50 protein-coding genes and 2 tRNA genes (1 of these 52 running past the window's edge) are annotated in these 57671 nt (G+C 42.1%); 33 read left to right on the plus strand and 19 right to left on the minus strand.

What is annotated here, in order from left to right; all coding sequences use genetic code 11:
• Positions 1 to 6 precede the first annotated feature (6 nt).
• The gene (locus tag POV27_RS20360) at positions 7 to 96 is read left to right on the plus strand and encodes a T9SS type B sorting domain-containing protein (protein WP_419179952.1); all 90 of its coding nucleotides are present in this window, start codon (positions 7 to 9) and stop codon (positions 94 to 96) included.
• 10 nt (positions 97 to 106) lie between these two features.
• Positions 107 to 1132, plus strand: a complete 1026-nt coding sequence (locus POV27_RS16860) for a PorP/SprF family type IX secretion system membrane protein (protein ID WP_272863963.1) — start codon at positions 107 to 109, stop codon at positions 1130 to 1132.
• Positions 1133 to 1196: 64 nt separating this feature from the next.
• Here POV27_RS16860 and POV27_RS16865 read toward each other — a convergent pair whose 3' ends face one another.
• Positions 1197 to 2348, minus strand: coding sequence for a vWA domain-containing protein (locus POV27_RS16865; protein WP_272863964.1), 1152 nt, complete (start codon positions 2346 to 2348; stop codon positions 1197 to 1199).
• Between the two features lie 204 nt (positions 2349 to 2552).
• Between POV27_RS16865 and POV27_RS16870 the strand changes: the two genes are divergently transcribed.
• The 4 genes from POV27_RS16870 to POV27_RS16885 are packed head-to-tail and all read left to right on the plus strand — an operon-like array spanning position 2553 to position 6502.
• On the plus strand, positions 2553 to 4796 hold the full coding sequence (locus POV27_RS16870) for a histidine kinase (RefSeq protein WP_272863965.1): 2244 nt from the start codon (positions 2553 to 2555) through the stop codon (positions 4794 to 4796).
• Positions 4797 to 5528, plus strand: a complete 732-nt coding sequence (locus POV27_RS16875; RefSeq protein ID WP_272863966.1) for a LytR/AlgR family response regulator transcription factor — start codon at positions 4797 to 4799, stop codon at positions 5526 to 5528. It abuts the gene before it with no gap.
• Between the two features lie 3 nt (positions 5529 to 5531).
• Entirely contained in the window at positions 5532 to 6044 is a 513-nt protein-coding gene (locus POV27_RS16880; protein ID WP_272863967.1) for a gamma carbonic anhydrase family protein, read from the plus strand.
• A gap of 5 nt (positions 6045 to 6049) precedes the next feature.
• Positions 6050 to 6502 carry a hypothetical protein gene (locus POV27_RS16885; protein WP_272863968.1) on the plus strand — a complete coding sequence of 151 codons (453 nt, stop codon included), beginning with the start codon at positions 6050 to 6052 and terminating at the stop codon, positions 6500 to 6502.
• A 15-nt stretch (positions 6503 to 6517) separates the two neighbouring features.
• Here the strand turns inward: POV27_RS16885 and murI are convergent, their stop codons facing one another.
• The 8 genes from murI to POV27_RS16925 form a co-directional block, all read right to left on the minus strand.
• Positions 6518 to 7309 carry a glutamate racemase gene (murI, locus tag POV27_RS16890; protein ID WP_419179955.1) on the minus strand — a complete coding sequence of 264 codons (792 nt, stop codon included), beginning with the start codon at positions 7307 to 7309 and terminating at the stop codon, positions 6518 to 6520.
• A gap of 72 nt (positions 7310 to 7381) precedes the next feature.
• Positions 7382 to 7891, minus strand: coding sequence for an OmpH/Skp family outer membrane protein (locus POV27_RS16895; RefSeq protein WP_272863969.1), 510 nt, complete (start codon positions 7889 to 7891; stop codon positions 7382 to 7384).
• Positions 7892 to 7943: 52 nt separating this feature from the next.
• Entirely contained in the window at positions 7944 to 8801 is an 858-nt protein-coding gene (locus POV27_RS16900; protein WP_272863970.1) for an OmpH/Skp family outer membrane protein, read from the minus strand.
• Between the two features lie 38 nt (positions 8802 to 8839).
• On the minus strand, positions 8840 to 11461 hold the full coding sequence (bamA, locus tag POV27_RS16905) for an outer membrane protein assembly factor BamA (RefSeq protein ID WP_272863971.1): 2622 nt from the start codon (positions 11459 to 11461) through the stop codon (positions 8840 to 8842).
• Positions 11430 to 12173: an isoprenyl transferase gene (locus tag POV27_RS16910; protein ID WP_272863972.1), complete on the minus strand. Its 744-nt coding sequence runs from the start codon at positions 12171 to 12173 to the stop codon at positions 11430 to 11432. Before POV27_RS16910 ends, bamA begins: the two co-directional genes overlap by 32 nt.
• Before the next feature lie 2 nt (positions 12174 to 12175).
• Positions 12176 to 12865, minus strand: a complete 690-nt coding sequence (gene porG / locus POV27_RS16915) for a type IX secretion system protein PorG (RefSeq protein ID WP_272863973.1) — start codon at positions 12863 to 12865, stop codon at positions 12176 to 12178.
• A gap of 99 nt (positions 12866 to 12964) precedes the next feature.
• Positions 12965 to 13849 (minus strand): NAD kinase, encoded by an 885-nt coding sequence (locus POV27_RS16920; protein ID WP_272863974.1) that lies wholly within the window; start codon positions 13847 to 13849, stop codon positions 12965 to 12967.
• A gap of 2 nt (positions 13850 to 13851) precedes the next feature.
• Positions 13852 to 14508, minus strand: a complete 657-nt coding sequence (locus POV27_RS16925; RefSeq protein WP_272863975.1) for a CBS domain-containing protein — start codon at positions 14506 to 14508, stop codon at positions 13852 to 13854.
• 84 nt (positions 14509 to 14592) lie between these two features.
• Between POV27_RS16925 and POV27_RS16930 the strand changes: the two genes are divergently transcribed.
• From POV27_RS16930 to clpX, 8 genes are all read left to right on the plus strand, one after another.
• Complete coding sequence (locus tag POV27_RS16930) at positions 14593 to 15306, plus strand: pyridoxine 5'-phosphate synthase (RefSeq protein WP_272863976.1); 714 nt, start codon at positions 14593 to 14595, stop codon at positions 15304 to 15306.
• Positions 15307 to 15308: 2 nt separating this feature from the next.
• A complete protein-coding gene (locus tag POV27_RS16935; RefSeq protein ID WP_272863977.1) occupies positions 15309 to 16082 on the plus strand; it encodes an alpha/beta fold hydrolase in 774 nt (257 codons plus the stop codon).
• 110 nt (positions 16083 to 16192) lie between these two features.
• On the plus strand, positions 16193 to 17443 hold the full coding sequence (locus POV27_RS16940; RefSeq protein WP_272863978.1) for an OmpP1/FadL family transporter: 1251 nt from the start codon (positions 16193 to 16195) through the stop codon (positions 17441 to 17443).
• Positions 17444 to 17455: 12 nt separating this feature from the next.
• Positions 17456 to 19045 (plus strand): G-D-S-L family lipolytic protein, encoded by a 1590-nt coding sequence (locus tag POV27_RS16945; RefSeq protein ID WP_336375842.1) that lies wholly within the window; start codon positions 17456 to 17458, stop codon positions 19043 to 19045.
• 99 nt (positions 19046 to 19144) lie between these two features.
• Positions 19145 to 19489 (plus strand): phage holin family protein, encoded by a 345-nt coding sequence (locus POV27_RS16950; RefSeq protein WP_272863979.1) that lies wholly within the window; start codon positions 19145 to 19147, stop codon positions 19487 to 19489.
• A 96-nt stretch (positions 19490 to 19585) separates the two neighbouring features.
• Positions 19586 to 20905 (plus strand): trigger factor, encoded by a 1320-nt coding sequence (gene tig / locus POV27_RS16955; RefSeq protein WP_272863980.1) that lies wholly within the window; start codon positions 19586 to 19588, stop codon positions 20903 to 20905.
• 85 nt (positions 20906 to 20990) lie between these two features.
• Positions 20991 to 21665 (plus strand): ATP-dependent Clp endopeptidase proteolytic subunit ClpP, encoded by a 675-nt coding sequence (clpP, locus tag POV27_RS16960; protein ID WP_272863981.1) that lies wholly within the window; start codon positions 20991 to 20993, stop codon positions 21663 to 21665.
• A 22-nt stretch (positions 21666 to 21687) separates the two neighbouring features.
• Positions 21688 to 22920 carry an ATP-dependent Clp protease ATP-binding subunit ClpX gene (clpX, locus tag POV27_RS16965; RefSeq protein WP_272863982.1) on the plus strand — a complete coding sequence of 411 codons (1233 nt, stop codon included), beginning with the start codon at positions 21688 to 21690 and terminating at the stop codon, positions 22918 to 22920.
• 486 nt (positions 22921 to 23406) lie between these two features.
• Here clpX and POV27_RS16970 read toward each other — a convergent pair whose 3' ends face one another.
• Positions 23407 to 24921 carry a GH3 auxin-responsive promoter family protein gene (locus tag POV27_RS16970; RefSeq protein WP_272863983.1) on the minus strand — a complete coding sequence of 505 codons (1515 nt, stop codon included), beginning with the start codon at positions 24919 to 24921 and terminating at the stop codon, positions 23407 to 23409.
• A 45-nt stretch (positions 24922 to 24966) separates the two neighbouring features.
• On the opposite strand from POV27_RS16970, the gene POV27_RS16975 reads away from it, so the two are divergent.
• Positions 24967 to 25764 (plus strand): DUF2797 domain-containing protein, encoded by a 798-nt coding sequence (locus tag POV27_RS16975; protein ID WP_272863984.1) that lies wholly within the window; start codon positions 24967 to 24969, stop codon positions 25762 to 25764.
• On the opposite strand, the gene POV27_RS16980 is transcribed toward POV27_RS16975, so the two are convergent.
• From POV27_RS16980 to POV27_RS16990, 3 genes are all read right to left on the minus strand, one after another.
• Complete coding sequence (locus tag POV27_RS16980; protein WP_272863985.1) at positions 25765 to 26391, minus strand: LysE family transporter; 627 nt, start codon at positions 26389 to 26391, stop codon at positions 25765 to 25767. It lies immediately after the preceding gene.
• Positions 26392 to 26462: 71 nt separating this feature from the next.
• The gene (locus POV27_RS16985) at positions 26463 to 29117 is read right to left on the minus strand and encodes an AsmA-like C-terminal region-containing protein (protein WP_272863986.1); all 2655 of its coding nucleotides are present in this window, start codon (positions 29115 to 29117) and stop codon (positions 26463 to 26465) included.
• A 9-nt stretch (positions 29118 to 29126) separates the two neighbouring features.
• A complete protein-coding gene (locus tag POV27_RS16990) occupies positions 29127 to 29864 on the minus strand; it encodes a queuosine precursor transporter (RefSeq protein ID WP_272863987.1) in 738 nt (245 codons plus the stop codon).
• 124 nt (positions 29865 to 29988) lie between these two features.
• Between POV27_RS16990 and folK the strand changes: the two genes are divergently transcribed.
• Positions 29989 to 31074: a 2-amino-4-hydroxy-6-hydroxymethyldihydropteridine diphosphokinase gene (folK, locus tag POV27_RS16995; protein ID WP_419179956.1), complete on the plus strand. Its 1086-nt coding sequence runs from the start codon at positions 29989 to 29991 to the stop codon at positions 31072 to 31074.
• Here folK and POV27_RS17000 read toward each other — a convergent pair.
• Positions 31071 to 31607 carry an RNA methyltransferase gene (locus tag POV27_RS17000; RefSeq protein WP_272863988.1) on the minus strand — a complete coding sequence of 179 codons (537 nt, stop codon included), beginning with the start codon at positions 31605 to 31607 and terminating at the stop codon, positions 31071 to 31073. The two genes, folK and POV27_RS17000, sit on opposite strands and share 4 nt — an antisense overlap.
• 170 nt (positions 31608 to 31777) lie before the next feature.
• Here POV27_RS17000 and mutS point away from each other — a divergent pair, with 170 nt between their 5' ends.
• From mutS to POV27_RS17050, 10 genes are all read left to right on the plus strand, one after another.
• Complete coding sequence (mutS, locus tag POV27_RS17005; RefSeq protein ID WP_272863989.1) at positions 31778 to 34393, plus strand: DNA mismatch repair protein MutS; 2616 nt, start codon at positions 31778 to 31780, stop codon at positions 34391 to 34393.
• 276 nt (positions 34394 to 34669) lie between these two features.
• The gene (locus POV27_RS17010; RefSeq protein WP_272863990.1) at positions 34670 to 35578 is read left to right on the plus strand and encodes a nucleotidyltransferase domain-containing protein; all 909 of its coding nucleotides are present in this window, start codon (positions 34670 to 34672) and stop codon (positions 35576 to 35578) included.
• Positions 35571 to 37034: a B12-binding domain-containing radical SAM protein gene (locus POV27_RS17015; RefSeq protein ID WP_272863991.1), complete on the plus strand. Its 1464-nt coding sequence runs from the start codon at positions 35571 to 35573 to the stop codon at positions 37032 to 37034. Before POV27_RS17010 ends, POV27_RS17015 begins: the two co-directional genes overlap by 8 nt.
• Positions 37027 to 37812, plus strand: a complete 786-nt coding sequence (locus POV27_RS17020) for a class I SAM-dependent methyltransferase (RefSeq protein ID WP_272863992.1) — start codon at positions 37027 to 37029, stop codon at positions 37810 to 37812. The genes POV27_RS17015 and POV27_RS17020 overlap by 8 nt, the downstream gene beginning before the upstream one ends.
• Positions 37809 to 39194, plus strand: a complete 1386-nt coding sequence (locus POV27_RS17025; protein ID WP_272863993.1) for a B12-binding domain-containing radical SAM protein — start codon at positions 37809 to 37811, stop codon at positions 39192 to 39194. The genes POV27_RS17020 and POV27_RS17025 overlap by 4 nt, the downstream gene beginning before the upstream one ends.
• Before the next feature lie 11 nt (positions 39195 to 39205).
• Positions 39206 to 40399: a lipopolysaccharide biosynthesis protein gene (locus POV27_RS17030; protein ID WP_272863994.1), complete on the plus strand. Its 1194-nt coding sequence runs from the start codon at positions 39206 to 39208 to the stop codon at positions 40397 to 40399.
• 1 nt (position 40400) lies between these two features.
• Positions 40401 to 41168 carry a sulfotransferase domain-containing protein gene (locus tag POV27_RS17035; protein ID WP_272863995.1) on the plus strand — a complete coding sequence of 256 codons (768 nt, stop codon included), beginning with the start codon at positions 40401 to 40403 and terminating at the stop codon, positions 41166 to 41168.
• Positions 41158 to 41976, plus strand: a complete 819-nt coding sequence (locus tag POV27_RS17040) for a putative capsular polysaccharide synthesis family protein (protein WP_272863996.1) — start codon at positions 41158 to 41160, stop codon at positions 41974 to 41976. Before POV27_RS17035 ends, POV27_RS17040 begins: the two co-directional genes overlap by 11 nt.
• A 59-nt stretch (positions 41977 to 42035) precedes the next feature.
• Complete coding sequence (locus tag POV27_RS17045; protein WP_272863997.1) at positions 42036 to 43556, plus strand: B12-binding domain-containing radical SAM protein; 1521 nt, start codon at positions 42036 to 42038, stop codon at positions 43554 to 43556.
• Complete coding sequence (locus POV27_RS17050; RefSeq protein ID WP_272863998.1) at positions 43556 to 44224, plus strand: methyltransferase; 669 nt, start codon at positions 43556 to 43558, stop codon at positions 44222 to 44224. Before POV27_RS17045 ends, POV27_RS17050 begins: the two co-directional genes overlap by 1 nt.
• Position 44225: 1 nt before the next feature.
• Here POV27_RS17050 and POV27_RS17055 read toward each other — a convergent pair whose 3' ends face one another.
• Entirely contained in the window at positions 44226 to 44876 is a 651-nt protein-coding gene (locus POV27_RS17055; protein ID WP_272863999.1) for a helix-turn-helix domain-containing protein, read from the minus strand.
• Between the two features lie 275 nt (positions 44877 to 45151).
• Here POV27_RS17055 and POV27_RS17060 point away from each other — a divergent pair.
• Positions 45152 to 45224: transfer RNA gene (locus POV27_RS17060), tRNA-Gly, on the plus strand.
• Positions 45225 to 45236: 12 nt separating this feature from the next.
• A tRNA-Leu gene (locus POV27_RS17065) sits at positions 45237 to 45321 on the plus strand.
• A gap of 227 nt (positions 45322 to 45548) precedes the next feature.
• Here POV27_RS17065 and POV27_RS17070 read toward each other — a convergent pair.
• From POV27_RS17070 to POV27_RS17085, 4 genes are all read right to left on the minus strand, one after another.
• Positions 45549 to 45986 (minus strand): hypothetical protein, encoded by a 438-nt coding sequence (locus tag POV27_RS17070; RefSeq protein WP_272864000.1) that lies wholly within the window; start codon positions 45984 to 45986, stop codon positions 45549 to 45551.
• A gap of 579 nt (positions 45987 to 46565) precedes the next feature.
• Complete coding sequence (locus POV27_RS17075) at positions 46566 to 46994, minus strand: hypothetical protein (protein WP_272864001.1); 429 nt, start codon at positions 46992 to 46994, stop codon at positions 46566 to 46568.
• A gap of 46 nt (positions 46995 to 47040) precedes the next feature.
• Positions 47041 to 47169 carry a hypothetical protein gene (locus POV27_RS17080; RefSeq protein ID WP_272864002.1) on the minus strand — a complete coding sequence of 43 codons (129 nt, stop codon included), beginning with the start codon at positions 47167 to 47169 and terminating at the stop codon, positions 47041 to 47043.
• Between the two features lie 99 nt (positions 47170 to 47268).
• On the minus strand, positions 47269 to 47688 hold the full coding sequence (locus POV27_RS17085) for a hypothetical protein (protein WP_272864003.1): 420 nt from the start codon (positions 47686 to 47688) through the stop codon (positions 47269 to 47271).
• Positions 47689 to 47862: 174 nt separating this feature from the next.
• Here POV27_RS17085 and POV27_RS17090 point away from each other — a divergent pair, with 174 nt between their 5' ends.
• The 5 genes from POV27_RS17090 to POV27_RS17110 all read left to right on the plus strand — a co-directional run.
• Entirely contained in the window at positions 47863 to 48600 is a 738-nt protein-coding gene (locus tag POV27_RS17090; protein WP_272864004.1) for a LytR/AlgR family response regulator transcription factor, read from the plus strand.
• A 313-nt stretch (positions 48601 to 48913) separates the two neighbouring features.
• Positions 48914 to 49306 carry a hypothetical protein gene (locus POV27_RS17095; RefSeq protein WP_272864005.1) on the plus strand — a complete coding sequence of 131 codons (393 nt, stop codon included), beginning with the start codon at positions 48914 to 48916 and terminating at the stop codon, positions 49304 to 49306.
• Positions 49307 to 49377: 71 nt separating this feature from the next.
• On the plus strand, positions 49378 to 51489 hold the full coding sequence (locus POV27_RS17100) for a tetratricopeptide repeat-containing sensor histidine kinase (protein WP_272864006.1): 2112 nt from the start codon (positions 49378 to 49380) through the stop codon (positions 51487 to 51489).
• 95 nt (positions 51490 to 51584) lie between these two features.
• Positions 51585 to 52256, plus strand: a complete 672-nt coding sequence (locus tag POV27_RS17105) for a response regulator (protein ID WP_272864007.1) — start codon at positions 51585 to 51587, stop codon at positions 52254 to 52256.
• Between the two features lie 545 nt (positions 52257 to 52801).
• The coding region annotated (locus POV27_RS17110; RefSeq protein WP_272864008.1) for a VCBS domain-containing protein crosses the window boundary (this coding region is incomplete at its 3' end): on the plus strand, positions 52802 to 57671 show 4870 of its 10028 nt. Its footprint extends 5158 nt past the window's final position.

The raw sequence follows: 57671 nt of genomic DNA on the forward strand, positions 1-57671 counted from the left end.
AACCCGCTGCCCTCGAGCGACTACTGGTTCAGGGTCGAGTACACCGAGGACGAGGCAAGAAAGGAGTTCACTGGACACTTTACTCTTAAACGTTAAGAAAACGACTATGAATATTAGAAAAACCTACTTAAGCTTATTACTAATCTGCTCCACATTTATTGGATTTGCGCAGGATGGAATCCCTACGTATTCGGATTATTTTTCGGATAACATTTACCTATTGCACCCTGCCACTGCCGGAGCAGCGAACTATTACAAGCTTCGTTTAAGTGCAAGACAGCAATGGTTTGACCAAGACGAAGCGCCTAACCTCCAAACCTTGAGCTTTAATGCCAGATTAACAGATAGATCTGGTATTGGTGCAATCGTTTTCAACGACCAGAATGGATACCATTCGCAAGTGGGAGGGTACCTAACCTATGCACACCACATTCAGTTTGGAAGAAGCAATGCCGATCTTAACCAACTTTCATTTGGGTTAAGTGCGGGACTTATACAATCGAGATTGGATGAAACGCAATTCGATCCCAATGACTTCGATCCTATTGTGGCTGGAATTATTCAAAGTAGTTCTTATTTCAACGCAGATGTTGGAGTATCCTACTATTTCTTGAATTTCTCCGGACATGTAACGGCTAAGAATGTACTATTCCAAAATAGAAATCTATTTACGGATGAGATTGAATCCAATAATCAAAGAACCTACCTTATTTCTTCGGCGTACTTTATTCCTACCACCTATGGAAGATGGGCATTCGAGCCTTCTTTCTTATTTCAGTGGAAGGAAAGAACGGGAGAGCAGTCCATCGACGTAAACTTCAAGGCATTCCGTGAAGTAGAATTTGGACGTGTTTGGGGTGGAATTTCGTACAGAAGAAGTTTCGACGGTTCAGAGTTCTTGGATGGGACAGAAATTAAAGATCAGAAATTGCAGTTTATTACGCCTGTTATTGGGGTGAACTATAATAAGTTCGTTTTTGCTTATACGTATACCCATCAGTCTGGAAGTATTCGTTTCGATAATGGAGGATTCCACCAGATTACTTTGGGATATAATTTCCTGGAGGGTAAAATTACGCGCTGGTCTCAGGATATGAGATACAACGGTATGTTACGTCCAAGAGGCTATTAAATTCAAATAAAAGAGATATAAAAAAAGCCCCTCGAAAAGGGGCTTTTTTTAGTTTCAATATCTTTTAGTTCCAAGTGTAATTTTTCTTTTTTGCCTGTTTCTTCAGTGCATCGATCATAGCACTTTCCAATCCGTTGGATGATGCTTTTTTCTCCTCAGCGATATATTTTCTACGTTGTTCGTTCAGTTTCGAGATTTCACCTTTGATACGTTCGCGCTCTGCCCTTTGTTTCTTTACATAGGCTTTAATCTGAGCAGTGGACTTTCCTTTTAAATTATCAGGAAGTTCTTCTTCCTTCAATTCATCATAGCTGAAATCTTCCTCTTCCTCAGCATCTACCAAATCCCAAGAGCTGTTTTTGTAGAATGAAGAACTTTTGGAAACTGTTCTACTTACGGCATTCTCTTTACCGTAACCTCTTGCATTACCATCCTGTATGGATTGTTCTGCCACTTTAACCCTTCCTCTTTTTCCATAAGGCACATAGGTGCCATTTAACTGAATGTTGAGTTGTAGGATTACGTCATCGTAAGGTGAGGCAATATGAACTGTTTTCTGATCGTGATTAATGGCCATATAATCCCCATAGGTAATTTTGGCACCATCCTGCCATTTGGTAGCAATTCCATGATCGAAGTCCCCACAGAAAATGGTATTGACAACAACATCCTTTTCCTTGGCCTTACCTCCTGCATCCCTATAGTCTACATCACCTTGTGTAAAGGGTTCGTTTCCGGCAATAAAGATCATTTTAAGATCATCGGCATCGTTCCCCCAATCCAATTCCTCTAGGGAAGCTTGGATTACAGTTCCGCAGTATTCACTTCCACCATCGGTGGTAAGGGAAAACAATTCTTTGGACACATCATCCAAATCGTTCGTAAAAGGAAGGATTTTTCGTAAGTATCCATCTTTGGAATTCAATTTGTCATTTCCGTATTCGTACAGGGCGATTTCCAAATTGGGCTGTTTGCTACGGCACTTGGCATAGGAAAGTTCGTTTACGATTTCCCATAACTGAGCCTTGGCTTGATCTATAAGTCCATCCATACTGTTGGAGGTATCCAATAAAAGGGCTACTCGGATATAGTGTTCGGAAACGTTTTCAGATGGATTCGCGTTAGAATGAAGCGCCACACCTTTTTCATGATCGTTTTTGCATGCGTACATCGTCATGACGGAAAAAAGCAAAGCGATAGTCTGTAATGTCTTCATAATGTCTTTCGTTTAAATTTTGGGTAAACCTATGGCAGTCTTATTTCATAAAAAAAGGGTGTTTAGCGAAACGGCATTTTGGGTGAGGGAACGGGTCTTATGTTTTAGTCAAAAGGTGTTTTTAACGGTGTTTTTTCGCTTACATGAGCATAGCTCATTTTTTGAAACGCCTTAAAGTGTGTATGTTTACGTTTTAAATGAATCATGAAGAGAGTACTCCTATACATAATTTGCTTTTTTGTTCTGCTTCCGAAGTTGGGGTATACCCAAGAAAATCGAGGTGTATTGGACAGAAAAGACAATGTGTTTGAAAGTGATGATGCTGCCAGTTTTGATCTTGAAGGGCAAGTTCTGGAGTCGGAAACCTTCAAACCTATTGGTAAGGTAAATGTGGAAATTACCGGTAAAGGATATACAACTACCGATGGCGAAGGACAATTCAAGATAAAAGCACAGGTAGGAGATGAATTGGTGATACGAAGTGATGAGTTCGAAACGGTGCGATATCGAATAGCCGATGATCAAAAAATAACCCTTGAGGTAAAAAAAGTAATAGAAACGGAGCTTCCAACCTATAGGTTTAGCACAGGAACTAAAGGGAAAAAGGTAGACTTCTTTACCGTGTATATTGATTCGGCCAAAGCCACCTTAAAAACAGATGCGAAGCGAAGTATAGAATACGTAACCAAAGCATTACAGTCAGTCACGGGAAGAAAGGCTTCTTCTACCCAAAACGCCATTGCCTTTGAAACGCTAGGAGATATTAACCTCCATTGGCAATTACCCGACTTGGCCGTGGCGAATTATAAGGAGAGTATCCGTTCCCTTCCCAATCCCGATACACGCATTAAATTGGCTATTGCGTTCATGCAAAACGGCAACTATCAAGAAAGTATCGATGAATATAAAAGGCTACTCAACCTAAAACTTTCCAATTACCAAAGGGTTGAAGTATATGAAGGGTTAGGGGATAATTATAAAGCCACAAACGATGCGGTAAAGAGCGTTTTCAATTATCAGAAAGCTCTGGATATTGCCAATGAACATCAGATCATACCAAAGATTACGGACCTTAATTCCAGCATAGGAGAGGCCTATGCCTTGGGAGGAGCCATAGAAGAAGCAGAGGCTTATTTCGATAATTCGCTATTGCTTTCCCAGAATGAAAACAGAAAACGAGCCGTAGCCGAGAAGAACACGGTGGCCGATTTTTACAATCAGAAACAGGATTTTGATAAAGAGATCGAATTGCGCCAAGAGGCATTGAGTGAAATCAACACGCTTCAAAGGCTCGGGGATACCATAGACGACATAAGTAGTGCTTTGACGCCACAACGACAGAATTATAAGATTGCAAATGCATATGTAGCCCAAGATCGTTACGGCGAGGCCATTCCTTTTCTGGAGAAGAGTATTACCGAAGCCGATGCCAAGGAGGATTTGGTGGTGCAAAAGGATGCAACACGTAAGCTTTCAGAAATATACCGTGACATTGGGGAATTCGATAAGGCGGCAGAGAGTTACGAACGATATGTAGCAGTAGTAGACGAACTATATATACGAAAAGAACAGGAACTATCGCAAGCCACTCGTTTCAGTAAGGAGATTGCCTTAAAGCAGAATAGGATCAAAAGTCTTGAGAGCGAAAGAAAGCTGAATGAAAGCCGTTATCAGTTGGCTTTCGAAAATCAGGAACTCATTGAGAAAAACAACAGGGTGCAGCAATGGATCATAGGTTCCCTTATTGCCATTGCCGTATTGTTGATGTTTGCAGCCTATTATCAGCGGCGTAATGTGAATCAGCAGAAGTATGCCAATAATTTATTGGCCCTAAAATCCTTGCGTACGCAAATGAACCCTCATTTCATTTTTAATGCGCTCAATTCGGTAAACAGTTTTATTGCGAGCAATGATGAACGGGCGGCCAATCGCTATTTGAGCGAATTCTCCCAGCTCATGCGTTCGGTATTGGAAAATAGTGAAGAAGACTTCATTCCTTTGTCCAAAGAAATCGACCTATTGCGATTGTATGTAAAACTAGAGCACTTCCGATTCAAGGACAAATTCGAATATGAAGTGAATATAGATGAAGCTTTGGCTGTAGACGATTTTGTGATTCCTCCTATGTTATTACAGCCCTATGTGGAGAATGCGGTGTGGCATGGACTTCGCTATAAGGAAGAAAAGGGAAGTTTGGTGATCGATTTCAACCAAAAGGACCGGGATACAGTAATGATCACAATAACGGACGACGGTATTGGAAGAAGGCGTTCGAAGGAGCTGAAGACCGAAAATCAGAAGAAACAAAAATCGAAAGGGATGGGTAATATCAAAAAGCGAATTGCCATTCTCAACCAAATGTATCTGGACAAAGTCGATGTGTTGGTGGAAGATGCTTTTGAAGACGAAATAGGTACAAGGGTGCAACTAATTTTAAAGAAAGACTAAATGAATTTAAGGGCTATTATTGTTGAAGATGAACAAACCAGTAGGGATATACTGAAGAATTATTTGGCAAAGTATTGCCCTAAAATTGAATTGATGGGTGAGGCTGCCAATGTGGATGAGGCCCTAGTGCTTATTCGTAACCATGACCTGGACCTGGTTTTTTTGGATGTAGAAATGCCTTATGGCAATGCTTTCGATCTGTTAGACAAAGTGGGTGATCGTACATTCGAAACTGTGTTTGTGACTGCCTATGACCACTATGCCATAGATGCCTTGAATGCTCATGCCTCCTATTATTTGTTGAAGCCCATAAACATCGACAAGCTTATCGAGGCTGTGGATTATGTGATGGAAATAAAAGAGAAGGAAAATAACCTCCAAAATACGGTCCTTAAGCCAAAACAGGCCACCGTAAATGGAAAGATTACCATTCCACTGCAACATGGATTCGAAGTTCTCCAGATTGAAGATATACTCTATTGTCAAGCCGATGACAACTATACCTTGATCTACGTAGGAGAAAAGAAAAAGCTGGTGAGCAAGACCTTGAAATATTTTGAAGATACCTTATCCGACAATGGATTTGCCCGAGTCCATAAATCCTACTTGGTAAATGTGAATGCCATCAGAGAATACCGAAAGGGGAAAGGCGGCAGTGTGGTATTGAAAAATGGCAAGGAAATTATGGTGAGCCCTGCCAAGAAGAAAGATTTATTGAGTTATTTTGGATAGAGCATGATTATTAAACCCGTAAACGGTAAACACCCCGAAATTCCTGAAGATTGTTTTGTAGCCGACAATGCCACCATTGTGGGGGATGTGGTGATGGGGAACGAATGCAGCATTTGGTTCAACGCCGTGGTGCGAGGCGATGTGCACTATATAAAAATGGGGAATAGGGTGAATGTCCAAGATGGTGCAGTAATTCACGCTACATACCAAAAGTCGCCAACCAATATTGGTAACAATGTTTCCATAGGACATAATGCCATTGTACATGGATGTACAGTAAAAGATAATGTGCTGATTGGTATGGGAAGTATCGTGATGGACGACTGCGTAATTGAAAGCAATAGCATTATCGCCGCAGGAGCAGTGGTCACCAAAAACACCCATGTAGAAAGTGGAAGCATTTATGCCGGGGTCCCTGCCAAGAAGGTAAAAGATATTAGTGAAGAATTATTGACTGGCGAAATACACCGCATTGCCCAAAACTATGTGAAATATTCTGGGTGGTTCAAAGGGTGACAGCATTGAGAAAGCTTCTTTTACACGTCATACTTCCCCTAACCTTATTATCTTTTTGGACAATCACAAAATGGTGGTTTGGATTGGCTGTTGATGCTAAGCACGTCATTTTTTATGGATTTCCATTTATCTACAAATGCGAAGGATTCCATACCTCACTTTCCACACAGTATTTTATAGCTCCACTTTTGCTAAATATGGCTGTCTACTTCCTTTTTTGGGTAGTGATTGTGGGAATCATTAATAGATTTTACAAAGCCCGTATTCCATTATTACTCGTCCGAGGTTTTTGGATGCTCAGTATGGTTTATGTGAGCTTCTCTCTTGTTATTTCCATTCAGTTGTATGATGACTATAGATGGCAACGGGATTTCGATGTTCAAATTTATGAAACGGGAATCGACGTGCCTTTTATAGGGCCAAAGGATATGGCCTACTATATGGAGAAGTATACTTAGGCGAAGTTTCAGGGATCAGAATTTCTTCTTCTCAATCTGAACTTTTTCCGCATGGTCCTTCAACAACAAATGCAAGGTGTTTTCTTGGGCATTGGTGTAGAACTGAAGTTTAGGATCTTCCTTTTTCGGATTCAACAAATCATGTTGCCTCAACACAGCTTGGGTTTGTCGGGCAACAGCTTCCCCTGAATCGATGATTTTAACGTCCTCTGGGAGCATATCACGCAAGAGCGGTACTAAATAGGGATAATGACTGCACCCTAGCACCAAATGGTCTATACGGGCTTCGAGCATGGGTTTTAGGTATCGCTGTAGTAAAGCATGCAATTCTGGGGTATCCAGATTTCCCTTTTCAATTAATGGCACCAAACCTTCCCCTACAACTTCCGTCAATTTAATACCATAGGTGACCGATTCTGCGGTTTTATGAAAGAGTTCACTGCTTAGGGTTCCCTTAGTGGCTAAAATGCCGATGCTTTTTGTTTTCGTTTTTAGGGCGGCTGGTTTAATGGCGGGTTCAATACCGATGAAAGGAACTTCGTATTCGGAACGCAATTGTGAAATGGCATTTGTAGTAGCGGTATTACAAGCAACCACTATAATTTTAGAACCTTTTTCCAATAGGTATTCGGTGTTCTTTTTACTAAGGGAAATGATCTCCTCTTTGGGGCGATTTCCATAAGGGGCGTATTGGCTATCTGCCAAATAAAGGGTATGCTCATAGGGAAGCAATTGGTGGATCTCTTTCCAGATGGAAGTTCCCCCAACGCCTGAGTCGAAAATGCCTATAGGTGCTTCTGCTTTCACAATACCCTAAATATAAAAAGACCCTCTAGAATTTTCTACAGGGTCTTTGTTTTATTCCGAATGATTTCCAAATTAAATCTTCAGTTCTTGTTTTACAGAGCTTAGAAGATCGGTTCCGTCTGCCAAGATAACTCCGTTACCTTGCGCTGAATCCAATACGTATTGGAAACCTTGTGCTCTTGCTACTTTTTGAATGGCAGTACGCGCTTTTTCCAAAACAGGCTTCAATAGATCTACTTCTTTCTTCTGTAGGTCCTGTAGGGCCTGTTGTCTGTAGTCGTTAATGTTCTTCTGCATTCCCTGTACTTCGATGGCTCTTTTTTCGTTCTCTGCATCGGTCTTCGATTCAGCCTCGGCATTGTACTGGTCCATTTTCACCTGCAATTCCTTTAGCATAGACTTGATTTCCGTATCGTAGGTCTTCTGAAGTTTTTCTAACTGACTTTGCGCTGCTTTCATTTCTGGCATAGCCTCCACCAAAGCCTGGGTGTCAATATGGGCAACTTTCGATTGTGCATTTACAGAAGTTGTAAATCCTACAAAAAGTGCAGCAGCTACAAATAGTAATTTAAATTGTTTCATCGTTATTGTATTAAATTTAAGTGTAAATAGATTTAGATTATTTTAAACTTTGTTATCCGTTATCTCCTTCGCCTTCACCTTCACCTTCTGGAGTGTTGTTCTCGTTTTCAGTACGTTTTTTATCGCGAAGTTGCATGATAGAATCCCGTCTTCTTTGTCTTTCTTCAAGTAGACGTGCTCTTTTTGCATCGAATTCAGCTTTCTTGGCAGCGCGAACAGAATCTCTTTGTCTTTTTCTTTCTTCCAGCAAACGCGTTCTAGCATCTTTTCTTTCTTCAGCTTCTTGCTCTCTTTCGGTCACTTCACGATCTTGTTCGTCGCTTAGGCCGTCACGAGCTTCAATCTCTTTCTTTTCCTTACGGTTTTTGGCTTCTTCACGCTTATTGGCGCGGTTAATTCTTCGTAGTACCTGATCGCTGATGTCGTTTCTCTTCGAAGCAAACAACATTACGATATCGGCAGATTTATCGAAGATGAAATCGTATTTCTTAGCTTCCGCAATTTCTTGAACAATGTTGAATACCTGATCCTGAACGGGCTGTATTAACTGTCTTCTCTGAATATCCAGGTCTCCGTTGGGTCCGAAACGCGCCTGTTGGTAGGTAAGCATTTCCTCTTCAAGGATTTTTATCTCCTCTTCACGCTCTTCAATAAGCTCGGTCGTTAGCAGTACACGTTCGTTGCTGAGGTTCAGTTTCATTTGCTCAATCTCTGCATTGAGCTTTTCAATATCTTTTTTCCATCGCTGCACTTTTCCGTCAAGTTGCGTGGAAGCTTCCTGATACTCAGGTACGCTTTCCAAGATATATTCCATATCGATATATCCTATTCTCGCACCTCTTTGGGCCTGTGCAAAGGACACTGCCCCAATGAGTGCCAATGCGATTAAAAAATATTTTGTTGTTTTCATAATTGCTGGTTGTTACTTTGAAAATATCGTGCCAAAAATTAAAACTGTTGTCCAATAATGAAGTGGGTTTCCCATCCATTACGTTGTGTTCCTCCCAAAATAGGGTCGAAACCATATCCGAAATCGATACCCAATAAACCAAAGGCGGGCATAAATATACGAATTCCTGCTCCGGCTGACCTATTAAGATCGAATGGGTTATAATTCCTAAACCCGTCGTAGCCAGCACCACCTTCGGCAAAAGCTAGAACATATATCGATGCCAGTTGCTTTAATGTAACCGGGTATCTTAGTTCTAACGAAAATTTATTGTAAATGGTATTTCCATCGTTATTAGATAACGATTGGTTAGGATAACCACGTAACTGCACGACCTCTCTACCGTCCAAGCTAAAGGCTCCCAGTCCGTCACCTCCTATGAAGAAACGCTCAAATGGTGGGATTCCGCGATCGTTGTTGTAAGCTCCCAAGAACCCGAATTCTGCTTTAGGGCGTAATACCAAATCCCCAACAATGGTGGTGTACCATGTAGCATCGAATTTTACCTTGTAAAACTCCAACCATCTAAAACGTTCTTGATCGATTTCGGAAACACGCTCACGGGCATCTACCACAGATCCAGCATCACTGTTACTGTCGTTTATGATATCCTGATTGGCTTGTCTTTCATCTGCCAATGCAGAAAAATCGGTACTTCCGAATGCGGAATAGGGAAGGGTTAGCTTAGCGCTCACATTAAATTGAGAACCAAATCTAGGATAGATTGGGTTGGCCGAGGTACTGTTCCTGCTCAATCCAATAGTGTAAGCAAGGTTGTTGGAGAATCCATCTCCAAAGGTAAATAGTCCGGTATTATAATTTTTAAGGTTGTAGTGTTGGAAACTGATGGATTGCGATAGTTGGAAATAATCGTCTGGCCATTTCAGCCTCTTGGCCAATCCAACAGATCCACCCGTAATCAAAAATCTTCGATCTCTATCCCTTTCACGCGCTACAAAATCAAAAAGGTATTGGATGGTGTGCGAGAAAGAAGTGCTCAATTGTACTGGCTTTTTTCCTCCTAACCACGGTTCCGTTAAGGAAATACTATAGGTTTGGAAAAAACTACTCGCTTGCGCCCGTAGCGCTAGACGTTGCCCATCTCCCATAGGAACCGGTTGCCAAGCATCTTTGTTGAACATATTTCGCAGAGAGAAGTTGTTGAAGGAAAGCCCTAAGGTTCCTACAAAACCTCCACCACCATAACCTCCTTGAAGCTCGATCTGGCTCGATCCTTTTTCTACTACAGCGTATTCAAGATCTACCAAGCCATTGTTCTGGTCTACATCTTTAAAGTTAGGGGTAAGTTGCTCCGCATCGAAGAACCCTAACTGTCCCAATTCACGAATCGTTCTTACCACGTTTCGCTTGCTGTACTTCTGTCCCGGACGTGTGCGTAATTCACGATAAATTACGTGGTCGTTGGTCTTGTCATTTCCAACAACGGTAACGTGATTGAAGTAGAACTCTTTGTTTTCAAGAATTCGGATTTCGAAATCAATGGTGTCGTTTCGGACGGCTACCTCAACTGGGTTGATGTTTACTGCCAAATATCCATTGTTTTGGTATAGGTTGGTGAGGTCCGCTGCATCTGGATCGCTATTGTCTTGGATACGCTCCTTTAAAAGAGTACCATTGTATACTTCCCCTTTCTGAATTCCTAAATATAGCCTAAGGAAATTGTCCGTGTATTTGCTGTTTCCGATAAAACGGATATCACCGAAATAGTACTTTCTACCTTCTTCAAGATTGATTTTTAGCGCAACTGTCTTGTCGTCTTCAACGATAAGGGTGTCACTAATAACCCGGGCATCACGATAACCGATTTCGGCATATTTCTTCACAAGGTTTTCCTTGTCCTCTTGGAAACCTGCTTCGGTGTATTTCGATTTCTTATAGAATCGCAAGGGATTCTTTTTCTTGGTGTTTTTTAGGAATCGACGTAATTTCTTGTCTTTGATATCCTCATTACCCTCAAATTCTATCGACGATATTTTTACTCGACTTCCACGATCGATAAGAATTCTTACGTCCTTACCTACTTCGGTACCTGTAGAATCCAGGGCTGGTGTTTGTGCAAAAATAACATCGGTGTTCAAGAACCCTTGATCGCGATACTTATTCTTGATGTAGTTCTTGGTAGTAGTAATAAGGTTTTTAGTGATCTTGGTACCCTTGGTTAGGTCATTGTCTTCAATGATCTCCTTGGCCTTTCCTTTACGGACCCCTTCAATCTTTATCTCATTAAGCTTAGGAAGCTCAACGATGTACAATTCTAAGTCTACTTTATCGCCATCGATGATATTGGTTACATAGAATGCGATATCGCTAAATAAATTCTGCTCCCAAAGTTTTTTGGTGACGTTACTTAACTTCTCCCCTGGGATATAAATACGATCCCCAACCTTTAGTTTTGTGAAGGCGATCACCGTATTTTCGTTGAAGCTTTGAGCGCCAGTTACTTTAATGCTGTTTATGGTGTATTTTATCCCCGAATCGAGTTCCTTCTGCTGTGCGGTGAGACTCCACACCGAAAATATCGCAAAGATGAATGTGCAATAAAGGGTTCGGTAAAATATGGTGGAGGTGTTATGGGTAAAGTTGTTCACTCGTCTTTCCAAATCTTCTTTCTCTATTTTGATAATTTAAAATGGCCTCGAAAAGGTGCTCCTTTGTAAAATCGGGCCATAGTGTTTCTATAAAATACAACTCGGCATATGCAATTTGCCATAATAAAAAGTTGCTAATACGCTGTTCGCCACTTGTCCTTATTAATAAGTCAACATCTGGCAAATCATGCGTGTAAAGATGATTATTTATCATCTCTTCGTCAATATCCGACGGCGAAATTAGGTTATTTTTAACTTTAAGGCTAATCTCTTTAATAGTTTTTGTGATTTCCTCTCGGGAACCGTAGCTAAGGGCCAGTGTAAGGGTCATGCGACTGTTGGACTTAGTGCGGTCCATCACGTCGAACAATTCGTTGTAGACCTTTTTGGGAAGGGACTGTAAACTGCCTATGGCATTGAGTTTAATGTCGTTGTCTATAAGGGTGTCGATTTCCTTTTTTAAGGAAGAAACCAATAGCCTCATTAAGGTGTCTACTTCTAATTTCGGTCGGTTCCAGTTTTCTGTGGAGAAGGCGTATAAAGTGAGATTGGGTATAGGTAATTTCGCACAGGCCTCCACAACTTCCCGTACTGCTTTGGTTCCATTCTCATGTCCCTTAGACCGAAACAGACCTTTCTTTTTAGCCCACCTACCGTTACCGTCCATGATCACGGCCAAGTGTTGGGGAAGTCTGTTCTTGTCTATTTTATCTTCAAGCGTCATCTTTAAAAATTGCAGTAGCAGGGGCGCCTACCAAATGTATAGGTAAGGGTAACTCCTGTAAAAACATACCAATCGTCACTGTTGATATTCCCAAATCTTAGCGTCTCGCCTCCTTCTAAATCTGGGTTGTTACCATCCAGGTTATCAGTAAACGTATATCTAGCCCCAATTTCCATGCCTAAAATGAACTTTCCGAACACAGAAGTTTTAAATCCTACTACCATAGGAATGGCGGGGGCTCCCGCACCTTCATATTTTACGATTTGGTCACTTCCTCTTCTTTTATACAAGTCATCATAAAAGAAATACGTTAAACCTGTATATAGGTAGGGCGTAGATTGTGGTCGGCCACTATAAAGGTTGTATTCCCAAAACGTATATTCTATCCCAACCGAAATTTCGGTCACCGTATTCTGGAACTCGTAACCACGCTGTTGCCTTCTGCTTTCTCCAGAATCTAGATCGTTTCCTTGAATCCCAGCAACGATAAGAGATCCTCGGAAGGCGTGCCTTGCACTTCGATTCCATTTAAAGATGCCGCCAAAGGCTACATCGTTAGGTGCTATATAACTCGTTTTTCCAACATCTCCTATATAATTGGATCCGCCAATAAATCCACCTACCTCGTAAGTCTGCGAAGACCCTTCGAAAACCAGAGAAATTAATAAAACGACAGTCGCGAAATACTTCATATTCCTTAAAAGTTTGCAAATATACTAATTAACTTTGCTTATACGCCTTTTGAGCAAATTTGTCTCAGTTGATTAACAAGTTTTAAGGTGTTTTATTGTTTAATTTCGTTTGTCTTCTCCCCATAGCAACTTTTTCCTTAGTGTTTTTACAAAGCTCTCGTCCGGCAGCTGTACTAGCTTGATAGAAAATGGGGATTTGCGTATGGTGATGACCGTTTCATTGTCGAGGGTCGCAATTCTCGAATCCAATGACATCAGGTAGTTTTCTTCCCTACCGGAGACCTTCAAGGTTACGGTGCAATCGTCAGGGATTACGAAAGGACGTGCATTTAGATTGTGTGGGGCAATAGGCGTTAGTACAATACTATTGGTGCTTGGATCGATCACGGGGCCTCCACAACTAAGCGAATATCCCGTAGAGCCTGTCGGGGTGGCGACAATAAGTCCATCACTCCAATAGGTCGTTAAGTACTCACCATTAAGATGCGTCTCTACCCTTATCATAGAGGTCGTGTTCTTTCGGTTTACGGCAATTTCGTTTAAAGCGAAATTCAAAGGCTCTAATTCTGGGTGGGCCGGCTCTGTACTCACCGACAACAGTGCGCGCTCCGAAATGATATAGTCGCCTTTTAAAATACGTTGAATGCTTTCAGTAACATTCTCCTTCTGAATGGTTGCCAAAAAACCAAGCCTTCCACTATTAATCCCTACTATAGGAATGCCCAAGTCCCTAACATAGGTAACCGAGCGCAAAATGGTGCCATCGCCTCCAATACTGAAAAACAGATCATAGGAGCTGTCGAGTTCTTCGAAAGTTCCCATAGAAAGTACATGATCGGAAATTCCCTTATTGGCTTTCAGGATTTTCAGAAAATTGGCTTTGATAAGAACCTCGGCATCGTAATGCTGAAGCGCATCCAGAATTAATTGGATGTAGGCTTCGGAATGCTCGTGGTAAAACTGTCCGTAAATGCCAATCTTCATGACTACATATTAAGGTATTTGTTGAGATAGTTGGATCGCTCTTGGAGATCTTTCAACATCTTATCCTCTTCATGTTCGGAGACCACATTATATCCGTAGCGGCGAAAGGTCTGTACAATAGCATTCATTCCAGAATGCCCAATTTTTATGGTGGCCTGTATCACGTCGTTGGCCAATTTGGAAACAAAAACACCCAATAACCTACCATCGTTGCTTTCTACAATCTGGCAAATTTCACTGAAGGAATAATCCTGAATTCCCTTTTCAACCACAATAATGCCTCCTGTTTCACTTAGGAAAGGGGTGTCGTTGAACAACGCCATGATGTCGCTTAGTTCGTAGTATCCCAAATATTGGGAATCCTCATTAAGAACAGGCATGATGTTGCTGCCATGCAAAGCGAAAGCTTCCAAGATGTCCAGAAAATGTGTTTTCTTCTGAACGTGGAAGGGTTCCAGTGCATATTGATATTCGGCCAGACTTTTAGAACCTTCAAAGCAATGGGCATCCGTTTCGCTAAGGCAGCCAGAAAAAACGCCATCTTTGGCCACCGGTACATGCGAATAGGTCAATTGGTTGAACGCCGTTTGCACTTCCGATATGGGGGTGGCGATGTCGAAAGCCTTGATATCGTTTATGATATAGTCCTGAGTGTGCACGATCGTAATTTTTGTGCAAATTACTCAAAATAAAGATGCAAAACGGTAGCGCATCTTCGTATTTTTGTGTTTTTCCAGAAGACCATGACAAAACTTAGCGTAAACATTAATAAAATGGCCACCTTGCGCAATGCTAGGGGTGGCAATATGCCTAATATTATTAAGGCGGCTCGAGATATTGAAGGATTTGGAGCCCAAGGAATCACTGTGCATCCGCGACCGGACGAGCGCCATATTCTATATCAGGACGCCTATGATCTTAAAGAGGTGGTGACCACCGAATATAATATCGAAGGGAATCCCATAGAGAAGTTCACGAAAATGGTATTGGAAATCAAACCTACCCAAGTCACCTTGGTGCCCGACGCAGTCGATGCCATTACCTCCAATGCGGGATGGGATACCGTAACGCACAAAGATTACCTTTCGGAAATCATTACAGAGTTTAAACGAAATGGCATCCGCACTTCTATTTTTGTAGATCCAGAAATCGCCATGATCGAAGGTGCCGTAGCTACAGGGACCGATCGGATTGAGTTATATACAGAGGCCTTTGCTGAGGAGTATGCCAAGGGCAATGAAGCGGCCGTACAACCGTATGCAGCATGTGCACAACGCGCCCATGAATTAGGATTGGGGGTAAATGCAGGTCACGATTTATCCTTGGATAATATTCGATTCTTCAAAGAAAATGTTCCGCATTTGCTGGAAGTTTCCATTGGCCACGCCCTTATTTGCGAGGCTATTTACCAAGGTTTGGATAACGTAGTAAAACAGTACCTTCAAAAATTGGCGTAATTATGATTTTACATTCGCAAATCATAGGAGAAGGAATTCCTTTTGTCATATTACATGGTTTTTTAGGCATGAGTGATAACTGGAAGACCCTAGGGCGCAAATTTGCCGAAATGGGCTATCAAGTGCATTTGGTAGATCAGAGAAACCATGGGCGTAGCTTTCATGCAGATGAGTTTTCCTATGCATTGATGTCGGAGGACCTTTCCCAGTATTGTCAGCACCATGGTTTAACCGAAATCGCCCTCTTGGGGCATTCCATGGGAGGAAAAACGGCTATGGAATTTGCTACGACCCATGAGGAGCAGGTTTCTCAACTTATGGTAGCCGATATTGCACCTAAAAGCTATCCGCAGCATCATCATGAGATACTGAAGGCCTTGGCAATGCTGGATTTTAATGAAATTAAAAGTCGTGGGAAAGCCGATGAGAAATTGGCTGAATACATTCCCGAATTGGGCACACGACAGTTCCTGTTGAAGAATTTGTATTGGAAGGAAAAGGGACAATTGGGCTTGCGAATAAACCTTGAAGTCCTTACCGAAAAAAATACTGAAATTGGAAAGGCGCTTCCCGAAAATGCCACCTTTTCCAAGGATACGCTTTTTGTAAGAGGGGAACAATCCGGGTATATAGAAACCTACGATGAGATACTCATCAAGAAACATTTTCCACAAGCAAAATCGGCTACAGTGCCGCAAGCGGGTCATTGGCTACATGCCGATAATCCTAAGGATTTTCTAGAAATTATTGCGAATTTCTTACAAAAAGAGATATAATTTTTTTAAAATTGCAAAACAAGAGTATTATGTATGCATAATAAATTTCTGTTTATGTGCACATCATACCGTCAAACACTTTACAAAAAATAAAACTTAACTGAACTATTATGAAGAAATTAGTCTTTCTTGCTGTATGTATGCTTGCCTCTGCTATGGTGTATGCAGGTGGATACCGCGTGAGCCTTCAGGGTAATAAATCCTTGGCCATGGGGCATACAGGTGTAGCATTAATTGACAGTAGCGAATTGGTATTCTTTAACCCTGCTGGATTGGTGTATTTGGAGAACAAATTGAATGTATCTGCCGGTGGATTCGGAGTATTCTCCAATGTAGTGTACCAAAATGAAACTACAGGGGCCTTTGCCGAAACCGATAGCCCTGTTGGAACCCCTTTCTATTTTTATGCGTCCTATCAAGCCACCGATTGGTTGGCCTTTGGTCTTGGGGTGTACACACCTTATGGAAGTAGGGTAGAATATGAAGACGATTGGGCCGGTTCCCACTTGGTGAACAATATTGAACTGGCTGCTATTTTCGTACAGCCTACTGTATCTTTTAAGATCGATGATGTATTGAGTGTGGGGGGTGGACCTATCTATGTAACCGGTTCGGTGAACTTTAATAGAAACCTTTCTAGAACCCTTACCGACCTTGATGGAAACCGAAGTGAAGTGACCATCGACGCTTCTGGTGTAAATGGTTGGGGATGGAACGCCGGAATAATGGTTCGACCTACCGAAGACCTTACTATCGGAGCCAATTACCGTTCTGAAATCATCTTAGAAGCAGATGATGCCGATGCCGATTTCGAGAACATCCCGAATTCCCCGTTAACTCCTTTTGCTGATACTGCGGCCAAGGCTAGCTTACCGCTACCCGCCGAGATGACTGTTGGAATTTCCTATAAGTTCTGTGAGAAGTGGACAGCTGCATTCGACTATAACCGTGCGTTTTGGGATGTGTACGAATCTTTGGATATCGACTTTGCCGATCCAAACATTCCAGATTCCTTCAACCAAAGAAATTATAAAAATGCTTCTACCGTTCGTTTCGGTTTGCAATACGATGCCACCAAGATGTTCACGCTTAGAGCAGGATGGTACTTCGATGAGTCTCCTGTACAAGATGGATTCTTCGCGCCAGAAACCCCACGTAACGATAGTAACGGATATACTGCTGGGCTTACCGTAAACCTGAGCGACCGTTTTCAGCTAGATGCTTCTTTCCTTTACCTGCACTTTAAGGAAGTGGAAGCTTCCTACGATCCGTACTTCGAAAATGGAGTGGCTGCTCCGTTTTCAGGAAAATATAAGAGTAATGCCTTTATTCCAGGTTTTGGGCTAACCTATAAAATGTAACTAATTACCGAGATGATGAAAAACACATTTAAATATATAGCATTGGCAGCAGTAGTTGCATTGGCAAGCTGTGAGCCCGAATTTGAAAATACTGTAACCGACGAAGGTTTCTACGATACTGGAAGCGCTAACCTTTCCAACTATGTAGCGGTAGGGAATTCCCTAACGGCTGGATTTGCAGACGGAGCCCTTTACATTTCGGGTCAGAACAATTCTTACCCAAATATCATGGCGGGGCAGTTTGCCCTTGCAGGTGGAGGAGCTTTTACGCAACCCCTTATGGACGATGATTTAGGAGGTTTACTATTAGGGGGAACCCCAGTAGCGGCTAACCGTTTTGTATTGTCTACCGATGCCAACGGAAATCCTTTTCCAGCGGTATTGGAAGGAAACCCAACCACAGATGTAACCACAAGTGCTGCGGGACCCTACAACAACATGGGAGTTCCTGGAGCGAAGAGTTATCATTTGGTTGCTCCTGGTTATGGAGATGCTTCTGGAATTTTGGCGGGAACTGCCAATCCTTACTTCGCACGTATGGCAACAAGCGCAGGTACGACCGTAGCAGGAGATGCTGCAGCATTGAGTCCCTCCTTCTTTAGCCTTTGGATTGGTAACAACGATATTTTGGGATATGCTACATCCGGTGGTTCTGGAGTAGACCAAACAGGAAATTTAGATCCAACGACCTATGGCGGAAATGATATTACGGACCCTAACGTATTTGGAGCTTCCTATACGGCTGTATTGGATGCATTGATGGTTGGAGGAGCCGAAGGAATCGTTATTAACCTTCCAGACGTAACTTCCATCCCGTTCTTTACAACCGTACCGGCTGCGGCCTTGGATCCGACAAATCCAGATTTCGGACCTCAGATCCCAACCTTGAATGCCACATATGGTTTATTGAACCAAGCATTTGCTTTCTTAGGGGTGCCAGAGCGTTCTATTCAGTTCTCTACAAACGCTGCTAGTACAGTGGTGATTAATGATGATTCTTTAACGAATATCAGTGCTGAGTTAACCCAAACATTAGCCGCTGGTGGATTGGACTTGCCTACGGCAACCATTTTCGGATTGCAGTACGGACAGGCCCGTCAAGCTACCGAAAACGACCTTATGGTATTGACCAGTGCTTCTGTGATCGGACAGTTGAATGCCGATCGTATGGCCGAGCTAATGGCTTTAGGATTGCCTCAGGCAGACGCTGCCCAGCTTTCAGTTAACGGAATTACATATCCAATGGAAGACCAGTGGGTGTTGAGTACGAGCGAGCAAGCAAGTGTAGCAACTGCTGCAGCTGCTTACAATGCCACCATCGAAGCATTAGCAGCCGCTAGAAACCTTATTCTTATCGATGCTAAAGGAGAATTGGCTCAGGTAGCCAGTACTGGGATTCCTTACAACGGAGGATTACTTACCGATACTTTTGTAACCGGTGGCGCCTTCTCATTGGATGGAGTTCACCCAACAGGACGCGGATATGCCTATGTTGCCAACCTTGCCATAGAAGCAATCAATAGAAAATACAGTGCTAATATTCCAACAGTAGATATAGGAAACTATCCTACGGTTCAGGTACACAATAACGGAGGTAACTAAGTTACTTTCATTCAACAAGAGATAAAAAGCGCTTTCCGTAGGAAGGCGCTTTTTTATTGGAATGGCTTCTTTTCGCTATATTTATACAAACCGATTCTAATGAAAACCCTTCTTAAAATCCTTCTCACCGCCGTAGCGGTAATGATCCTAGCCTATGTACTTCCGGGAGTGGGAGTGGCCAGTTATGTATCTGCTTTAATTGTAGCCGTGGTCTTAGGATTACTGCGCGCCATTGTGAAACCCATTTTGGTAGTACTTACCCTTCCCATTACCATTATTACTTTGGGATTGTTCCTGTTGGTCATCAATGCGGTGGTGGTACTTATTGCCGACTATTTTATTTCTGGCTTCACCGTAGATGGCATCCTTTGGGCACTGATCTTTAGTTTGTTGCTTTCCTTTCTGCAATCCATACTATATTCCATGTTGGAAAAGGAAAAATAAACCCTTGAATTTCAGTTTTTAAAAGCTTGTTGACTTCTTGGAAAAGTTGTACTTTTGCACCCTCTAAAAGAAGAGGTCAAATTTTTTTCAAGACGTATGAATATTACAAAAACAGACATCGATAGCTTAAATGCGGTGATTACCGTAGAAATTTCGAAGGAGGACTATTCCAAAAAGGTGGATGATGTTCTTAATAACTACCGAAAAAATGCCAACATTCCCGGTTTCAGAAAAGGACATGTTCCTATGGGGATGGTGCGTAAGCAGTATGGACAAGCTGTGTTGGTGGAAGAGGTGAATAAATTGCTTCAAGAGAACCTTCACAAGTTTTTGACCGAAGAAAAATTGGATGTACTTGGAAACCCACTTCCAAAGAATGAAGCCGATATCGATTGGGATGCTGGCGACTTCGCTTTCGAATTCGAATTGGGACTTGCCCCAGAATTCGACGTAGATGTGAAGAAAAAGGCTGTTACCCAATACAAAGTGGTGGCCGATGACGAGATGATCAACAATCAGGTGAAAACCATCCAAAAACAATACGGAAAGTTGATCTCCAAGGATGAAGTAGCGGCAGATGATGAGATTACCGGAACCTTTACTTCCACCGAAAAGGAGATGGAAAACAAAACGACTTTTGGTACCGATGTAATCAAAGGAAAGCGTCAATTGAACGCCTTGATTGGTTCTAAAGTAGGAGATGAAGTTAAATTGAAAACCAAAGGGTTGTTCAAGGAAGAACATGATAACCAGAGATTCCTAGGAGTTTCTCATGAGGAAGCACATGGTTTGGAAATTGAAGTAACCTTGAAAATTGAAGAGGTGAACAGCCGTGAGTTGGCCGAGTTGAACCAGGAATTGTTTGATAAGTTGTTCGGGGAAGGGATTGTTACTTCCGAAGATCAACTAAAAGAAAAGATCAAAGAAGATGCAGAGCGTCAATTCGAGCAGCAGAGCGATCAGAAACTACTGAACGATGTTGTAGATTCTTTGATTGAGAATACCAAGTTCGATCTTCCATCTGAATTCTTGACCCGTTGGATCAAAGTTTCAGGAGAAAAGGTATTGAGTGAGGATGAAGCGAAGGAAGAGTTCGAAAGAAGTGAAAAAGGACTGCGTTACCAATTGATCGAAGGCAAACTGCGTACCGAGAACAATCTACAGGTTACTTTCGAAGAGTTGAAGGAGTACGCCTCTAATATGATTAAAGCGCAAATGGCTCAGTTTGGCCAAATGAACCCCACCGAAGAAGAAGTGGAAGGTATTGTAGCTCGTATCATGGGCAATCAGGATGAGGTAAAACGTATTTCCGAGCAGTTAGGGACCAACAAAATGCTTCAGTTTTTTAAGGAAAACGCAAAATTGAAGACTAAGGAAGTCACCTATGACAAATTCATTAAAGAAGCCTACGCTTAAATGAGCGATAAAATAGTTATCTTTAGGGCGTTGAATGGGTGCATTCAACGCTTTTTGTTTTAGAAAAATAGATATAAAAAACTATATGAACTACGAAAAAGAGTTTAAAGACTTTGCAATTAAGGATCAAGGCATTAGTAGCACGTACTATGATCAGATCGTGAGTAGCATGTATCCTGTGGGCTTAACCCCAAATATTATTGAAGAACGCCAGATGAATATCGCCATCTTTGATGTATTCTCAAGGCTAATGATGGACAGAATTATCTTTTTGGGTACCGGAATAAACGATCAGGTGGCCAATATTGTACAAGCACAATTGTTGTTTTTGGAAAGCGTAGATGCTTCCAAGGACATTCAGATATATATCAATTCCCCCGGAGGTAGTGTGTATGCCGGACTAGGTATTTACGACACCATGCAGTTCATTAAACCCGATGTAGCAACCATTTGTACTGGAATGGCAGCTTCTATGGGAGCAGTGCTTTTATGTGCTGGAGAAAAAGGCAAGCGAAGCGGACTACCGCATTCCCGCGTTATGATTCACCAACCCCTAGGAGGAGCTCAGGGACAAGCGAGCGATATAGAAATTACAGCACGCGAAATCCTCACCCTGAAAGACGAATTATATCAAATTATTGCAAAACACAGTGGACAAACCTTCGAGAAAGTCTATGAAGACAGTGATCGTGATTACTGGATGAAGGCAGACAAAGCCCTTGAATACGGAATGATTGACGAAATATTGTCACGAGGATAACACCCCCTAAAAGTGTAAGGTTATGGCAAAAGAAGATTTAGAATGTTCGTTTTGTGGTCGTAAAAAAGCCGAAACCAACCTATTGATCGCTGGGCTCGATGCCCATATCTGTGATCGTTGTATAGAACAAGCCCATGGTATTGTGGTAGAAGAAGCATTGCACTCTACCAATACCGAGCTTACAAAAGAAATGATGCTGAAGAAGCCAAAAGCCATCAAGGAGTTTTTGGACGATTACATCATTGGGCAAGAATATACCAAAAAAGTGATGTCGGTAGCGGTCTATAACCACTACAAGCGTTTGCTTCAACCCAAAACCGACGACGACATTGAAATCCAAAAAAGTAATATTGTAATTGTTGGGCAAACTGGAACCGGGAAGACCCTTATGGCGAAGACTGTAGCCCGTATGCTCAATGTTCCGTTGGCCATTGTAGATGCGACGGTACTTACCGAAGCAGGATATGTGGGAGAAGATGTAGAGAGCATCTTGACCCGATTATTGCAAGCGGCCGATTACAATGTGGAGAAGGCGCAAAACGGGATTGTTTTTATTGATGAAATCGATAAGATTGCCCGTAAGAGCGACAACCCTTCCATTACCCGTGATGTAAGTGGTGAAGGGGTACAGCAAGCCTTACTGAAGCTATTGGAAGGAACCGTGGTAAATGTGCCGCCTAAAGGGGGAAGAAAACACCCAGATCAGAAATTTATCGAGGTAAATACCGAAAACATCCTTTTCATTGCTGGAGGAGCATTCGATGGAATTGAACGCCATATCTCCAAACGATTGAATATGCAAGCGGTTGGTTTCAGCGCTTCCAAAAGTGATGATACAAGAGAGCGCGATAATCTTTTGAAATACATCATCCCGAAGGATTTGAAGGATTACGGTCTTATTCCCGAAATCATCGGAAGGCTACCCGTACTTACGTATATGAATCCTTTGGACAAAGGTACCTTGCGAGCCATTCTTACAGAGCCAAAGAACGCCATCATCAAACAGTACAAGAAACTGTTCGAAATGGATGAGATTGACTTTGTAATTACGGAAGAAGCATTGGATTTCATCGTTTCCCAGGCCATAGTATACAAACTTGGGGCACGAGGGCTCCGTTCACTTTGTGAAGCCGTTCTTACCGACGCCATGTATGAACTGCCGAGTACCAACGACAAGAAGTTGCACGTTACGATGGAATACGCTCAGGAGAAACTGAATAAGTCTACGATTAAAAAGTTGAAGGCCGTTTCCTAAACCGCTTTCAAAGATATACGCATAAAAAAAAGCCTCTTCGATCCTAAGATCTAGAGGCTTTTTTCACTTAAACTTAACCTAAATAATAATCTTTAAGGAGTGGCCAAAACTGTCTTTGGCTTTTTGTTTGCAATCTTTTGTTGCATTAACTCCTTTTTGTTCTTTAATGTGTAACCTGACACTGATTCATCGTTGTTTACTTTCATTGTAGTAGCACAAGAGGTTAAAGAACCAGATACGAATGCTATCAGTAAGAAGGTTACTAGTATGTTTTTTGCTCTTTTCATTACAGCCCCAATTGTAATTTGATAGTTCAAACGTATTGAGTAAGAAAAATACTACCAAAACTTTTAGGTGAAGTCGTAGGAAAATTCGTTAAAATGCACAAAAAAATGGGATGCTCGATAAAGTGTTTATTATCATCGACTTATGACGCTTTCTTAATCGAATTTATATGCTTTTAATCGATGTTTGCAGAATACCCTTCTACTTATTTAGGTTGAGAAGTTCTTCCAAATAGTCACGTGTATTGGAAAGTCGAGGCACTTTATGCTGTCCCCCCAACTTATCTTTCTCCTTCAACCAATCGTAGAAGAGTCGTTCGCGACCACAATGGATGGTAGGTGCATTTAGGGTAGTGTTATTGTAGCGCTTGGCTTCGTAATCGCTATTTACTTCCTGCAAGGAACGATCGAGCAGTTGTGTGAATTTGGAGAAGTCTTTAGGAGGGGTCTTAAACTCGATAATCCATTCATGTGCCCCCTTCTCCCTTCCGTTCATATATATAGGAGCCGCCGTGTAGTCCACAATTTCAGATTGGGTGAGTTGGGTGGTTTTCTTCAAGGCGGCTTCGGCGTTTTCAATAATGAGCTCTTCACCGAAGGCATTGATATGGTGTTTGGTCCTTCCGGTTACCTTAATACGATAGGGGTTGGTAGAAGTAAAGCGAACCGTATCTCCAATCTTATAGCGCCACAGTCCCGCATTGGTAGTGATGACAATGGCATAATTTTTTCCAACTTCAACCTCAGACAGCGGAATGATCTTCTCGCTAGGGGTTCCATAGGAGTCCATAGGGATGAATTCGTAAAAGATTCCATAGTCGAGCATCAGGAGAAGTTCTTTATTGGCATTTCTATCCTGTATGGCGAAGAAACCTTCGGAAGCATTATAGATTTCATAATAGCGGAAATTCTCCTTCGGAAATAACTTATTGTATTGATCGATATAGGGGTCGAAGCTTACACCCCCATGGAAATACACCTCCAAGTTGGGCCAAATTTCGAAGATATGCTCCTTTCCGGTCGTTTCCAGTACATTGTTCAGTAGCACCAACATCCAAGAGGGTACACCTGCCAAACTCGTCACATTCTCGTTAATAGTTTCGTCTACAATGGCCTGCATTTTGGTTTCCCAGTCGGCCATGAGGGATATTTCATTGCTAGGTGTGCTGCTGAATTCTGCCCAGAAAGGCATATTGTCGATAAGAATGGCAGAAAGATCCCCAAAGGCTGTTCCGTTTTCTTTGTACAACTCCTTACTTCCTCCCAAACGCAAACCTTTACCCACAAACAATTGGGCATCGGGATTATTATTAAGGTACATGCATAAGAGATCCTTACTAGCTGCATAATGGCAATCTTCTAAGGATTCCTCGCTCACTGGAATAAACTTGCTCTTCGCATTGGTAGTTCCACTGGATTTGGCAAACCATTTAATAGGCTTGTGCCAAAAAATATTGGCCTCACCACATCGGGAACGTTCGATATCCGGTTCAATATCCTCGTATTGACTAATGGGAATACGATCTGCAAACTCCCTATAAGAGCGTATGGAAGAAAAGTCATACCTCTTCCCATACTCGGTACCCTTCGCCTGTTGAAGCAAATATTGCAACAGTTCCTCCTGCACTTCTATAGGATACTTTAAGAAAAGCTCAATTTGGTGGAAGCGCTTCTTAAGGAACCAAGAGGCAATGGAATTAACGAGTGGAATTGGCATGATTTTGACCTATCTTTACAAAGTAAAAATAACAATTTTAATAGAATGAGCTACGAAGGTGTCCTAACGAAAATGCAGACCGAAAATGGCAGCCCCATACAGTATTATTTGGTGTTCGATAATGATTTCATGAATATGAATCAGTTACTCGGTAAAAAGATTACCATGGCCTTCGTGGGCTTCGAATGCCTAAATTGCCGATTGAACAAGAAGATCTTCCGCCAAGGTTTCTGTTACGATTGTTTTTACGAAATTCCACAGGCCGCCGACTGGATCATGCGACCAGAACTGAGCAAGGCCCATTTGGGGCAGGAAGATCGCGATTTGGAATATGAGAAACAGGTGCAGCTCCAGCCGCATATAGTATACTTAGCCAATAGTAGCAATGTAAAAGTAGGAGTCACTAGAAAGAGTCAGGTGCCTACCCGATGGATCGATCAAGGGGCACACGAAGCCATAGAAATTGCCGAAGTACCCAATCGATATTTAGCGGGTATTACCGAAGTCGCCCTAAAGGACCATGTAAGCGATAAGACCAATTGGCGTAAAATGCTGAAGAACGAGATCGAAGATATAGATTTGGTGGAATGGCGCTCTAAGTTGAAAGATTTCATTCCGGAAGAGGTGACGGACTATTTCCTAGAACAAAACGGGGAAACCCATCTCGAATTTCCGGTCAATGGCTATCCTGAAAAACCCAAAAGCCTCAATCTTGATAAAACACCGGAATACACAGGCGTATTGAAAGGAATAAAAGGACAATACCTCATTTTTGAAGACGATACTGTTTTCAACGTACGTGCCAACGAAGGTTACAAGGTCGCCTTCACTGTAAATGCCTAATTACTGAAGATAATAGCGCACCATTTGCGCAAAGGAGATGAGAATAAGGCTAATGCCTATAATTCGGTAGAACTTGGTTTTGTCTCCTTTCTTCTTGTTTTTGAATTTATCACTCAATTTTCCATAGAAGAACAGGGTCAATACTTTACCCATAAAGACACCCGTAAAGAACAATAGTAGCATATTGGTAGGGCTCATGTCCGAAATTTCCAAAAAATGGCTTTTAGCTATCGATATGGCAAGAATCCAGTATAATAAAACAGGCGGATTAATGAAAGAAAGGAAAAATCCGATTAAGAATCGGGAATAGGTAATTTCCTTATTTGGATTTGCTTTAATGGAAACCTTTAGCTTTTTAGGTGTTAAGAAGTACAGTCCTATAATAAACAACAGGACCATGAACGTAATCTGCACCCATTGGTTCATTTCAAAAAAATCACTGAATACCATGCTATAGTTCAGGGCAAAGAAGGCCAGGGCAACTTCGCCCACCCCCGCACCATAGGCTACCTTCATGCCATGGGATAATGAATGTTTGGAAGTGGCACTTACCACGGCCAAATTGGAAGCTCCCAAAGGAATGGCTCCCAAAATGGAAAGCAATGTGCCAATAAGAAAGAATCCCAAAATCATGACACATTAGTGCCTCTGGGCTTGGAAAGCTTACGTCTGGGGGCGACAAAAAAATGTTAATTTGTCTAATTGCCTGATTTCGTGCTGTCTTTTTTCTTTTTCTTCTTGCCAAAGATACCGCCGAAAATATCCTTTACGACTTCAGTGGCCTGTTCTTCAGTAGTTTTTTCGGTAGAATTTGCCTTGGCGTCTCCTTCCTTTTTGGTTCCGCCACCCAAGATGTCCTTAAGAATATCTGTTCCTTTATTGGTAAGTTCTTGTTTTTGCTTTTCAATAAGTTGTTGGGTCAATGTGCTCACTGCTCCCTTTGTGTCCACATTCACGGCGGGACTTGTAAAGGTGCCACCAATGCCAATAGGCAATGATACAGTAGTCTTATCGGCTTCGGCCGGATCCAGTTTTTTGAGGAGGTTGTTTACTTCTCCACCTAAGTATTTGGCAGGAACGTCCATAGTGACCTGGTAATTCATGCTCTTATCCAAACCATGGCTTCCCCCTGCGGTTACATTAATATCTTCAATCTTGAAGTCAAAAGGTTGTACCACTATTTTTCCATCGCTAAAATCCAAGGCGGTACTCACATTTTGCAAACTCAATTTATCGAGATTGAGAAAGGAAACCTGCTCTCCCAATTTAGAAAGCAAGGGTGTTTTATTGGCATCCACCTGTGCTGTGATCACTTGGGCAAGGGCGCTTCCAGCGATTGTTTTAAGGTCTGGAGTAAGATCATCATTCAACTTTCCTTGCAGGTTAAGGGTTGTATTCAAGTTGCCATCCAACGCTTGGGCAATAGGGGCGATGTACTTTAACATGGCTAGTTGCCCAAAGGATTGATCGATGTCTATTTTCTGAAGGTCCAGATTCATGCTAAAAGTGGGCGTGGTTTGTTTTGTATTTACGTCTCCCGAAAGTGCAACATTTCCACCCAATATATTAGAGCTTACATTTTTTAGGAAAGCGGTTTCATCACTTATGGTTACCGTGCCCTTGGTGTTTTGTAATTCCAAATTGTCGTACTTCACCTTTTTTGCATCAAAATTGAGTGTAGCATCCAAGAAATCGGGGATTTTAATAGCTTCTCCTTCTGCGGTGGCGGTAGTAGCACTTTCAGTAGTGCCATCGCCAGTAGCAGGAACTTCTTCCGATTCTGTTCCCATAAAGTCACTTACGTTGAAGGTGTTGGATTGCACATTAAAGTTCCCTTTCAAATCCTGTTTGGCCATAATCCAAGGAATCAGGTTTTGAATGCTTCCTGTAGCGGCGATATCGGTTTCTCCTGTTTTCGCATCAAATTTGTTCAGGGTGATATTTCCCGGAGTCATGGCTACATCGGCTTCATCTATTACTATTTTATCGGAAAAATAAGGATCTTGATAAGTAAAGTCGCTCAAGGAAGCGGTACCATTGGTACTGATATTCTGATATTGTTCGGTTTCTAAAGAACGCATGTCGAAGCGGGTAGAAACATCGGCTTTAAATATACCCGTTAGGTCCTGCTCCAATTCCAGAGGAAGTACCTGTTCTATGTTGGCCAGATTAAGGGTTCCCTTTAATGCCAATTGCACAAGGGCATTTTCGGTAAGGTTACGAATGCTTCCATTGGCTCTGAATAATTCTTCATCGATTTTGAAGGTAAGGTTGCCTATGGTTAGGTAGGTGTCTTGTACCAATCCAGTATCGTTTTTCAATTGAGCGTCTATAGAGATATTACGAACCGCCTTGGGTAAGTCTGGATATTTGAACGAAGCGTTATCACTTTTCACCGTAATGTCCAAAGTGGGAATACGGGTGTCGTTCGCTACTCCTTTCACCATTCCGTCTACACTGAAATTTCCTGTGGTAGAAACCCCATCCAGGTTTTGAACGTATTTCTTGGGAATCACGGCCAAGAAATTCTTGAAATCGGAAGAAGGGGTGGTAAACGTTAAGTCGATATCGCTCCCATCCTCTAAGATTTGAACAAAACCATCAAAAGTGAGGGGAAGTTCATTGATTTTTGCTTCGTTTTCCAGAAAGCTGTATTTCTGATTTTCGAGATCCAATTGAAAAGTAGCGTCTAAGGTTAGTGAATGCCCACCTAAGTATTGGGTATCCCCTTGGGCAAAGCTTGCTTTGGTCTGAGTAGTAGTGACGAGTTGCGAAGTAGCTGCCGAGAGGTCGCCATTCCCTTCATGCGTAAATTCTTCCAAGGTTAAAAAGGTACCTCCTTTGTGGTCATGGTAGTTGATGCGTGAATTATTGATTTCGTAATGATTCAAGTCAAAGGAAAAGCCTCCGGAAGAAGTGTCTTCGGTACTTTCGTTGGGTTCTGTTTCCGATTTTTTGGCAATATCATAGCTTGCATTACCAAGGGAGTCTACCTGAATATTAATCAGAGCCTCATCCAGTTCCAATCCGTTTATTTGTATAGGGTCTTCGGAGCTTTTAAAGAGTTGGGTAATGCCCATATCCAAAGCAAGGCGTTTACCGCTGGCTAGCGTATCTCCTTCAAAAGGGGCAGCATTCACCACACTGAAGTTCTCTACCACTACCGCAGCATTGGGAAAGTTTTTAAAAAGGCTTAGGTCTAGTGATTCCCATTCCACTTGTGCGGTCAGGTTTTCGTTGAGGTTCTTTTTCAGAAGTTTTTCAATAGAACCTTTAAAAAGAAATGGGGCTACTAGCAGGAATACAAGGATGAGTCCGAGGACGATTCCGATGATTTTGGCAATTTTTTTCATTTTTATGGTTTAAGTAGGTGTTGTTATCTCAATTTCGTTTAGGTCTAATGTGTCCAGATCAAACTCTTCGGCTCCTTTCAATCCTAGCTTGCTTCGCAAAGCATACACGGCGGCATATAGGAATGGGGTGTCCACTGCAGCAACCAATACTTTGAATAGGAATCCGCCCAATAATAGTCCTCCAAACAATTCCCAATCAATTTTCCCAAAACTGCATAGCAAGAAAAGTACAGTAAAGGTATCCACAAATTGGGACAGGAATGTTGAGAAATTGTTACGAAGCCATAAATGCCTTCCTTTGGTTAAACGTTTCCAGAAGTGAAATATTTGTATGTCAATGTATTGTGCTAACAAATAGGCCATCATGGAGGCAAAAACTGCAACCACCGTAGCACCAAAAACCTTGGTAAAAAGGATATTGTCTATCGGGCTCCATTCGGTAGCAGGCACGTAGTCGGCCACATATACAATCAATAACGAGAAGAAGGAAGCAAAAATTCCTGCGGTTACCACTTGGTTAGCTTTCTTCTTACCATAGACTTCACTAATTACATCGGTAATTAAGAAGGTAATGGGGTAGGGTAAGATGCCCACAGAGATTTCGAAGGTGTATAGGCCAAAGAAATCCCAGTAAAAAAACTTCTGAAAAATAAGATTGGAAACGACCAAGGAACAGATAAACAGCGCTGCCAGAATTAGATAGATACGTTGGGCCAATAACCGTTTTTTGAGTGTCTCTGTTGTCACAATTTTTTGGTATTATTACAAAGTTAATGTGACGGTTTACAGATAGCGTTAATTTCGTCACAAATGTTAAAATTAGCACTTTATCAAACCAACACAAAATACATACCTGTCGCTAGGGAGCAATATGGGGAACCGTTTCGAGCATTTACAGGCTGCTGTCAATGCCATCTTCGAAGAAATAGGCCCTATTATAAAGATATCATCCGTTTATGAAACGCCAGCCATCGGTTTTGAAGGGGGCGATTTCCTGAATTGCGTCCTATGGGTTAGAACCTCCCTTTCTCCAAAAAGATTGATGGCCACAGTCCTTGACATTGAGAAGGAAATGGGCCGTGAACGAAAGGCGGAAGAAGGATACGCTTCGCGACCCATCGATATCGATATCATTTCTTATGAGGAGGAGGTGAAGGATACCAAAAGCCTAACACTGCCGCATCCCCATTTACAGGATCGCAGGTTTGTGTTGCAGCCTTTGGCCGATGTAAACCCGCAATGGGAACATCCGGTAAACGGGATGAATGTAATTAAGTTATTGGCCAGCACCAAAGACGAAAGTGTACTTTCCAAACAATCCAAGTGGCTTCGCAATCCTAAAAAAGATTTTCCCATTCCCCAACTCAATTATTTGGCGATCGAAGGGAACATCGGTGCGGGAAAGACCAGTTTGGCGACTATGATTGCGGAGGATTTCAATGCGAAACTTATTCTAGAGCGATATAAGGACAATGCTTTTCTACCCAAATTTTATAAAGATCAGTCACGTTATGCCTTTCCTTTGGAGATGTCTTTTTTGGCCGATCGATATCAACAGTTGCTGGAAGACATCAAACAATTCGATTTGTTCAAGGATTCGGTAGTGGCCGATTATGATGCTTATAAGTCCTTGATTTTTGCCAAAGTCACTTTAGCCGAAGAGGAATATGCGCTTTATAAGAAGCTGTTCAATTTGATGCACAAGGAACTGCCCAATCCCGATTTGTATGTGTATTTGTATCAGAATACTGAGCGACTGCTGGAAAATATCAAAAAAAGGGGAAGGAGCTACGAAAAGGATATTCCGGCGAAGTATCTTCAGGAGCTCAATGAAGGATATTTCGAATTCATAAAAGGATTGCCTCCCGAGAAAGTTCGGGTGATCGATATTTCAGAAATGGACTTTGTGAAAAATAGGAAGGATTATCTCTCTATATTGAGGCAGATTGTTTCTTAAGGCTGAAGTTTCTGAAACAAATCCCAAACCACGACACCGCAACTCACACTAATGTTCAAGGAATGTTTGGTTCCGTATTGCGGAATCTCAATCACAGCATCACTTTGGGAAACCACCTCTTGTTGTACGCCTTTTACCTCATTGCCAAAAACCACGGCATAGGGAGTGTTTTTTTTAGCTTTAAAATGTGCTAAGGAAACAGCTTCCTCTGCCTGTTCTATGGAAGCTACAAATACGCCTTCTCGTTGCAGCTCTTCGATAAGCTCTAAGGTCGATTTTCGGTATTCCCAGACCACACTATCGGTAGCACCCAAGGCTGTTTTCTGAATGTCTTTGTGCGGGGGTTGAGCGGTGATGCCACAGAGATATATTTTCTGAATGAGAAAGGCATCGGCCGTACGAAACACCGAACCAATATTGTTCAAACTTCGAATATTGTCCAAAACAAGGATGAGCGGGGTTTTCTGTTGCTGTTGGAATTCTTCTACAGAAATCCGCCCCAATTCACTGTTCTTTATTTTCCGATGTCGCATGTCGCAAAAGTAAGGCTTAAAATAAAAATAGAAGCGCAGATAAGGAATGTCTATTTTGGTTATTAACCGATTTTCAATTTTGTTGATAATATTCAATAACTTGAAGGAAGAACGCCTGTGAAAAAAGGCGGCATTATTTATTTTTACTTTCCGAACTCAGAATATCGAAGATGGCGAAGAAGGTCACTCCATTAATGCAACAGTACAATACGATTAAGGCAAAGTATCCGGATGCCTTGTTGCTTTTTCGCGTGGGCGATTTTTATGAAACCTTTGGGGAAGATGCGGTGAAATCGGCCAAAATCCTAAACATTACACTAACGGCACGAAACAATGGAGGTGATCAGACCGAATTGGCGGGCTTTCCCCACCATTCTTTAAATACCTATTTGCCCAAATTGGTCATGGCGGGTTGCCGTGTGGCTATTTGCGATCAGCTGGAAGACCCAAAGCAGACCAAGAAGATTGTAAAACGTGGGGTTACCGAATTGGTAACACCGGGGGTAGCCATTAATGATGATATTTTACAAAGCAAATCCAATAACTTTTTGGCTGCCGTTCACGTGGGCAAAAAGTACTACGGGGTTGCCTTTTTAGATATTTCTACTGGGGAATTCCTCACGGCCGAAGGATCCTTGGAGTACATTGAAAAATTACTGCAAAACTTCAGCCCGAGTGAAGTGCTTTTCAACAAACAGAAACGCAAGTGGGTAGCCGAAACTTTTGGAGATCGGTATCATGTATTCCATTTGGAAGATTGGATCTATCAGACTGATTATGCCTTAGAGACACTTCAGAAACAATTCGACACCAGTGGATTGAAAGGCTTTGGGGTAGCCCATTTGGAAGAAGGAATCATCGCGGCAGGAGCTGCTTTGCATTACCTTTCAGAAACACAGCATAACCAACTGGAACATATCACCAGAATCGCTCCCATTGCAGAAGATGCTTATGTGTGGATGGACCGATTTACGATTCGGAATTTGGAATTGTATCAGCCTAACCAGCCAGGAGCTATTACGCTATTGGATGTCATCGATAAGACGATTTCACCCATGGGTGGACGTATGTTAAAGCGATGGATGGCCTTGCCTCTTAAGGATTCAGAAAAGATCGCGCAAAGGCATGAGGTGGTGAGCTATTTGTTGGATCATCCCGAAGTATTGGAAAAAGCCCAGCAATACATAAAGCGCATGGGCGATTTGGAGCGATTGGTCTCTAAAACGGCTACTGGTAAGATCAATCCAAGAGAAGTAGTGCACCTAAAGAATTCTTTAGAAGCTGTCGTGCCCATAAAGGCCTTGGCAGAACAGAGCAATAATGGATCTTTACAGGATATAGGAAAGCGCTTAAACGATTGCGAAGTCCTTCGCGACAAGATTAAGGAAACGCTTAACGAGGAAGCTCCGGTGGCCATTGGAAAAGGAAATGCCATTGCCGATGGGGTTTCTGCCGAACTGGATGAGCTTAGAGCCATTGCAACAGGTGGAAAGGACTATTTGGATGCCATGTTGCAACGGGAAAGCGAACGCACGGGAATAACTTCCTTGAAAATAGCTTCCAATAATGTGTTTGGGTACTATATCGAAGTTCGGAATACCCATAAAGACAAGGTGCCCGAGGAGTGGATTAGGAAGCAAACCTTGGTGAGTGCCGAGCGTTATATAACCGAAGAGCTGAAAGAATACGAAGCCAAGATTCTTGGAGCTGAGGAAAAGATATTGTCCTTGGAGCAGCAACTGTTTCAAGAGCTATTGCAGCATTTGCTTCAATTCATAGGGCAAATTCAGCAAACGGCTACTCTCATCGCCCAAATAGATTGCTTGGCTTCATTTGCACATCAAGCAAAAACCCATAGGTATTCCCGTCCCTTATTGGACGATAGTTTCGATTTGGATATCAAGGAAGGAAGGCATCCAGTCATTGAACAACAGCTTCCTCCAGATTCGCCGTTTATTGCCAATGATGTGTTTTTGGATCGCGATAATCAGCAAATCATTATGATCACTGGGCCCAATATGAGTGGTAAGAGCGCGATTTTACGTCAGACTGCACTTATCGTATTATTAGCCCAAATGGGAAGTTTTGTGCCAGCAAGCGCCGTAAGAATGGGCTGCGTGGACAAGATATTTACAAGGGTAGGAGCGAGCGACAATATTTCCATGGGCGAATCCACGTTTATGGTAGAAATGAACGAAACGGCCAGTATTCTTAATAATATCTCTGAAAGGAGTTTGGTGTTATTGGATGAAATTGGAAGAGGAACGAGTACCTACGATGGTATTTCCATTGCCTGGGCCATTAGTGAATACCTGCACGAACATCCTTCGCATGCCAAGACCTTATTTGCTACCCATTATCACGAACTGAATGAAATGACCGAGACCTTTGATCGTATTAAAAACTACAATGTTTCGGTAAAGGAAATGAAGGACAACGTATTGTTCCTTCGCAAACTGGTGCCTGGTGGTTCCCATCACAGTTTCGGTATTCACGTTGCTAAGATGGCGGGTATGCCCAAGGCTGTGTTACTGCGAGCCAACAAAGTGCTGAAACGACTGGAAAAGAGTCATTCTTCGGAAGAGTTGAGCGATAGGATGAAGGAAATCTCCCAAGAAGAAATGCAGTTGAGTTTCTTTAAGCTGGACGATCCTCTTTTGGAAGAGATTCGGGATGAGATTTTGGAGACCGATATCGATACGCTTACACCTGTGGAAGCATTGATGAAGCTTAATGAGATTAAGCGAATGTTGCAGCGCAGTGCTTCTGTGAAATTCAAAAAATAGCTTACTTCACTTTATTTGGGTTTGGTGTACCCAGATAGGCAGATTGTGTAATTTTTAACGGATTATTCCTTCAAATTGGTTAATTTAGAGAAAAAATATTTCGGAGATTTCCCTTTGAAGAAAAAGAAAAATTAGACCGAATGGTACCAGACGGTCCATTTGAAACAAGAAAAAATTGCTATTCTATGACCTAATCAACTAATTTGTTGTAAGGCGGGAAGCGTTTAGCTTTTAAAACCCTTTAGAGGATCAATTTTTGCCATTAAAAAATTTGCTGTGACTCCGTTAAAACCACTATTGTACTTTTCCCTTTTTAGGTATCCGCTTACCTTAGAAGAGATTTTCGCCTTTTCCGAATCGGATAGCAAGGAATCACTGCATCGGGAATTGAAAGACCTAGTCAAGGACAGTGTCGTGTACAATATCGATGGTTTTTATTCCTGTGAAAATGATGAATACCTTATAGAACGCAGATTGAAGGGAAATGAAGGGGCCAAGCAGATCTTCACCAAAACCGATAAGGTATCCCGATTCATTTCCAGATTTCCGTATGTAGAAGGCGTGGCTGTTTCAGGTTCCTTGTCCAAAGGATATTTCGATGAAGAGGGCGATATCGATTTCTTTATCATAACAACACCCAAGCGCCTTTGGATTGCCAGAACCCTGCTCATTTTATACAAGAAGTTGTTTCTACTCAATTCTCGGAAATACTTCTGCGTGAACTATTTTATCAGCGCCGATTCTTTAGAAATTCAAGAAAAAAATAGGTTCACTGCTACCGAGTTGGTGACTATGATCCCTATGTATGGCAATGGAAGTTTTGGAGAGCTCTACGAAAAGAACAAATGGGCGTATCAAATACTTCCCAATAAGGAATTTGCAGAAGGCATGCTAGGGCTAAAACCAGTTGAAAAGCCTAGATTGACCCGCGGATTGGAGAAATTGTTGAACACCCGATTGGGAGATGCGGTCGATAACTTTTTCCTTCGCATTACCCATAAAAAATGGAGGGCGAAATTCAATAACATGGATCGGAAAAGTTTCGATGTGGCTATGAAGTCCACCAAAGAAGTGTCGAAGCACCATCCACAGAACTTTCAAAAGAAAGTGATCGATCGTCTCAACGAAAAGTATCAGGAATACCAAGAGAAATACAATATTCACCTACCCAAAGAACATGCTTGATATTCTATTTTCGCATTCGTATTACTATCCATTGGATAAAAAGCAATGGGCCAATAAGACACCTTATCCGCCTTTGGGAACGATCTATGCGGCTTCTTTAATGCGACAAGAGGGCTATTCAGTTTCGCTTTTCGACACCAATCTCAGGAGCGATCCCTATGCCATCGAAGAAGAAATAAAGGAAAAACAACCCCGTTTTCTGGTCATTTACGACGACGGGTTCAATTACCTTACAAAGATGTGCCTCACCACTATGCGGGAGGCGGCTTTCGAAATGATTGGATTGGGAAAAAAATACGATTGTACCGTGATTGTATGCAGCTCGGACAGTACAGATCATTATGAAAAGTATCTGGAAGCAGGAGCGGACTATATCATACAAGGAGAGGGTGAGATTACCTTGAAGGAATTGATAGCAGCCTTAGAGAATGAGGAAGCCGTACAACTTATTTCTGGACTTGTTTTCAAAGAAGGCGATGAGGTAAAGAAGAATACCAAGCGCCCTGTACTTAGGGATTTGGACGAACTCCCGATGCCCGCCTGGGATTTGGTCGATATGGATGCGTATAAGGAAGTTTGGAGCCAAGGAAATGGACGATTTACGCTCAATATCGCTACGACCCGCGGCTGTCCCTACAAATGCAATTGGTGTGCCAAGCCTATTTACGGCAATCGCTACAATTCGCATTCGCCCGAATACATCGTACGTCATCTTTCCTTTTTGAAGGAAACCTATGGGGTGGAGCGTTTTTGGATGTGCGATGATATTTTTGGATTGAAACCCAATTGGGTGCAGGAATTCAATAAAGAACTGCAAAAGGCAACACTTTCCATTTCCTATTACATTCAGAGTCGGGTAGATCTTTTATTGAAGGACGATACCATCGATGCCCTTGCAGCTTCTGGATTGGAAGAAGTTTGGGTGGGAGCAGAAAGCGGTTCCCAGAAGATATTGGATGCTATGGACAAGGGAACTACCGTAGAGCAGATATACACCGCTACCGAATTATTGAAGAAGAAAAACGTCCGCGTTGCCTTTTTCATTCAGTTTGGCTATTTGGAAGAAACCAAAGAAGATATTGCGAAGACCATTCGCATGATCAAGGAATTGTTGCCGGATAATCTGGGGATTTCGGTCTCCTATCCACTTCCCGGAACCAAATTCTATGAAAAGGTAAGGGACGATTTAAAGTTGAAGGCCAATTGGACGGATTCGGATGATTTGGCCATGATGTTCCAAGGGACTTTCAATTCCAAATACTACAAGAAATTGCATCGCTATGTGCATAAAGAGTACCGTAAGAGCCAGGCCATAGCCAATTTTAAACGTTTTTTCAGTAATCCGCTTTCACTTTCGGGAGGAGGGCTACGATCCATGGCCCTGTATTTTTACTACCTTCCCAGTTCCATGTTGGACCGGGTTTTCCTGAAAAAAGTACAACACACGAATGCCTGACCATTTCGATACATCGGCTAAGACCTATGATGCCGTTTTTACATTTTCCGAAATAGGAAAGGCGCAGCGGCATCGCGTATACCAATTTCTATCCCGAAATATTCTTCCTGTTTCAGAAAAACTGAATATTTTGGAAATTAATTGTGGTACGGGGGAAGATGCCTTGTATCTCGCTAACAAAGGACATCGGGTTCTGGCGACCGATATTTCCGAAGCCATGATTGCAGCAGCCCATGAAAAAAGGGCCTCGGACAATGTCCAATTCCTAAAACAAGATATTACTGCAATTAGAAAAGATACCTTTAGCGAAAAGTTCGATTTGATATTCTCCAATTTTGGAGGGCTCAATTGTCTTTCACCAGAACAGCTTCGCAAATTTATGGAGATAGCGCCATCCCTATTGCAACCACAGGGAAAAATGGTGTGGGTCATTATGCCAAGGCATACATTATGGGAGCGGGTGTATTTTATGTTGAAAGGGAAATTGAAAAGAGCTTTTCAGCGAAAGAACAAAGGTCCTGTTTCTGTGAATGTAGAAGGAGTAACGGTGCCGACTTGGTATTACAATCCGCAGGAAATCGTACATTTAGCTAAAGATGGTTTTGTGGCGACAGCGATAAAGCCCATTGGCATTTGTATTCCACCATCGTATTTGGAGTCTTTTTTCGCTTCGAGAAAGAAGTTATTAGGGATTTTCCGCCGTATGGAATCGTGGTTTAATTATGGTTTTTGGGCGAAATATGCCGACCATTATATCATCGAACTTCAGTTAAAATGAGTATTGTACTAACACATGGATATTTCCTGTATGAGGATGAGAAAGAGCTTAAAATAATGAAGCCCTATCCTCCTTTGGGATTATTGTATGTGTCAGGTTATTTGAATGAACAAGGAATCGATAATTATATTTTCGACACAACTTTTTCGACCAAGGAAGCCCAACTACAACTCATAGCCGATAAAAAGCCCGATGTGGTTGCGATTTATACCAACCTCATGACCAAGGTGGAGGTGATCAAGCTCATGAAGACATTAAGAACGGATGCCAAATATGGAGTCCCTAAGATTGTGTTGGGCGGACCTGATATTACCTACAACCTGGAAAATTATCTCAAAGCTGGAGCGCATTATCTTATCATTGGAGAAGGGGAAGAAACCATGGCCGAATTGTATCGCGCAATTACCGAAAAATTGGATATTTCGGAGATTCCCGGCATTGCTTATTTGGAAAATGAAACCGTTATAAAGACTGCTCCAAGAACCAAAATGAAAGATCTAACCAAGCTTCCGCTACCCAATAGGGAAGGGATTGCCATGCACAAATACCTCAATGCTTGGAAAGATAACCATGGTAAAAGTGCCATGACCATAAGTACCCAGCGTGGGTGTCCCTATACCTGTAAATGGTGCAGTACGGCGGTATATGGACAAAGTTATCGTCGTAGGCCAGCACATTTGGTGGTAGAAGAAATGGCCATGCTTCGGGAAACCTATCATCCGGATACGCTTTGGTTTGTAGACGATGTATTTACGGTAAGTCATAAGTGGTTACGAAGTTTTCATGAAGAAGTTTTAAAGCAGGATGTTGTGATCCCTTTCGAATGTATTACAAGGGCAGAACGGTTGAATGATGAGATGCTGAAACTCCTTAAGGAAGCCGGTTGTTTTAGAATATGGATAGGTGCCGAAAGCGGTTCGCAAAAGATCATCGATGCCATGGATCGCAGGGTTGAGGTAGAAACGGTACAGGAAGCCATAAATAGTGCCAATGATCTCGGGATAGAAACGGGAACCTTTATCATGCTGGGGTATCCTGGTGAGGATAGGAGTGATATTTCTAAAACCATAGAACATCTTAAGAAGTCCAACCCAACGCACTATACGATCACGGTGGCCTATCCCATTAAAGGAACCGCTTTGTACGACGAAATTGAGCAGGAAATCACAGCGCAACCGGATTGGGAGACTTCTACGGACAGGCAAATCGATTTTAAGAGAAGATATCGCAGGAAGTTCTACGATTATGCAGTTCGAAAAGTGGTAAATGAAGTGAACTACCATAAAGAATGGATCAAGGGGGAAAACCGAAGTCTTAGAAAGGTTTTTGTGTTGAAAGCAAAATCCATTTTGGCCAGTGGACTCATGCTGGTTTCGCGTTAGTAAATAAATGAATGGCCCAACCTAACAAAATAACCAAAAGACTTACTACCATTTCCTTGTACGGAATGAGTAGATTGTTGGCAGTTGCTTCGGTATTGCTCATTTCGTTGGTCATTGTCACCTTTCATTCCACCGAATTGTGGGGTGAATACGCCGAAATCTTGATATGGAGCAACGTTGTTTTACTCTTTCTGGGTTTTGGAAGTCACGATTATCTGCTTCGATCCTTTAGTCGATCCCCTTCGACCATTGACCAACAATGGACCGTCAATTTTACAACACGAAGTTTGTTGTTTATTCCTGCGGCTGTGGTGGTTTTCTTAGCTCCTGTATTTCAAGGTTACGAATGGTTGATACTAGGGCTGATTCTATTTCAATTCATCAATACCGCCTTCAGGGTGTTGCTATTATATCATCGGGATTTTGCCTTCAATATAAAAGTGGAGTTGCTATACAATGTCGCTGTAATCACTGCACTATGGGTAATGATGGATACCTTGGACCTCGGATTACTCATATTGATTATTAGCTTGGGGCAGTTATTGAAAGCCCTGTGCTACGGCGTGTTTTATCTGAAAGGATTCAAAAACGTGAAATGGGGTATCGCATGGAATGACCTCGCTAGGTCCACTCCTTTTTTTATTCCTTTGGCGGTGGGAACCGTTCGCATGAAGGTGGATATTTACTATGGCACCTATTTTTTCAGTGTAAACGACTTGAGCAAGTATCAGATTTTCCTGAGCTTTTTAATGTTGGCACAAATGGCGGGACCTTTTATCTTAAATCCTTATTTGAAGAACTTTTACCGGTCTGGGACAATGGTCAATAAATTACAGAAACTGTTCTTTTGGTATGGATGGCCGTTTGCCATCCTTATGAGTGTTGCCATGTTTGTGGCACTCACCTATGTGTATCAATTGGATTTTACGATGCTGCAGTATCTTTTGGCCTTCGTGTTCATTGCACCGCTAATGTTTCATACGACTTTGGTCAGCGAATATTATAAGGAGAATAAGCAAAAACAAATTGCGGTTTTTTCTTCAGTTTTAGTGGTACTTCAGATCGTATTGGGGTATTTCCTAATCAGTGCTTCTGGAATTGACGGAGCCCTTATTTTAAAGGTGCTGGGGCAATGGGCCATTGTTATCGTGCTTTGGTGGTGGTTGCGAAGGAAAAATAGAAGAACAATACCTGTGGAAGTTTAGCATGGAAAAGAAGAATATTATTATCGTGGGATATCCCAAAAGTGGTACTACTTGGTTAAGCCGTTTGGTGGCCGAATTGGTGTCCTGTCCTTTGGTTGGCGATTGGGGATATGATCATCTAAACCCTCCTTTTCAGGAAGGCCTGGATCGGGATTCCGAATTCCAATGTTTTAAATCCCATCACCACCAGAAACATATTTCCGAAGCTTCCAACCTAAAAACCCATACACTCATATATATTGTTCGAGATCCAAGGGATGTAGTAATCTCGGGGATGCATTATTTCCATTTCCTTCCTCCCTTATTGAAAAAGATAGAACCATTACGATCTTCGGTAGCCATAAGTAGATTCATCACAGGTATTACCTCCCAACAACAGAAAAAGAAACAGATGATACAGGCGGTGCTGTATGGGAATAAGGCATTGAACAGATGGTTTTCGGCGTCATGGTTCGATCATTATTCAGGTTATTTGAAAGAGGGTGTGCTATTCATTAAATACGAAGATTTAATCGATAACCCTGATTCAGAATGTGCTAGGATATTGGATCATTTAGGATACCAAGTCGATGCCGCTCATATTTCGGAAAGTATCAGAAAACAGTCCTTTGAGGTGAAAAGCAAAGCAGTGCCCCATAATTCTAAAGGTAATTATAACCATCTCCTAAGGGTTGGATCGTATGGGTATTGGAAGGACGAATTCACACCAGAAGAAAAGTCCCAATTTGTCGAAGCTTTCAAAAAAATGGAAACCCCCTATGCGTTTTAGAGCCCTTTTGTTTCAGATACATTGGAGGTTGAGAGAATTGACCGAACGGATCAACTTACTATTCAGCAAGGATATTATTTTGGTGTATACCATGGGAAAAGTAGGTTCAACGAGCATCTATTACTCCTTGAAAAGAAAATTTAAGGGGAGGGTCCTCTTTACGCATAGAATGATTGAAAAGAACATTGAGGCTTACAACAAGGCTTTCATTAAAAATAATATAAAGCCACATCGAAGTAAAGTGGGGGAGTTAGTATTAAAAAAGATGGCTTCCAAAAACATAAAGATCATTTCCTTGGTAAGGGAACCCATTGGAAGAAATATTTCCGATTTTTTTCAGGACCTGCCGGTGTACTTGAAAAATCATCGAATGATCGATGGTATGGAGCCTTCGGACATCCATTCACAGTTCCTACAAAACTATCCGCATAAAATTCCATTGCGTTGGTTCGATGAGGAATTTAAGGAGACTACAGGGATCGATGTGTTCAATACCCCTTTCAATAAGGAGGAAAAATATATCGTTTTGAAAGAAGGAAATGTAGAGGCCCTGGTTTTGAGGGTGGACTTAGACGATGAAAAGAAAGAGAAAATCATAGGAGAGTTTTTGGAAATTGACCATTTCCATTTGGAACGCCGCAATACAGCTTCTAGCAAACCCTATTCGCAAGCATATAACTCTTTCAAAGAGTATTGTAAATTTAATGATGACTACGTGACTAATATGTTGAAATCCAAGTATTGTACACACTTCTATTCGGAATTGGAAATCAGCGAATTGACAACGCAATATGAAAACAAAAATTAATAAATAGATATTTAGATTCCTGCCGAATAATGTTTCGTAAATTCGTTTAAACTGATTGCATGAACAACAAGATCCTCATATTCAACCCCAGAAGTGCCAACGGAAAGCATAGGATCCCCAATTCTATCCTTCAAGTGGGTGCTTCCATCTATGGGAAATACGATTTTGTGTTTGTAGACGGCAATCTGGAAAACGATCCTTGGCAGACCATTCAGGCCTATTTCGATACGGGTGCCTTTAAGTATTTCTGTAGTACGGTAATGCCGGGTCCTCAGTTGAGACAAGCCATTCCCTTCACTAAAAAAATAAAAGAAAAATATCCCGGAAGTGTCACCATTTGGGGTGGGTATTTTGCTTCAAATCAGTATAAGGTTTCCATACAAGCACCCTTTGTGGATTATATTGTGAATGGTCCGGGTGATGTTGCTTTTCCTGCTTTGCTGGATGCTTTGGAAGAAGGTCGAACTCAAGACATAAAGACCATTAAGAATCTAGTGTATTTAGGAGAAGATGGAACGCCTGTGCTCACCCCAAAGGAAAAGCTTTTGGATCAGGATACCTTGCCTCCTTTGCCATATGAATTCCTGAATTCCTTTTATAACCTGAAAAATTATCTAGGAAAGACCTTTTTGGGCGAGCGTACCTTTTCCTACCATTCCAGTTTGGGATGTCCCTTTACGTGTTCCTTTTGTGCTGTGGTCCCCATTTACGAAGGTAGATGGAAGGCGAAAACGGCCGAAACAGTATATCAAGATGTAACGTATTTTAAGGAACAATACGATATTGATGCGATAGAATTTAACGACAACAATTTTTTCACTTCGAGAAAACGGGTGGTCGAGTTTTCTAAGCTCGTCATGAATGATGGCATTACATGGTGGGGCGAAGGCCGCATCGATACCATTAACAAATACAGTGATGAGGATCTGAAACTGATGCGAAAGGCGGGATGTAAAATGATCTTCCTGGGAGCCGAAACGGGGAACGATGAGATCTTAAAACAAATGAACAAAGGCGGTACACAGACAGGCCAAGTGATAAAGGACTTTGCACGACGACTGCGCCCCATTGGGATTATTCCTGAATTCTCCTTTGTATTGGGAATGCCGGCTGAAACCCCAGAAAAAGTGATGTCGCAGATCAATGCCGATATTGCCTTCATCAAAGAGATAAAGGAGATCAATCCAGATGCCGAGATCATCATTTATCTCTACAGTCCGGTGGCTACCGAAGGGTCCGAGTTGTACGATCAGATTCGGGAAGCGGGGTTCAGTTTTCCAGAGAAATTGGAAGATTGGTTGTCGCCCTCTTGGGAAAAGTTCGATCTACGCAAAAATCCACTAACGCCTTGGTTAACCCCGCCTATGGTCGATAAAATCCAGAACTTCGAAACGGTACTGAATGGGTATTACCCGACGGTTTCCGATTTTAGGATCAAAGGGGCCAAAAAGAAACTATTGCGGGCTATTTCCTCGGTGCGCTACAAGAATAACCTCTATAAATTTCCCTATGAAATTAAGGTGCTGCACAAATTGTGGAAGTACCGACAACCTGAAATACAGGGATTCTATTCTGAATAATGGCTAAGGCACGTGCATTATGGAAGCGATTGGCAGCCCCTTTGTTGAAGAGGTGGCTCACCTACCATTACAGAAAACCCAGACCCTTTCGGTACGATGGCATTGAGGTGGTCGTGCACCCAGAAGTATTTCCGCCCCAACTTACGCTAAGCACCAAAATTCTGTTAGAATTTTTATCGGATAAGGAGCTACAGGGAAAGACGTTTTTGGAATTGGGTTGTGGCAGTGGCATCATCTCGTTGTTCGCCAGTAAGAGAGGCGCCGAAGTCACAGCATCCGATATTAATGAAACTGCGTTGGCATATCTAAAGGAAGCATCTAGAAAAAATGAATTGGAGGTAGAGTGTGTGCATTCCGATCTTTTTCAACATTTACAAGGGCGTCAATTCGATTATATAATGATCAATCCGCCCTATTATCCGAAAGAGCCCAAATCCATGAAGGAAAAAGCGTGGTATTGTGGTGAGGAATTCGAATATTTCGAGGCACTTTTCCAGCAGCTTCCGGCTTATCTTACCCCTTTGAATAGAGCGTTTATGATCCTTTCCGAGGACTGCGAAGAAGAGAAGATCATTTCCATTGCCCGGAAACATGGGATTATGCTGGAGCCCCATAAGAGCGTCCGGAAAATGGGCGAGCGGAATACCATTTATCAGCTTTTGTTTTAAGTTATTTCTTGTTCAGTTGTTTGATGAAAAAGGAAGGGTGGATGCCATACGTTTTATAGAATGCCCTAGAAAATGATTCCGCATTGTTATACCCGCAGTCCAATGCAATGGCCTTAATGGTATAATTTCGGGCTTTTTCATCTTCCCGAAGCCATTTTGCTGCATGTTCAATTCGAAGATCGTTGAGGTAACGTGCGAAATTCTTGTTTTTCTCGGAGTTGATCACTTTGGATAAGTAACTGGCGTTGGTGCCCAATCGTTTTGCCAGGTTTTGCATGTTAATGGAACTGTTTAAGTAGCCTTTCTTCTTTTCGAAAGCATCCAGTTTTTTTAAGATCTGTTCCGATAGAGCTTCAGAAACCTTGGACTTATTGTTTACAGACCTTGGTATTGGAAGCTGTTCGGGAGTATCGCTTACAATATCCTTGAATCGTTTTCTTTGAATCCGTTGCTTCCGAAAATAATAGAATCCGAGAAAGCCGATGATGAGCAGTAGAGTCAGCAACCAAGCGGTGCCGCCTTCCCACAATGCAGCGATTAAGGAATCATACGATTGTCCCAAATAATATGACGGGTACTCGACCTGGGCTTGGAGGGCACTACCCATAAGGCACACGAATACCAAGAACGGAATATAGAGGAGTTTATTCATTCTTTAGTAATTAACTATCGTGGGGTCGGGAGGGAGAACCAAAGATAGGAAATAGCGTTAGGTTTAAGGTGAGGGAGACCTATTATTTCTTATATATACTCAAATGTAAGCATAAAAGTTGCAATTACGGGTGAAATGAGGCGTAAATGAGTAATTTTATTGTGAAGATTCTCTCAGTAGATGGAAATAATTTTGCTTGAAAATACTTTGCATTTCTGGTAAAAGTTTTAAATTTGCCTCCCGCTTCTTTAAAGAAGTAAGTTCTTATCTTATTTGCGAAAATAGCTCAGTTGGTAGAGCGCCACCTTGCCAAGGTGGAGGTCGCGGGTTCGAATCCCGTTTTTCGCTCTACAGTCCGATGCTGAAGTGGTGGAATTGGTAGACACGTTGGACTTAAAATCCAATGGGCATTATGCCCGTGCGGGTTCAAGTCCCGCCTTCAGTACAAATAAGAAAAAGTCGAATCGAGAGATTCGACTTTTTTGTTTCCCGAAACCCTGCGAACTTGTTCGCCAAGGGTGTAGGGGAACAAAAAAGTGCCCGCGCGCAGCGGGGGTGAGACTTTTATTTTCAGCCTGTTGAAGCTGGGACTCACCGCAGGTAATTCCCATTTATTTGCGGGAGTACTAAGTGATTATCCCGATGAGAAGCGATAAAGCTATTCAATGAGTTCTAGGATACATGGTCTTGCCTCCAAACTAAAACGGCAACCAGCGAACCGAAAACCATTGAAATTAGATGGGCCAATTTTGGCTGATTCATTTCTAGGCACATTGTGGTTATGTCTTTGCCTATATCGAATATCTCAATGAGTAATGCGATAAATACCACTAATGTCGTACCAAGTATTTCATGCACCAATTTCTTACCCTTTCTTGTAATGAATAGATTAGTTGCCAATATACCCCATAGATAAGTGAGGACGAACAAGCCATTATCTGTGGCTCTCTTTATAACATTACTAATCGTATCCTGGTCGGTAACGGCAAGGTAAATATCGAAGGCCACCAAAAAAATAAATAGTCCAATTAAAATTGCTTGTACGCGACGTACAAACTTAGGATGATTCTTCAGGTATGTATTCATCTGCCGTATCATATCGATCATCATTTAAAATGGAAAGGTTATTTTGTCTAAGTGAGCTTGTGACCAAAAGAAATGTCCATATGCCACTCCAGATATAAGGAGCAAAATTTGGTAACGGCGCTTGAGTACAAAGTTTTCATCTTGCTTTTTACCTATTAATATTAAAATGATGCATAGGATGACTAGAATAATGGGTGGTAGATACCAGTTGTCTCCAAATACGGGATTCTTGGTTCCCAAGAAGAAGTGTCCACCAAGTACACCCCACGCGAAGGAGATAAAAAAGTATCGACTGTATGACCATATCTTTATAATGTGGTTAATGGTATCGTCTTTTATTTTGTTGAAATACAGAATAACATTAAAACCAACTAGAAAGAAGATACTAGCAGCAACTACAATTTGAACTATTTTTTCAATACCCATAGATGTAAACGATGAATACACAAAGAGAATTTCTAAAGGTAAATGTAGCGAAGGATTGCAGGAGACACAATACGTGTAATTACTTAATTTTTAATTGCTTATGAATTTGGGTTGGATTGTGAAGTTCGGGGTGCCCGATTAGGAGAAAGACGACGAGCTAGAATAGCACACTTCGAACTACAACTTATCGCTAAAAATATTTTTGAGTTCTTCATCTGCTTCTTCTTTAAGCAGGTCACTAACTTCTGATTTCTTGTGAAGCCTAAGCGAAATGTAGATCATGAGGAATATGATGGGGAGTACTACAGGTAGTGAATACCAAAAGTCGAATTCGTCAATATACTTGGTGCTTCTATTCAGGACATCTACTAGTTGAAACAAAAACATGGTAAAAGGAACTAAAATGGCAAAACGCCACCAATTCCGTGATGTGAAATACCAAATTCCAGTGATAATGATGAAAGTAATCTTGGTAGAAAGTGTATGGGCGAAGACTTTTACAGAACTAAAATTTCCCGCTTTAATAGTGCCGAAAATAGTATCCCATTCGTCAGCACCAGATGGAGCGTACTTATAGACATAAAATAAGAAGGGTGTTAAAATCAAAATAACCGATATTAACACCCCTAAATAAAATACGCGTTTCTTGTCTCTAGCCAAGATCTCCTTCTTCAATTTCGCTTTTGTCGATTTGTTGTTCGTCACTCGTTAAGGATTCAGGTGTACAGCTAACGGTTAATACTAGGCCTGCAATAGCTAAAATAAATAATAATTTTTTCATGGGGATGAAGATTTAATTGTTAAACACCCCGCAAAGCTATGTTGAACTTTGTAAAATTCTAATAGCCAGAAAATTATATTTTAGCAGTAATTTTGTAAGTTATTTTCGTTCAAAGGTAAAAGAAATGCGACGAACGACCCAATTTCCTACGGGAAAATACAATGCAAAGAATAATGACATACCCAATGCGAAGACGTGTTCACCGAACCATTTGTCCAGTATATTATTTGGATAAATGTAGGAAGTGCCTAGGGCATATCCCCCAAATTCCAAGACCCCCATAGCAACCAAACCATAGGCGTATTGTGTAAAGAACGAATAGTCCTTGAGAAGGATAGAAATTGGGACCATATAGAGCACATAAACGGTAATAACTTGCCACCAAAAGGTGAACCTAGCGATGGCTAGTTCTTGGCCTACCCAATTCATGCCTAAACCCCAGAAAAAATAGAGCAATACGTAGATAATCCACTGTTTTCGAGGGGTGGCTTGGAGTTTTTCCAAGAAAGAATGCAGCATTTGGGCCATTTTAGAAGTAAGATACACCAATTTTTGAAATAGAAAACAACGACCATTCCGTATTTCATGTACGGTAAAACCGCATACGAAACCTTAAAAGAAATCGTAATTTGCTAGTTATTAAACACATCGAACAAACCAATGACCTCTACCCAAGGTCGAAACCCTGCCGATATGGAATATCCCTACATCATCATCGACAACGATCCCCAAGCCATTGAAGCCATACATTTGTCCATGGAACAACAACACAGTTTTGCCTGTGTGGGTGTTACCAGCGACGAGGAAACAGGTATGGACCTCATTTTAGAACGCCGACCCAGCATTGTTTTCCTGAATATTGAATTACCCGGAAAACGATCCAACAAGATATTGTTCAACCTTATGAACGAGGCCAGGAATTACTTGGATACCCTGCCCGAGTTCGTAGTGTTGGCCAACACACCGGAATACGCCATAGACGGTATCCGGAACAACATTTTAGACTACATTTTGAAGCCCTTGGACCTACGAATCCTTCGTAGATGCCTATTGCGTTTTCAGAAACGAGCAGCAGACCAATTGGTAAACACGCTCTGTTTCAAATCGTATGGGGATTACAAGTTCATTCCGGCCCAAGATGTCCTCTATTTGAAAGCTGATAACAACACCACAGACATTGTCCTGTCCGGAGAAAAAGTAGTCCGGGCATTTAAGACACTGAAGGCATTTCAGGATGCTTTGCCTTCTAATTTTATGCGCATCCACAATAGCTATATTGTGAACATAGACCACATTTCCCGTATCCATTTCGGAAAGTCCAAATGTACCCTTAAAAACACTATGGATTGGGTGCCTTTTTCCAAATCATATCGAGGAAATGTGGAAATTATTCGGGATTCGCTCTCGAATAGGAGTTTAATGATCGTTTAAGCGAGTTTTTCTATTACATCCATCCACTCGTATATGTAGTACGATTGCCATTGTCTGAATGGCATTCACAAGTTCGCATTATATATGTATACTAACTTTCTTAAAACCATCTTAATTTAGCATCATAATCAGGCCCGATTACGATCAAAATAAGCTTTTTTGATGTAATGTTTTTGCTCGAAACCTAGACTTCCAAGGGATTTGTAAAGGTTGGTTTCGCGAGGACATTATAGAAATCCCAAAATCTATAGTCAAACTTAAGCACCCCGAACAGGGTGTAGAAAACTATGTTTCAATCCAAAAATAACAACTCATGAAAAATTTCAAATTCCTATCTACAATAATTGCCGCAACACTTTTATTGGTAGCTTGTGAAGCAGAAGAACTTAGCCTTGCAGACGAAACCCCACAGAATCTAGAAACCCAAGACATTTTAGAAAACCCCATCCCAATTCCAACCGATGGTGAAGACGACCTTCCGGGGCAAGAAGGTAATTTAACCGATGGAGAAGATGATCTACCGGGTCAAGATGGTAACTTGACCGATGGAGAAGATGACTTACCAGGTCAAAATGGTAATTTCAATGGTTCCGATGGTGACACTGGAGATCAGGAGGACCCTACCGATGGTGAGGATGACATTCCAGACCCTGACGGCGATGACTTTACTGATGGAGAAGACGACCTGCCAGGACAGGGCGGATAATATATACAGACCTAATAACCCACCCTTACATGGAATAACTGTGTAAGGGTTTTTTTGTTTACAACAGAAATATGAATAGATTTATAGTGAAATTACTCCTCAACATGAACCTTATTTGTGAAAAATTCCAATATCCTTTAGGAAGGGTTGCCATCTTTGGCCTAGTGCTCCTTTTCCTAGCCATTTCGGTATCATGCGATGCGACTAAGAAATCCGATGATGAGATCATAGAATATGGGGATGTGGATGCCGATAGCACCTTCGTGTACATCTACAAGGCAAAGGAAAAAGGATTGTCCAAAGACAGCGTAGTACAATCACTATCCAGGGCCGGATACTTTATTGATGGAATAGGAAACGATTCCCTTAAGGTGAAAGCACTGGTCGACTTAGGGATTGCTTGGTTCGGAGCAAGGGAACTGGATTCTTTTTACACTACCTCCAAGCGGTTGGATCTGTTTTCGCGAGATATTGGGGATTCTTTAGGGATTGCAAGGAGTTATTACAACTTTGGAAGTTACCACCTGAGAAGGCAACAGATGGACAGTGCTTATCAAAGTTTCTTTTTGGCCGAACGGTTGTATGCTAGGCTAAAGGATTATAAATGGGCCGGTAGAGCAGCCCTAACTATGGCCATCATACAAAAGAACATTAGAGACTATGTGGGTAGTGAGGCCAATTCCATACGAGCTATTAATCATTTGGAAAAAGCAGATGATACTCAATATTTGGCATCGGCTAATAATAACTTAGGTTTAATTTCCAATGAATTGGGTAAATATGATGAGGCGATCGAATACCACACAATGGTATTGGAAAATAGAAGGGAATTAGGAAAGAATGCCTTGGTAGTAGGCTCTTTAAACAATATAGGATTGGTATATGCAAGTAAAGAAGATTATGCCGAAGCCATACGTTATTATAATAGTGCACTTTCCCATGATAGCATTATGAAATCCAAACCTAGTACCCAGGCCAGACTGTGGGATAATTTGGCCAGGGCCAAAGCACTATCTGGGCAAACTGAGGGTATACCAGATTTGTTTTATAATGCTCTTTCCATACGGGAGAAGGAGGGCGACAATCTAGGAGTTGCAACTAGTAATCTTCATCTAGCAGAATATTTTCTAAACACAGATTCAATCTCTAAGGCATATGACTATGCAAAAACGGCTTATGAAAAATCGAAACCCCTTAAATACAATAGGGGGGTGCTAGAGTCGCTAGATATTCTAGTGAAGACTGGAAGTACTGAAAATGCCTTGAAGTTTTCGAAGATACGGATCCATATCATGGATAGCCTGCAGAACGAGGAAAGGGGATTTCGGGAGCAATTCGCTAGAATTCGCTATGAAACCGATAAGATTGAAAGCGAAAATATACGTGTAACCCGCCAAAAAAGACAGTTGACGATTCTACTATTGGCACTGGTTGCTTCTTTTTCTTTGGTGTATACCCTAATTCAACGAAGATCCAACCGAAAGGAATTACAATTTCGTGAAGCCCAGCAGAAAGCCAATGAGGACATCTATAACCTCATGTTACAGCAGCAAGAGAAGTTGGAGGAAGGAAAACGCATGGAGAAGAACCGCATTTCCGAGGAATTGCATGATGGTGTTTTGGGGCGTTTGTTTGGTACCCGACTTAATTTGGATAGTTTAAACGAAAGCCAAGATCAAGGCGTTATAGATAAGCGGGCAAATTATATTGATGAGCTCAAGAATATTGAAGATGAAATTAGACGCATTTCGCACAATTTGAGTACGAATGTGTTCGAGAAGGATGTCTTCTTCATAGAGGTGATTGAAAACCTCATAGAAGATCAGTCGAAATTGGAACAACAGAATGGATTGCTGTATCATTTTAACAATGATCCCAAGATAAATTGGGAGAAAATGCCCAACGCCATTAAGGTGCATTTGTATAGGATCATTCAGGAAGGATTACAGAATATTAGAAAGCATGCCAAAGCAGGTAATGCCTGGATTAATTTTAAAAGAGAAGACCAGCAACTAGCGTTATCCATAGTGGACGATGGTCAGGGTTTTTCGGCAGGTGACAGGTTGAAAAAAGGGATTGGGATGAAGAACATCTCGTCTCGTGTAAAGCAGATTGGAGGGACTGTTAATTTTTCTAGCAAGAACAGAAAAGGGACAACAATATTGGTGAAAATTAAGATATAATTGTAAATTAGTAGCAAGAAACACCCCCTAATACATCAACTTTTCCCCGCAGAAAACTGGTTGTTAAACGCTTAGATGCATTAAATGTTTTTACAATGAAAAGGAGGTTGAATGTTTTAATGGTAGATGATCATCCAATGATCATAGAGGGCTATAAGAATACCTTATTGTCCAAGTACCAGGAAGATTTTTCCATTACGGTCGATATTGCCTCGGATTGCGATGAGGCACAAGACCTTATTAAGAAACGCGCCAAAACGAAACCATACGATTTGGCCATGATCGATATAAAAGTACCTGCTTCCAAAGACGGTACCATAACTTCGGGTGTAGATATTGCTATTATGCTTAAGGAACATCATCCCAAAGCATACATCATGATACTTACCATGCATAATGAAGGGAACAGAATTCATAATATCCTTCAGAATATAAACCCGGAAGGGTTTCTTATAAAGAGTGATTTGTCCTCCCGCGAATTTGCACGTGCTTTTGAAGACGTTATAGATGGAAAGACCTATTACAGTGCTACGGTAAATAATCATTTTAGAAAAACCATTTCAAATAACTTCTCACTGGACCAAAAGAACCTTCAAATACTCTATCATATTTCTAGAGGGGTGCGTACCAAGAACCTGAGTAACTATATTAATCTGTCTCTCAGTGCAATAGAGAAGCGAAAGAACTACATTAAAGAGCTGTTTGATATGAAAACTGCCAACGATGAGCAGTTAATTGAAGAAGCCCGAAAGAGAGGGTTTGTTTAATGGTTATCAGTGATTTAGCGAACAAAAAGTTAAAAAATACGGTTTTGCCGTATTTTTTTTGTGACCATCCTAGAAGCTTATGTTCTTGATTCTAAATAATTTTATCCTAAGTTTATTGAAATTCTGGAGTAAAAGTTGCAACTGTTAACTGAGTTTTTAGCGATACTGGTTAAACTAAAGATGTAAACTTTTTGTAAAAAGTAAAAAGATCTTGAAAATCAAGATTAGGGGAAATCTTCTCAAGGTCTTTTACTTTTTTTTTAGTCTCGTTTAAGTTTGTGAGTATTTTCTTAAGCTTATTAGTAGGGCAATTCGTATTCCATTTTTAATAGATCCCCCTTTTATCAACCATTGTAGTGAACTTTGTTGAATAACCAACCCCTTGTTTATTCTACGTTAAGTTGGATCGAAAGGTCCGCACAATTGTAGCCCCACCCCTTATCCCTCTACAGTTGGATCCCCTTACATTATTATTTTGAACCTGAAGGTGAATAACCTTTGGGACAGACGATTTGTGAAGATACATTAACTTATTCTATAAGCTTATGAGAATCATTACGCATTCCACTGTACCCGAAAATGAAACCCTTTTAACCAGCGTTAAAAGACTTATTTTCCTTTTCGTGCTATTCCTTTTAACCGCCACTAGCTCGGTAACCTTAGCACAGAATCGTAGTATTTCCAGTCAAACAAACAGTAACATAGACCCTAGTACATCGCATATTTTCGATCAGGGATGTTTCAGGTTTGGCCCGGAAAACCTTGAAGTAAGGACCATCCAGTCCTACTATCAAAACAAAAAAATAGCAACCCCTCCTTTGGGTAGCCGGACGGTCACCGCCGTCGATCTGAATGGAGCAGGAGCAGGTGTGGATGCCACAATATTCAGTGTTCCCACCCCCGGGTCGGTGGGTCCTACAACCGAGTTTGGAGCTTTCGTAACAACAACTTCAGGAAGCATGACCAGTGCCGTTTTCTCTTTCACAGGTGCGGTCGATGGGGTGAATGAACTTATAGGTATAGTAGATAGTGGTTCGGGAGCCATTGCCGGAGTATTCGATCTCGGTAGCGCTTTCCAGCCAGCAACCAATATTACCGCAGGTACAGTGACATTAAGAGTAACAAACCCTGCAGTCGGAGTGTTGAATGTGGCCCGATTAGGGGGAGGCCCCATCCCAACCTCCGACTTCAATATTTTTCTTTCCAATTTCCTTTACGGAAATCAATTGAATCCGGGGGCCACCGAAGGTACCCGTATCATGAATGTGGCCGTAACCGATCCCGACAATACGGTATCGGCCAACTCCTTTATTAATGTAGGATTTGCGCCAGTGGCTGTAGACGACGCCAACAGTATTTTGGCCAATGCAGTAACACCAGTAACTGGCAATTTATTAGCCAATGACAGCGATCCTACACCTGGAGATTCTATTTCCATTTCTGAAGTAAATGGGTATTCAGCTTCTGTAGGAACTCCCTTTGCTTCCACGTATGGTACCATTACGGTGCTGGCTAATGGAAGTTACTCGTATTCGGTAGATGTGAGCAACATTGCCGTAGCTGGACTCTCAGCAGGAGAGTCCATAGATGACATTATATCTTACGGTGTCCAGGATGTATTAGGGTTCACCGATTTTGGTTTTATAACCATTACCATCAACGGAGTAGATGAACTCCCCGTGGCAACGGACAATACGAATGCTGTGACTGTAGGGACAAGTCCTACTGCCAACGGGGATGTTATCTTCGACGACGATGGATTCGGTGTGGACACCGCAGATAGACCTTTGGCTATCTTTGTTTGGGAAAACGAATTTAGCGCTCCCGGAGGGGTTTTCGGAGGACTTTCAGGACCTGTAGGAGGCCAGAATAGAACAGAGGCAACTACAGGTGTAACAGTATCATTTACCTCTTCAGATCCCGACAATATTGGGATACCCGATCAAGACCAAGTAGTATATCAAACCTTCACCAATGGAGGACATTTTGGTTATTTCGGCTTCGCTGTAGATGCCAACGTGAATCCATCGGCTTCATCGGTGCTTACCATGGATTTCGATGAACCCGTGGTAAACCTCAGCTTTACCTTATCAGATATAGATTGGTCCCAAGGGGACTCTTGGCAGGATTTAATGACTGTAACCGGATCCAATGGGGGAACCCCAGTAAGCTTTATTCCTCAGGTATCCGGTTCGGTTGTTACCGTAGGGGTGGATACCTTTTACGGAACAGGGTCCGTTGTACCCGAAGATGCCCATGGAAATGTAGTTATCAACTTCCCTAATCCCGTAACCCAAGTAGTAGTAGCGTATAATTATGGACCCGATGCCACCGCAGCAGATAACGGTGGACAGATCGCGGCCATTTCCGATATGATTTGGCAGGCAACGGGGGCTCCTCGTGTAAGTGCTGTGGACGGTAGTGCAGCCAACGTTGGGGTCTCCTATGCCACTACCTATGGATTCATTACCCTTAACAGTGATGGAACCTATACCTATACGGTAGATGCTGCCAATCCCGCAGTGGCGACCTTGCCTGTGGGAAGTACATTAATGGATGTAATTCCATATACCTTAATAGATTCTATTGGCCCTGGAGGAAATACCGATACAGCCAATCTTACGATCACCATTAATGGAAGCTTTGTGGCCTGTGCAATTACGGCCATAGCCGCCGTTTCCAATAACGATTGTGATCCTGGTACTGATACCTTTACGGCCGATGTAACGGTTACCTTTTCTGGAGCTCCAGCCACAGGAACCCTGGATCTCACTGGGGATGGAACAGCTAGCGTAGCGGTGGGAAGTTTGGATACCGCTACCTCTCATACCTTTACTGGGGTTACCATGGTAGCCGATGGAGCCGCCATAGACCTTACCGCAACATTTTCAGATGATGTTGCTTGTACGTTCAATGAACCCAACGCCGGTACGGCCGATCCTTCCTGTGCTGCTTCTTGTGGCATTACGGCCATAGCGGCGGTATCCAACAATGATTGTGACCCGGGAACAGATACATTTACGGCCGATGTAACAGTGACCTTTTCCACTCCACCAGCCACAGGAACCCTTGATCTCACAGGGGACGGAACAGCAAGTGTGGCGGTAGGAAGTTTGGATACTCCGACTTCGCACACATTCGCAGGAGTAACCATGGCAGCCGATGGAGGTGCCATCGATCTTACTGCAACTTTCTCAGATGATGTTGCTTGTACGTTAAACGAACCCAATGCTGGGACTGCAGATGCCTCCTGTGCACCTACTTGCGCAGTTACCGCTATAGCAGCAGTTTCCAACAATGATTGTGACCCAGGAACGGATACCTTCACGGCAGATGTAACTGTGAACTTTATCGCTCCTCCGGCTACTGGAACCTTAGATTTAACTGGAGATGGAACGGCAAGTGTAGCGGTGGGTAGTTTGGATACCCCTACTTCGCACACTTTCGCAGGAGTAACTATGGCAGCCGATGGTAGTGCCATAGACCTTACAGCAACTTTTTCAGACGATATAACCTGTACTTTCAATGAACCCAATGCTGGAACGGCAGATTCGTCATGTGTTCCCTTAGATGATGGGGACGGAGTTCCTGCGGCAGTAGAAGATGCAGGACCCAATGGGGGAGACGGAAACAATGATGGTATTCTCGATTCCACACAAGGAAATGTGGCTTCACTTCCAGATGCGTCTGGTACAGGAACCTACGTAACCCTAGAAATAAGCTCTTCTACCTGTGCACAAATTACTAATATTCAAACGATAACCGAAAGTGCGGTTGGTGAATTAGATGCTGATTTCGATTACCCTGTTGGACTTGTAGATTTTACGGCAATTTGTGTAAACCCAGGGGATAGTGCCATGATTAACTACTGGTGGCATGGAATTGCAGCTATAGATTTCTTCAGAAAATATGGATCAAGTGCTCCAGGTGCTGGAGACGCTACTTACGATCACTACTTAGCAGGTCAATACATGGAGAATGTCGCTGGCAATATGGTACCGCGAACACAGTACCAAATTACAGATGACCTTCCGGGAGATGAAAGTGCCACTCCAACTGAAATTATCGACCCAGCAGGGCCTGCACTTGCATCCTTCCCAACAGATGATACCGATGGAGATACCGTAATAAACGCAATAGACCTCGACGATGATAATGATGGTATTCTAGATACCGATGAAATGGATTGTGCGCCTGCGTTCATAGCGTTGGGTCAAACCTTTTCAAGTACTGCAGTATCAGGAACTGTAGCAAATACTTTTGCTTACGGTGGGGTAGATATTACCTTAGGGTATGAACTTATTGGATCCAACCCTGGAACAACACCTGCATGGGTTTCAGGAGTTTCAAATCAGAATAACGGAGGTATTGCACCAGATGGAGAATATGCGAACTTCCAACCCAACAATACAGATTTCCTTTTGGGAGATGTATCAGTTTACACACTTGACTTTATTAACGGTCCGGTGTTCAATCTTGAATTCAAATGGGGAGGTTTGGACAACTCAGACCGCTTGGATGTATTAGCCAGTGTAGGAGGAACTAATGTTCCGGTTACCATTACAGATATTAACTTAGGAGGTAACCTCAATATTCTCGGCCCGCAAAGTGTATTTAGTACCGCAGGAGGGGCCAATGCACCTAATAATAGTATACAAATTAGAATTGATGGTCCTGTCGACCAAGTAATTGTTACTACTGGAAAACAGAATGGAAATTCTGGAACGGTAACAACGCAGTTGTATGAAATGATCTATTGCGTACCTATCGATACCGATGGGGACGGACTATACGACCATTTGGACCTGGATGCGGACAACGATGGTATTTATGATGTGGTCGAAACTGGAGGCACCGATGTGAACGGCGATGGTATGGCAGATGACACAGATGGAGACCCAACTAACAATAATGGAGTACCTAACACAGCTAATGGTGGTGCAGGAAATCCACCAATTAATAGTGATGGTGATGGAATTCCCGACTTTCAGGATACCGATAGTGATGATGACGGTTGTAGTGATGCAAACGAAGCATTTAATGACGCCAATGCCGATGGCGGTGACGGTGAACAATACGGAACAAGTGATCCCTTAACAATTGCCGATGGAGAAGTTAATGCCGATGGAACTGTTGTTGCGGCAGATTATTCTACAGGGACTAATAGTGCGGTGACTACACCCGATGTGGACCTGGACGGGGACGGACTTGTAGGGGCCTGTGATCCCGATGATGATGGCGACGGAAACCCAGATACAACAGATCCAAACCCACTTGTGCCCACGGCTGTGGATGATAGTGGAACAGCTACCGCAGGAGTTCCTGAAGTAATAAACATTATCGGGAATGATGATTTCTTGGAAAATAACAACGCGGGAAGTACAAATCCCATAACCATAAGTGATACAGGATTGG

The organism is Aureisphaera galaxeae (assembly GCF_028561275.1).
GTDB classification, from domain to species: Bacteria; Bacteroidota; Bacteroidia; order Flavobacteriales; family Flavobacteriaceae; genus Aureisphaera; species Aureisphaera galaxeae.

Coding starts and splice junctions, on each gene's coding strand:
- POV27_RS16860 (WP_272863963.1), top strand. CDS start 107: ATGAATATTAGAAAAACCTACTTAAGCTTATTACTAATCTGCTCCACA.
- POV27_RS16865 (WP_272863964.1), bottom strand. CDS start 2,348: ATGAAGACATTACAGACTATCGCTTTGCTTTTTTCCGTCATGACGATG.
- POV27_RS16870 (WP_272863965.1), top strand. CDS start 2,553: ATGAAGAGAGTACTCCTATACATAATTTGCTTTTTTGTTCTGCTTCCG.
- POV27_RS16875 (WP_272863966.1), top strand. CDS start 4,797: ATGAATTTAAGGGCTATTATTGTTGAAGATGAACAAACCAGTAGGGAT.
- POV27_RS16880 (WP_272863967.1), top strand. CDS start 5,532: ATGATTATTAAACCCGTAAACGGTAAACACCCCGAAATTCCTGAAGAT.
- POV27_RS16895 (WP_272863969.1), bottom strand. CDS start 7,891: ATGAAACAATTTAAATTACTATTTGTAGCTGCTGCACTTTTTGTAGGA.
- POV27_RS16900 (WP_272863970.1), bottom strand. CDS start 8,801: ATGAAAACAACAAAATATTTTTTAATCGCATTGGCACTCATTGGGGCA.
- POV27_RS16910 (WP_272863972.1), bottom strand. CDS start 12,173: ATGACGCTTGAAGATAAAATAGACAAGAACAGACTTCCCCAACACTTG.
- porG (WP_272863973.1), bottom strand. CDS start 12,865: ATGAAGTATTTCGCGACTGTCGTTTTATTAATTTCTCTGGTTTTCGAA.
- POV27_RS16920 (WP_272863974.1), bottom strand. CDS start 13,849: ATGAAGATTGGCATTTACGGACAGTTTTACCACGAGCATTCCGAAGCC.
- POV27_RS16930 (WP_272863976.1), top strand. CDS start 14,593: ATGACAAAACTTAGCGTAAACATTAATAAAATGGCCACCTTGCGCAAT.
- POV27_RS16935 (WP_272863977.1), top strand. CDS start 15,309: ATGATTTTACATTCGCAAATCATAGGAGAAGGAATTCCTTTTGTCATA.
- POV27_RS16940 (WP_272863978.1), top strand. CDS start 16,193: ATGAAGAAATTAGTCTTTCTTGCTGTATGTATGCTTGCCTCTGCTATG.
- POV27_RS16945 (WP_336375842.1), top strand. CDS start 17,456: ATGATGAAAAACACATTTAAATATATAGCATTGGCAGCAGTAGTTGCA.
- POV27_RS16950 (WP_272863979.1), top strand. CDS start 19,145: ATGAAAACCCTTCTTAAAATCCTTCTCACCGCCGTAGCGGTAATGATC.
- tig (WP_272863980.1), top strand. CDS start 19,586: ATGAATATTACAAAAACAGACATCGATAGCTTAAATGCGGTGATTACC.
- clpP (WP_272863981.1), top strand. CDS start 20,991: ATGAACTACGAAAAAGAGTTTAAAGACTTTGCAATTAAGGATCAAGGC.
- clpX (WP_272863982.1), top strand. CDS start 21,688: ATGGCAAAAGAAGATTTAGAATGTTCGTTTTGTGGTCGTAAAAAAGCC.
- POV27_RS16970 (WP_272863983.1), bottom strand. CDS start 24,921: ATGCCAATTCCACTCGTTAATTCCATTGCCTCTTGGTTCCTTAAGAAG.
- POV27_RS16975 (WP_272863984.1), top strand. CDS start 24,967: ATGAGCTACGAAGGTGTCCTAACGAAAATGCAGACCGAAAATGGCAGC.
- POV27_RS16985 (WP_272863986.1), bottom strand. CDS start 29,117: ATGAAAAAAATTGCCAAAATCATCGGAATCGTCCTCGGACTCATCCTT.
- folK (WP_419179956.1), top strand. CDS start 29,989: ATGGGGAACCGTTTCGAGCATTTACAGGCTGCTGTCAATGCCATCTTC.
- POV27_RS17000 (WP_272863988.1), bottom strand. CDS start 31,607: ATGCGACATCGGAAAATAAAGAACAGTGAATTGGGGCGGATTTCTGTA.
- mutS (WP_272863989.1), top strand. CDS start 31,778: ATGGCGAAGAAGGTCACTCCATTAATGCAACAGTACAATACGATTAAG.
- POV27_RS17015 (WP_272863991.1), top strand. CDS start 35,571: ATGCTTGATATTCTATTTTCGCATTCGTATTACTATCCATTGGATAAA.
- POV27_RS17020 (WP_272863992.1), top strand. CDS start 37,027: ATGCCTGACCATTTCGATACATCGGCTAAGACCTATGATGCCGTTTTT.
- POV27_RS17025 (WP_272863993.1), top strand. CDS start 37,809: ATGAGTATTGTACTAACACATGGATATTTCCTGTATGAGGATGAGAAA.
- POV27_RS17030 (WP_272863994.1), top strand. CDS start 39,206: ATGGCCCAACCTAACAAAATAACCAAAAGACTTACTACCATTTCCTTG.
- POV27_RS17035 (WP_272863995.1), top strand. CDS start 40,401: ATGGAAAAGAAGAATATTATTATCGTGGGATATCCCAAAAGTGGTACT.
- POV27_RS17040 (WP_272863996.1), top strand. CDS start 41,158: ATGCGTTTTAGAGCCCTTTTGTTTCAGATACATTGGAGGTTGAGAGAA.
- POV27_RS17045 (WP_272863997.1), top strand. CDS start 42,036: ATGAACAACAAGATCCTCATATTCAACCCCAGAAGTGCCAACGGAAAG.
- POV27_RS17050 (WP_272863998.1), top strand. CDS start 43,556: ATGGCTAAGGCACGTGCATTATGGAAGCGATTGGCAGCCCCTTTGTTG.
- POV27_RS17055 (WP_272863999.1), bottom strand. CDS start 44,876: ATGAATAAACTCCTCTATATTCCGTTCTTGGTATTCGTGTGCCTTATG.
- POV27_RS17070 (WP_272864000.1), bottom strand. CDS start 45,986: ATGATGATCGATATGATACGGCAGATGAATACATACCTGAAGAATCAT.
- POV27_RS17080 (WP_272864002.1), bottom strand. CDS start 47,169: ATGAAAAAATTATTATTTATTTTAGCTATTGCAGGCCTAGTATTAACC.
- POV27_RS17085 (WP_272864003.1), bottom strand. CDS start 47,688: ATGCTGCATTCTTTCTTGGAAAAACTCCAAGCCACCCCTCGAAAACAG.
- POV27_RS17090 (WP_272864004.1), top strand. CDS start 47,863: ATGGAATATCCCTACATCATCATCGACAACGATCCCCAAGCCATTGAA.
- POV27_RS17095 (WP_272864005.1), top strand. CDS start 48,914: ATGAAAAATTTCAAATTCCTATCTACAATAATTGCCGCAACACTTTTA.
- POV27_RS17100 (WP_272864006.1), top strand. CDS start 49,378: ATGAATAGATTTATAGTGAAATTACTCCTCAACATGAACCTTATTTGT.
- POV27_RS17105 (WP_272864007.1), top strand. CDS start 51,585: ATGAAAAGGAGGTTGAATGTTTTAATGGTAGATGATCATCCAATGATC.